This is a genomic window from Rathayibacter sp. AY1F8 (genome assembly GCF_002932165.1).
Taxonomy (GTDB): domain Bacteria; phylum Actinomycetota; class Actinomycetes; order Actinomycetales; family Microbacteriaceae; genus Rathayibacter.
Genome location: NZ_PSVB01000008.1, coordinates 1 through 57,671, shown reverse-complemented (window position 1 = coordinate 57,671; position 57,671 = coordinate 1). Strand labels below are relative to the sequence as shown.

Below are 57,671 nucleotides of genomic sequence, written 5' to 3'. Positions count from 1 at the left end.
TGAGGCGGCCGCGATCGCGGGATCGGCACGCCTGCAGCCCGTCTGGGACCTCTTCGCGGAGCACGGCGGCAGCTACCGCGTGGTCGCAGCGATGGCGGAGCAGCTCGGTCTCGCCGAGGCGCGCTGCCTCCCGCGTCCGGTCCGCGGGCTCGGTGCACGGGCGCGGGCCCGGGTCGCGGAGGTCCTGGCGGAGCTGGGGCCTGTGCTGGAGTGATGCTCGGGCGGGTCGACGGGAGGACGGCTCGGACGGCGTGGTCGTTCCGGACAGCTGGAGGGGCGGGCCGGGGATGTCCCCGACCCGCCCCTCCGGCGGAGCACGCGACCTCAGCAGGCCTTGGACGCGCGGTAGGTGTTGCGTCCCGCCGCCACGAACAGCGCGTCGAGGACTCGGGCCTTGCCCGGTGGGACGGAGTAGCAGCTGCCGTCGAAGTCGGCGATGATGTCGGCCTTGCGCTCGACCGTGCTCGACCCGCAGTTGCGGAAGACGAGAGCGCGCTGGCGCAGGACGCCCTCGGGTCCGAGGGTGGCGCCGGTGGCCACCTCCTGGGCTCCGCACGCGTAGTTCCCGGCGCTCACGTACTGTCCGTTCGCGACCTCGGCCGCGGAGGCGGGCGTCGCGACAGCGACGACGCCGACGGAGGCGATGGCGCCCGTGAGGGCGAGGGTGGCAAGAGTTCGTCGAAGAGTCATGGTCGTTTCTCCTTCTGCTTCTCGGTCCCTTCACGCTGGCACCGGTCCGCCGACGAGCGCGAGGAACCTGGGAGCCTTCACACCGGGGGGCCAGACCGGTGCGGGGAAGTGCTCCCGAACGGGGCGAAAGGGTCGGAACCGGCGGGGCGGACGATCAGGAACGGGCCTCTCCTTCGCCTCCTGAGCGCCTCGATCCGCCGCCGATGCGGTCGCCGAGCCGCCGACCGTTCCGTCCGTGCGGCGTCGTCCCTCCGCCGTCCCGCGACTGGCGCGCATCGACGGGTCGTCCGGCCGGTCCTCCGGCTAGCGTTGCAGGCACACCCCCCGCCGACCCGGACCGCTCCGCCGACCTCGTCGGTTCGCGGTCCCTGCACGAGGAGCCCCCGTGTCCCCCGACGATTCAGCAGTACCCCCCTCTCGAACTCCCGGCCTCCGGCGGCGCGCCGTCATCGGCGGCGCCCTCACGGGTGCTCTCGCTCTGGGCGCGGCGACGCTCCCGGCCGCCTCCGCCTCCGCCTCCCCCGTGCCCGGCCTGCCCGGGGAGAGGACCCGCACGATCAACGTGAGGACGAAGAACCGCGGCGTGCTCTACGACGTCCTCACGGTCTCGATCGCGGGCGACCTCGCGCGGATCTTCGTGCCGCAGACGGTGAAGCCGCGGCAGGCCGCGGCGGTACCGGTGATCTGGTTCATCCACTCCGCGCAGGCCGACCACACCTCGCTGTCCAGCGTCTTCGCGTACCCGGCCGAGCTCGCCGTCGAGCGGGGCGCCATCGCGATCTGCCAGACGCTCGGCGGAACGATCTGGACCAACGACACCGCGCAGAAGCACCAGCGGAACGGCTACGCCTACCTCTCCGGCCAGTTCCCGATCGCCGCCAGCTACCTCTGGGCGATGTCGGCCGGCGGCGCGCTCGCCTGCGAGGACTACGGCGCGCGGGTCTTCCCCGGCATCAACGGCGTCTACCTGGTCAACGGCGTCTACGACCTCCGCGACACCCACGACCGCACGACGCGGGGCCGCTTCTCGATCGGCGGTGCCTTCGGCGGCAGCACCGCTCAGATCGACTCCCACAACCCGAAGCGGCTGCCCGCCTCCGCCTGGGCCGGCGCGAACATCCGCGCGGTGGTGTCCGACACGGCCCACCCGGACCCGAGCGTGCCGCCGGCACTGCACGGGCTCGCCCTCGTGAAGAAGGCGACGGCCACGGCCAGGGAGGCGACCGTCCGGACGCACGCGCTCGGCCACAACGCACCGTCGTGGGTGAACCAGGACGGCATCGACGCGATCTTCCGCTGGCACGCCGGGCTGGCCGCCGCGCCGGCGCCGTCGGCGACGCCGACCCCGACGAAGACCCCCGTCGTCCGCCCGTCCACCGCGGGCCGCTGGGACTTCGACCAGGCGGACGCCCCGTACGCGGGAGAGCCGGGGTCCCCGTTCCGACCCCGCTGAGCGGTCCGGACGCGACGGCGTCCCTCGGGATGCGCTGACCGTCACGGGCCCGCGGCGGGAGCGCTCGGCCGCAGTGAGACCGGGCCTACGTCCCCTCCGCGGAGCTCCGCGGCGCCCTCTTCCGGACAGGGCCGCTAGAGGACATTGTCAGCGGCGGGACGGCCGTGCCACGGTTCGAGGACGGCCGATGAGGGCCGTCCCGATCGAAGGCAGCACATGCGCTCCAGCACCGTCCCTCGTCCGCCCGCCGTCCAGGACGGCACGTCGCAGCCGCGGGATCCAGGAGCGGCGCGGCGGCTCCGGCGGGGTCTGCTCGGGTTGACCGCGGCCGTCGCGCTCCTCGTCGGCACCGCCGTTCCTCTCGCGGCGGTCGCCGCTCCGTCCGCCCCTGTCCTCGGGGTGGCGGCCTGGGGAAGCGGCACCGACGGGAAGACCACGGTCCCGGCCGGGGTCGAGGGCGTCCTCTCCCTCGCCGCGGGCCGGACCCACAGCCTCGCCGCGAAAGGCGACGGCGGGGTCGTCGCCTGGGGCCGCGGGTCGTACGGGCAGACCAGCGTCCCCGACGGTCTCACGGGGGTCGTCGCGGTCTCCGCCGGCGACTACAGCAGCCATGCGCTGAAGAGCGACGGGACCGTCGTCTCCTGGGGCTACGACGGCGACGGGCAGGTGTCGAGGAGTGCCGCGCTGACCGGGATCGTCGCGATCTCGTCCTCCCGCGACAACAGCCTCGCGCTCGGCAACGACGGCACCGTCACGTCGTGGGGCAGCAACGGGCTGGGCGAGGGCCTGGTCCCGGCCGGCCTCGGAGGCGTCACGGCCATCGCCGCGGGCCGGCGCCACAGCCTCGCCGTGTCCGGCGGGAGGGTGGTCGCCTGGGGCTGGGACCTCTACGAGCAGACCGACGTCCCCGCGGGGCTCGAGGGCGTGGTGGCCGTCGCGGCGGGAGAGACCCACAGCCTCGCGCTGAAGGAGGACGGCACCGTCGTCGCCTGGGGCGCGAGCTCCGACTCGGTCGTCGTCGACTACGGCCAGACCACGGTGCCGGAAGGCCTGTCCGGGGTCGTGGCGATCGCCGCCGCGTCCGACTACAGCCTCGCGCTGAAGGGCGACGGCACGATCGTCGGCTGGGGCCGGAGCTCGGCCGGGCAGCTGCAGTCACCCGCCGGCCTCGCCGGCACGACGGCTCTCGCAGCCGGACCCGATCACGTGCTCGCCCGGGGCCCGCGTCCGGTCCTGACGGCGGATGCTCCTCCCGCGTCCGGGCCGCTCGGAGCGGCCGCCTCGTACACCTTCGCGGCCGACCGCCCCGCCTCGTTCGCGATCGCCTCCGGCTCACTCCCCGACGGCCTGACCCTCAGCGCGTCCGGGCTCCTCTCCGGCACGCCGACGACCGCGGGCACGTCCACCTTCGCCGTCTCCGCGCGGAACCCCTTCGGCGCTACCGTCGGGGCCCCGCACACGTTCGCCGTGGCGGAGACGACGGTCGCGCCGACCCTGGCCGGCGACCCGCCCGCCGCGACGGTGGGCACCCCGTACGACTTCGACTACAGCGTGACGGGCACACCGGCGCCGACGGTCTCGCTCGTCTCCGGAACGCTCCCCGCCGGCCTGAGCCTCGATGATCGTGGCGGCCTGACCGGGACGCCGACCGCCGACGGACGCTCCACCTTCACCCTGCGGGCCTCGAACGCTGCGGGGAGCGCGGAGACCACCAGCACCGTCGTCGTCTCCCCCGCCGCCGCTGCACCGGCGATCTCCGGCACCCCCGGGCCGGGCGTCGTCGGCACCCCCTACGACTTCGGCTACACCGTCTCCGGCTTCCCCGCGCCGTCGGTGGCCGTCTCCTCAGGTGCGCTCCCGTCCGGCCTCACCCTGACTCCGGCCGGGCGCCTGACCGGGACTCCGTCCGCGCCGGGCACCTTCACGTTCACGCTGGCGGCCCGCGCCGGCACCGCCTCCGCGGAGACCACCAGCACCGTCACCGTCTCGTCGCCGACGGTCGCGCCGACCCTCTCCGGGACGGTCGCGGCCGGCGTCGTCGGCTCGGCCTACGACTTCCGCTACGCGGTGAGCGGCACGCCCGCTCCGTCGGTCTCCCTGGTCTCCGGCGCACTGCCCGCCGGACTCACCCTCGACGCGGCCGGGCGCCTCTCCGGGACGCCGACCACGGCCGGGACCACCACCTTCAGCATCCAGGCCGCGAACTCGGCGGGCACGGCTCGGGCGACGAGCACGCTGACGGTCTCGCCGAAGCAGGTCGCGACGAAGGCCGATCTTCGCGTCGACCTCTCGGGGCCGGCCTCGGCGGTGAAGGGGAGGACGCTCACCTACACCCTCATCACGACGAACGCCGGTCCGGCCGCCTCGGCGTCGGTCGTCTCGCAGGTCGTCCTGCCCGCGAGCGTGCAGTTCGTCTCTGCGACCGGCTCGTACACCAGGGTCGGGAACGTCGTGGTGTTCCAGCGGGCCGGCCTGGCGGACGGGCGGACCGTGTCGGAGAAGATCACGGTGAGGGCGGCCGTCTCGGGCACGGCGACCGCGCTGGCGGCGGCGTTCTCGACGAAGACGCCCGACCCGTCCATCCGCAGCAACGCGGACACGGCGAGCACGACGATCCGCTGACCGCGGGAGCGTGACGGCGGGCGGTCCCTCGAGGGCCGCCCGCCGTTCTCGGTGCGGGAGCGTCGAGGTCCGCCGCGTCCGCGCCTCGTCTTCGACCGCTAGCCGGCCCGAGGACGGTAGAAGCGCACGACCGGGAGGGCAGCCGTCGGAGCCTCGCGCACGACGATCTCGAGGCGCTGGACCAGGGCCGGGACGGTCGGCGTGGTCTCGAGCAGGCACTCGAGCTCTCCGTCGCGGCCCGGCAGGAGGAAGGCCGCCTGCGCCGCGGAGGCGCTCCAGAGCAGCCGCTCCACCAGCGGCCTCGCGGTCGGGTCCTCGGCAAGCCCGCCGATCTCCGCGATCGCCGTGGCGAGGCGGCGGGCGCGCACGTCGGCCGGCACATCGCTCAGCAGGTTGGGGCTGAACAGGGCGCCGCTGCCCGGCTCCCCCGCCCGGGTGAGGTCTCCCGCGACGATCGCGGCCTCGACGGCGGCGGCCGCGGCGAGCGTCGACGGGAGGAGGGTGATGGTCCGCGCCGGCGGAGCGGTGTCCTCGAGGGCGGCGCGGAGGAGTCCCGTCGCGGCGGCGGCGAGCTTCGCCCCGTTCGCGGTCGCGAAGACCACGGCCCCCAGGCCCGACTCCAGATGCCAGCGCATGTTCGACGACCAGCCCGGCAGGCCGCCGGAGTGGTGGGCGATCCCGCCGAAGCGGACGTCGTGCTCGACGACGAGGCCGAACCCGTACGCGGAGCCGTCGAGCGTGCTCTCGACGGCGCGAGGGCTCAGCGCGGGGACCGGCGTCCAGCCGCGCTGCATCTCGCGGCGGGAGGCGCGGCTCAGCACCGGGTCGTCGTCCGCGCCGTCCTCGCCCTCGAACGCGGAGGAGAGCCAGCCGCTCCAGCGGGCGATGTCGCCGACCGTGCTGAACATGCTCGCGGCGCAGGCGCCCGCTCCGGTGCCGGTGACGGGGCGGGGCACCCAGCTCGCTCCGTCGTCGAAGGTGCTGAAGCCGGCCGCGAGGTCGGTGCCGTCGGGGTAGTCGCCGCTGTCGTAGCGGGTGTCGTGGAGGCCGAGCGGCTCGAGGATCGTCCGCGTCGCGAAGGACGGGAAGTCCTCCCCGGTCACGTTCTCGACGAGCACGCCGAGCAGCCAGAAGCCGATGTTGGAGTACTGGTAGACCTCACCCGGCCGCTCCATGAAGGTCAGCCCGCGGCTGACGACCTCGAGGAACTCCTCCCGCGTCAGAGCCATGACGTCGTCGGCCCAGCCGTTGTCCTCCGGGAGCCCCGAGCAGTTGCTGAGGAGCATCCTGACCGTCACGGGCAGCGGCCGGCCCGCGGAGTCGAGCGGGTCGGTGAACTCCGGCACGTGGTCGGCGACGCGGTCGTCGAGGCGGAGCAGCCCGCGGTCGCGCAGGATCAGCACCGCCGCCGCCTCGAAGCTCTTCGACATGGAGGCGATGCGGTGCACGGTCCCGGGCCCGGGAGCGGCGCCGTCGAGGCGGTGCTCGCCGCGGCCGTGGTGGACGAGCAGCCCGGTGCGGTCGAACAGGGCCCAGCTCACCGAGGGGGCCGGCGGCGCCTCCCCGTCGAACCACCGGGCCAGCCGGTCCTGGAGCGGCGGGGAGAGGAGCGTCGGCGGAGGGAGCGTCATGCCCTCATCCTCCCGCACGCGGCACAGGCCGCCGCGGTCCTGCGGGTCACCGCGGGAGGACGCCGTCGGGGCTCAGCCAGTCCGGGCGGCTCCCCTCGACCGCGTCCAGGACGTCCTCCTGCGGGCCGGTCGCCGATCTCCGCGGCGACGGCCGCTCCGGCGGGCTGACGGGTCCCGGCGAGAGCCCGAGCGACCGCCGGCACCTGCGAGCCGGACGAGGAACTTCTCAGGTCCTCTTGCGTGTCGCAGGCGCGGAACCTAGTTTTGTCGAACCGGTTCGAAGCACTGTTGCTCCGACCCCGGACCGACGCCCGCCGTCGTCCGGCCGGCTGTCCCCACAGAAAGTGACCAGCGTGACAACGATGTCCTCCCCGAGGCGCGGCACCCGCTCCCTCGCCCTCGCGCTGAGTGCCGCGACACTCGCCGCCCTCGCCGTCGCTCTCCCGAGCGCCGAGTCCGCCTCCGCGGCCGACACCTCCGTCCCCGCCGACGCGCTCGTCCTCCAGTACGACTTCGAGCAGGGGCAGGTGTCCGGATCCACGGTCGCCGACCTCTCGTCGAAGAAGCTCGACGGCACCGTCGTCAACAGCGCGAGAGCGACGTACGTCGCGGGTCGGAAGGCCGGTACGACCGCGATCGACCTTCCCGGGGGCGCGGCGGACTCGACCTCCGCGCCGTACCTGACCGTGCCGAACGGGCTCTTCCAGGGCGTGACGCAGACCACCGTCTCCGCCTGGACGAAGTGGTCCGGCACCGGAGGCTTCCAGTGGCTGTGGTGCCTGGGCATCAGCCCCGACGCCGCGTCGGCCTTCGCTCCGTCGTTCGACGGCGGCAGCGCCCGCGCGATCATCAAGCAGCTGAAGGACGGCGGTGAGACCGGGGTCTCCAGCTCCTCGCCGCTGCAGAAGGACCAGTGGGTCAACGTCACCGCGACGATGGACGGCACGACCGTGACCCTGTACCTCAACGGTCTGCAGGTCGCGACGGCTCCCGCCTCCGTCGATCTCGCGAAGCAGCTCTACTCCGCCTCCGCCTCCAAGAGCGGCAACATCGGCCGGGCGCTCTGGAACGTGCACCCCTACTTCGACGGAGCGATCGACGACTTCCGCGTCTACAACCGGGCTCTGACCGCCGCTCAGGTCCGGGGTCTGGCGGGCGACGCCGCGCCGGCCGTCACCGGCGTTCTCTCGACGAGCGTCGCGGTCACCACCGGCATCGGCGTCGCGCCGGCCCTGCCGGGGGTCCCCGCCACCTACTCCGACGGCGTGAACCGCGACGCCCCGGTCACCTGGGAGAGCGTCCCCGCCTCCGCGTACGCGAAGCGCGGCACCTTCACCGTGAAGGGCACCGTCACCGGCCTCGGCACCGCGGTCACGGCGACCGTCACGGTGCGCGCACTCGACGAGATGACCATCGACCTCGGCACGAGCACCGGGGAGTTCATGGGCGGCGCGTCCGGCACCCTCTACGGGGTCTACGGCGAGGGCCTCCCCTCCGACAACCTCCTCGAGGGGATCGACCTGCGCACGGTCTCGACCAAGGCGCAGGACGGGCCGCAGCATCCGGGCGCGGACGCGTTGAGCGTCGCGAAGGCCGTCGCCGACACCTCGGACGGCGACACCTACATCTACATGACGGACATCTACCGCGGCTTCCCCTACGAGTGGCCGGGCAGCACTCCCCAGGAGAAGCTGGCCGACTACCAGGCGAAGATCGCCACGCAGGTCGACCAGGTGCTCGCGCTCCCCGAGGAGTACCAGGACAACATCGTGTTCGTGCCGTTCAACGAGCCCGAGGGCAACATGTTCGGCAACGGGAAGTGGAGCTACGACGGGAAGAGCTGGCTGGAGGACCCGACCGCGTTCTTCGCGGCCTGGGACAGCACCTACGCGCTGATCCGCGACAGGATGCCCGACGCCCGCATCGCCGGACCGAACACCAGCGTCCTCTACGACCAGGTCCGCGGGTTCATGACCCACACGCTCGAGCAGGACACCGTCCCCGACGTGATGACCTGGCACGAGCTGAGCGCCCCGGGTGAGATCCGCACCAACGTCGACCGCTTCCGGGCCTGGGAGGACGAGCTGTACGCGGGCACGTCCTACGCCGGGAAGCACCTGCCGGTGAACCTCAACGAGTACGCCTTCAACTACCACACCTCCGTGCCCGGCCAGATGGTCCAGTGGATCAGCGCGCTCGAGGACAAGAAGGTCGACGGCGACATCGCCTACTGGAACATCGACGGCAACCTCTCCGACTCCGCGGTGCAGGCCAACCGCGCCAACGGCCAGTGGTGGCTCCTCAACGCCTACGCCTCGATGACCGGCGACACCGTCGCGGTCACGCCGCCCAAGCCCGGCCAGAGCTACACCCTCCAGGGCGTCGCGACCCTCGACACCGCGGCCAAGCAGGCGAGAGCCCTCTTCGGAGGCGTCGGCGGCTCGCAGAAGGTCGCGTTCGAGCGCATCCCGGCCGCCACCTTCGGCTCGAAGGTCCACGTGGAGGTCAGCGAGATCCGCTGGACCGGCCAGGTCGGCGACTCGGGAGCCCCGCAGACGGTCAAGGAGTTCGACGCGTCCGTCGTGGACGGCGCCCTCTCGCTGGACTTCGGCGGATCCCTCCCCGCGCTCGACGTCGACTCCGCCTACGAGGTCGTCCTGACCCCGGGCGCCAACGCGTCGTCGCCGTCCGCCTCGCCCGTCGACTTCCGCCAGAAGTACGAGGCCGAGGACGCCCGCTACACCGGATCGCGGAACCTCAACGGACCCGAGGGCTCGCCGACCAATGTCGGCGGCTTCTACACCTCGGGCGGACGCAACGTGGGCGGGATCCGCACCGGCGGCGACCTGAAGCTCGACTTCGCGGTCACCGTCCCGAAGGACGGCGAGTACGACCTCAGCGTCTTCGCCAACTCCCTCAACACCTACGCCGCCAACGCCCAGCAGGGTCCGATCAACGCGTTCCTGAGCGTCGACGGCGCTGCGGAGCAGGAGATCCTCCTTCCGCTGGCCTACAAGTTCGTGGTCTGGGACCACGCGGACACGAAGGTGAAGCTGACCGCCGGCACCCACACGATCTCGCTCGCCGCGAAGAACCTCGCCGGCACGAAGTCGACCGTGGGCGACGCGATCGTCGACAAGATCGAGCTCTCCCTCCCCAGCGCGGCCGCCGCGACCTCGATCCACGAGGCCGAGACCGGCACGCTCGACAACGGAGCGACGGCCGACTATTCCCGCGCCGGCGTCTCCGGCTCGGGCACGGCGAAGCTCACCAGCGGCGCCTCCACCACCGTCTGGGGCTACTCCGCGAAGGACGCGCCGTCCTCCGTGACCGTGGACACCCTGGGCGGCGGTACCGGCGACCTCTACGTGAACGATGTGAAGGTCGGGCCGGTGGGCGCGAGCTCGACCCGTCAGGTCTTCCTCTCGGGCGGCGTGAACAAGATCGAGGTCGTCGGCACGAGCGGCACGCTCCTCGTCGATCGGATCGTCATCGGAGCGAGCGCGAACCCGCCCGCGACGACGAGCTATGAGGCGGAGGCGGCCACGATCACCGGCCCCGCCACGGTCCGCGACCTGTCCTTCGCGTCGGGCGGCAAGGCCGTCGGGAACATCGGGGGCGGACGCGACGGCGACTCGACCCTGACCTTCGGCGATGTGAAGGCCGAGCAGGACGGGACGTACGCGCTCACGCTGCGCTACTCCAACGAGGAGCAGTCCCCCGCGACGCACTACAACCCCGACCCGCTCGCCCGCCACGCGGACATCACGGTCAACGGAGTGACGCAGCGCGTGCTCTTCCCGCACACGTTCCACCAGAACCAGCTGTGGGACCTGAGCGTGCCGGTCACGCTCAGGAAGGGCTCGAACACCATCGCGATCACCTCGAAGGAGCTCCCGGGCTTCGACGGGACGACCTACCTCTCCGACACCTTCCCCGGCGTCCTGCTCACCTCGCAGTACGCGCCCAACATCGACAGGATCTCGGTCACGCCCTTCGTCGGGCGGACCACGGGCCTGACGGTGAGCGGCACGGCGGCCTCGCGCTGCACCGCGGGGAAGGTCACGATCACGGGGACGGCGACCAACACCAGCGCGGTCGCCGCTGACGTCACGATCGGCTCGGCCTGGGGCACGAAGACCTTCACCGGGGTCGCTCCCGGCAAGACGGTCTCAGCCGCCTTCAGCACCCGCGCTGCGAGCGTCGGAGCCGGCGCTCTCGACGTGCGGATCGCGGGGACGGTCGACGGCGCTGCGGCGAGCGGATCCACGGCACCGGCCTACGGTGCGGCGCGCTGCGGCTGATCCGTCCAGAACGCCCTGACGCGGCCGGGCATCTCGTGCGCCCGGCCGCGTCGGCGTGTCGTCGGGACCGGAGGTTCCCCGACGGGGACGAGCGCGCCGTGGACGAGCAGAGCGCCGGAGCCGCAGCGTCCGGTCCTCGCTCCGGGGACGCGGCGCCCGAGTTGCGTGCGCCGCGCCGCACTGCCACTCTCGACACGGTTCGAGCGGGGGTGGAGATGGCCACGATCGGAGACGTCGCGAAAGCGGCAGGGGTCTCTCGCAGCACGGTGTCGTACGTCCTCTCCGGCAAGCGCAGCATCTCCCCCGAGACGCGCAAGCGCATCGAGGACGCGATCGCCGAGCTCGACTTCACGGTCAACGCCGGAGCACGGGCGCTCGCGACGCGCCGCACCATGGCGCTGGGCCTGCTCGTCCACTTCGACCCGGACGAGTTCGCGCCCGCGATGGTCGAGTACGTCCTCCCCATCACGGCCCGCGCCCGCGAGCTCGGCTACGACGTGCTGCTGGCCACCGAGGCCGACGGGGCGGCTGCCGTCCGCCGGCTCACGCGCTCCGGCCAGGTCGACGGACTGATCCTCCTGAGCGTCGCGGACGACGACGACCGGCTGCCCGTCCTGCGCGCCTCGCGGCGGCCCGGTGCCGCCCTCGGCGTGCCCGCGGACGCCTCCGGGGTGGACGTCTTCGACCTCGACTTCGGCGACGCGGCCCGCCTGCTGATCGAGCACCTGGGCGCCCTCGGGCATCGGAGCATCGGTCTCGTCACCCCTCCTGAGCGCGTCTTCGACCGCGGAGGGACCTACGGGCTCCGGTTCCGCGAGTCGGCTCTCGAGACCGCCGGTCGGCTCGGGATCGAGCTGGTGCTGCGCCCGGCCGCCACCGCCGCCGACGCCGTCGAGCCGATGGTCACGGCGTTCCTCGACGACGACCCCGGTCTCACGGCGCTGGTCGTCCACAGCGACCGGACCATCGCGATGCTTCCCGCGATCCTGGGTCGACGCGCTGTCGCCGTGCCCGGGCAGCTGTCCGTCGTGAGCCTGTACTCGGCCGAGTTCGCCCGCGACTTCTCGCTCCCCTACAGCTACGTCGAGACGGGTGCCGCCGAGCTCGGCGCGCACCTGGTCGACACGCTCGTCGAGCGGATCGAGCAGCCGTCCCGCGGCGAGGAGCCGTCGATCCGACTCCTGCCCGCGCGTCTCGTCGACCGCGGGAGCGCCCGCGCGGTCTGAGGACCGCTCCAGAGCCCCCGAGGCCCGGTCAGAAGCGCGAGGCGACCTCGTAGAGGACCTCGTCGTCGCCCGCGTAGACGCCGTCGCGCCGCGGCCAGTGCGCGATCACGTCCGTGAAGCCGAGCTCCTCCGCCCGGCCGGCCATGTCCTCGAACCGGGCGACGCTCTCGAGGGAGTAGTCGCCCCCGGAGTCGAGCGAGAGGTGGCGCTCGACGGTGCGCGGGTCGCGCCCGGCCGCGTCGAGCGCCGCGTCGAGCCGCCGGGAGAGGGACGCGACCGCCCGCCACCACTCCTCGCTCGACACTCCCTCCGGGCCGGTGGTGACCCAGCCCTGCCCGCGCTCGGCGACGAGCGCGAGGCCCTTCGGCCCGTTCGCGGCGAGGACGAACGGGACGCGGGGGCGCTGCACCGGCTCGCCCACCATCCGCGCCGAGCGGGCGGTGAACCACTCCCCCTCGAGGTCCACGCCGCTCGAGCCGGGCTCCTCGAAGCGCAGCAGCGCGTCGAGGGCCGTGACGAACTCGGTGAAGCGCTCGTGCCGCTGCCGGGGCGAGTAGTCGGGCTGCCCGAGCACGCGCGCGTCGAAGCCCGTGCCGCCCGAGCCGACCCCGAGGATCGTCCGACCGCCCGAGATCTCGTCCAGCGTCGCGATCTCCTTCGCGAACGGCACCGGGTGGCGGAAGTTCGGGGAGGCCACGAACGTGCCCAGGCGGAGCGTCTCGGTCACCATCGCAGCAGCGGTGAGGGTGGGGACGGTCGCGTGCCACGGCTGGTCGGCGAGGGAGCGCCAGGAGAGGTGGTCGTAGGTCCACGCGTGGTCGAAGCCCAGGCCCTCGGCCGACTGCCACTTCCGGCGGGCCTCGGCCCACGGGTCCTGCGGGAGGATGACGATGCCGTGTCGCATCGTCCGAGTGTACGAGCGCCGTCGGGTCAGAGCGCGGCGGGCGGCACCGGGGGCGGATCGGGCACCTCGTCCACGACCGAGCGCGGGACCATCAGGGTCGGCATCCGCACGCGCAGGCGCAGCGGTTCCCGCTCCGACGCGCCGAGCAGCTCGCGGGCGGCGCTCCGCACCTGCCGGGCGAGCGCCGGGTGCACGGCCCCCGGATCCTCGAACGCGGAGACCAGCTCGCGCAGCACTCGGGTGGTGCTCCGCGGGTCGCCGTCCTGCCTGGGCATCGGATCGGCCCCTCACTCTCGGCACGGCCGTCAGGGTCCCGGCGGTGCAGCGGATGTCTCGCGCCGACGGTAGGGCCGGGGACGGCGCCGTGGCACTGAGGTTGACAACGGGAGGACCCGGCGGATCGCGGTGCGCGGGGTGCGATCCGCGGCGAGGGCGGTCCTGGCGGGGAACGACGGCCACCGCCGGGAGAGCCCGCTTCCACGATCGCGCCCGTCCGGTCGCGGCTACTCTCGGGGCGTGATCACGACGACGGAGCGGGTGGACGACTGGATCGAGGGCTGGTGCCGGGCACGCGGCGTGCAGCGCGTCCGCGAGGACGGGGCATGGCTGGTCGATGTCGGAGCGGAGTCGCGCACGCGGGAGCGGATCCTGGTCGATCCGTCGCCCTCCGCGCTGCAGGCGGGCGCCGAGCAGACGGCCGGGCCCCGGGAGTGGATGACGGTCATCGGCCTGGGCGACGACGCCCGCCTCGCGCCCGCCGCCGGGCTGGAGCTCGTGTCGGGCGACGAGAGCCTGATGGCGGCGCTCCTCGACACGGGCCGCACCGCCGAGGGTGCCCTGCTCGAGGGAGCCGTGCTCGAGGCCGCCGACGGAGTGGCGAGCGTCCGGCTGCTGGTCGACGGAGTCGTCGCCGCTCAGGGCACCGCCGCCGTGCACGGGACGGTCGCGGTCCTGGACCGGATCGAGACCGATGCGCGGTTCCGCCGACGCGGGCTGGGACGGCGGGTCGTCGACGCCCTCACCGCCTGGGCCCGGTCCGAGGGTGCACGGAGCGGTCTCTCGTCGCCAGCACGGACGGCCGCGCCCTCTACCTCACCCTCGGCTGGGAGGTGGTCGCGCCGGTGCGCATCTGGCGCGGGGCCGCACTCCGAGATCCGGGACAGGGCTGCGCGGCCGCCGGGCGATGATCCCCCGCCGTACGGCCCTCCGGGAGCGCACGTCCGCCTGAGTACGGAATCCCGCGCAGCGGATACAGGCGGCGGAGAACGGCGGAGCAGCCGTGAAGCGGCCGCCCGCCGATCTGTATTCAGCCGATAACACCACCCTCGAAAGAGGGACGCGCGCTATCGCTCGAACAGCCTTGTCCGAGAAGCGGATCATCCGCTTCTCGGACTCGTGTCACCGCCCTCGGGTCGTCAGCCGAGAGCGCCCTTCTCGGCCGAGTAGAGCTGCTTCACCTGCTCCGCGGTCAGCGCCCGGTCCCACACCCGCAGTCGGGCGAGGGAGCCGGCGAAGCGGTTGATCATCGTGCCGTCCCGGCCGACCGCTCCGACCACGAAGTCGCCCGGAGCCGCGTTGAGGCCGTCGGGGTAGACGTAGGGGTTCTTGGCGTAGGTCGCGCCGAGCTTGTCGGTGTACACCGGGTAAGCGGTGGCGGCGCCGTCGAGGTACGAGACCGCGACTGCGCCGTCGTACGTCCCGACGTGCAGCTGCCACACGCCGCGCGTGATCCGGCGGGGCTCCACCGAGTAGTCGCGCGAGTACGGGTAGCCGGGCGTCGGCCCGCCGAGCTTCGAGACGTGCATGCACACTCGCTCCCAGCCGCCGTACTCGGGGAGGTTGTTGAACAGCGCATAGGAGCGCAGCGGCCCGACCGTCGACTCCTCCCAGACGCCCGCGATGCAGGCGCCGTCCGCGTCGGAGTTGAGCACCCACACCGCGATCGTCACCTGGCCGGTCGAGGCGCCCAGGTTGAGCGGGCCGACCTCGTCCTTGGGGACGACCAGGTGGTCCGTCGTCCCGTTGAGGGCGACTCCGGTGCCGAACGGCGTGGCGACGGCGCGGGCGGAGGAGCCCGCGCCCTGCCGGAGCGCCGGAGCGCCCGCGACGGCCGAGGCGAAGGGGGCGGCGCTCTCGGCGAAGGACCACTCCGCGATCGGCGTGGGCACGGTGACCGTGGGGACCGGAGCGGCGTCGCCGACCACGAACGCGTCGAGGATCAGGTTGGTGCCGCTCGAGGCCGGGTTGCGGCCGCTCCCGCGGCGGATGGTCACCGTGTGCGGCCCGGCCGCGAGCTGTCCGCTGCTCCAGACCGTCTGCTTCGACCGCGTCGCGGCGCTGTAGCGGTCGACGGACGCGACCTTGACTCCGTCGAGCTCGACCTCGTTGATGCCGGACGAGCCGGTGAGGCGGCTGATCCAGCTCACGCTGGTACCCGTGAAGGCGAGGGTGGCGGAGGCGCCCGCGGTGGTCGAGTAGGCGATGCTGCCGCCGCTGTCCGTGCTCGCCTTCAACGTCGACCAGGTGCCGGTCGTGACGATCGGGGCGGCGCCGTTCTCGTAGGTGCCCGCTCCGGGCAGCGTCGTCGCCGGCGGAGGCGTCGCGTCGCCGACCACGAAGGAGTCGAGCAGCAGGTTGGTCCCGGTCGAGGCCGGATTGCGGCCGCTCCCCCGGCGGATCGTCAGCGTGTGCGGCCCGGCGGCGAGCTGTCCGCTGCTCCACACCGTCTGCTTCGAGCGGGTGGACGCGCTGTAGCGGTCGACGGAGGCGACCTTCACACCGTCGAGCTCGACGTCGTTGATCCCGGAGGACGACGTGAGTCGGCTGATCCAGGCGATGCTCGTGCCGGTGAAGGCGAGCGTCGCGGAGGCGCCGGAGCTGGTCGAGTAGGCGATGCTCCCGCCGCTGTCCGCGGTGGCCTTCAGCGTCGTCCAGGTGCCGGTGGTGACGATCTGCGCGGCGCCGTTCTCGTAGGTGCCCGCGCCGGGCAGCGTGGACACGGGTGGCGTCTCGGGCTCGGGCTCCGTCTGCGGCACGGGGCCCTCGGTGATCCAGCGCTGGAAGGTGTCGAGCATCTCCTTGTTGGTGAAGCTCGGGACCTTGTGCCCGTCGGTGCCCTCCCCCGGGTGGGTGCGGACCGTCGCCTCCTTCGCCAGGGGCAGGGCCGCGGCGTGGAGGGCGGCGCCGTGCAGGGCGAACGGCACGACCTTGTCGTCGGGCGATCCGGTGATCCTCAGCCGCGCACCGCGCCACACCGACGCGGGCAGCCGCGCCGGGTTGGTGGCGGCGATGGCCGCGGCGTCGGCGTACTCGGGGCCGATCCGGTCCGGTTCGCTCGCCGCCCGCTCCTCCATGTCGTAGGAGCTGTTGCAGAGGTACGCGCCCCGGATGTTCGGCACCATCCGCTTCCCGTAGGCCCAGGTCAGAAGCGGCCCGCCCCCGGAGTCGGAGCGGAGGAGGCTCGCGTCGATCCGCCATACCGACGAGGCCCAGGCGGCGACAGCGGCCTGGATCTCGATCGCCCGCGGGCTCGACCAGATGCTGCCGCCGTAGGTCGGGCAGATGCTGACGATGCCGCGGTCCACGGCGAGGTCGGCCGAGTACGCGAAGGCGCTCGAGAGCGCCGTGTGGGTGCCGTTGCGGGCGTGGTAGTACCAGAGCATCGATGCGCCCCTGGTCTGCGACGGAGGCGTCGCGTGCGGCACGAACAGGCGCGCCCGGTCCCCCGCGACGACGACGTCGATGATCTCGTAGCGCTTCCCGCCCGTCTTCGACGTGGCGGTGGACAGGCGCGAGACCTCGCCGGGCAGTCGGGGCACCGCGGTGAGGTCGCCGGCCGCGAGGGCCGGCGTCGCGAAGGCGATCGCGCCCGCGCCGGCGACGGATCCGGCGAGGATCGTGCGGCGGGAGAGAGCGGAGAGGGCCTTGACGCCCGATCGGGAGCCGGTGCGGGAGGAGTCGGCGGAGTCGCCGACGGCAGTGTCCTGAGGAGTCACGGAAGAGAGAGCCTTTCCGATCGTCACCGTTCCGGGTACACCGATCGAAAGAGGAGGAGAAGGCGTTCAGTGAACGAGCGGCAGCGCTCGCGTTACTGATGCGGATCACCTTCTCCTCGAGAAGGAAAGGGAAGCCGGATCAGGCTAACAGAGGGGATGAGAAGGGGTTCAGTATTTCTACCCACCGTTTCATCGACCGGAGGAGAATGGGCGAGGAATCGCTTATCCGGCCGCTTATCGTCCCTTTTCCGGTGACACGACGCGTGCTGGACACCGCCGTCTGGCAGGATGCCCCCGTGTCGGAGACGGGTCGGCTGCAGCGGGGCGGCGCCCTCCCCGTGCTCCTCGTGTTCCTCCGCCTCGGGCTGACCTCGTTCGGCGGGCCGATCGCGCACCTCGGCTACTTCCGCGAGGAGTTCGTGGTGCGCCGCGGCTGGCTGACCGATCGCGCGTACGCCGACCTCGTCGCGCTGTGCCAGTTCCTCCCCGGACCCGCGTCCAGCCAGGTCGGGATGGCTGTCGGCCTGCAGCGCGCGGGACTCGCCGGACTGGTCGCCGCGTGGTGCGGATTCACGCTCCCCTCGGCGATCGCCCTGGTCCTCGTCGCCGGTCTCGTCGCCGGTGCGGGCGATGTCGCCTCCGCCGGCTGGCTCCTGGGCCTCCAGGCGGCGGCGGCCGCGGTCGTCGCGCAGGCCGTGCTCGGGATGGCGCGCTCGCTCGCACCGGACCGCCGCCGCGCGACGATCGCCGGCGCAGCGGCTGTCGCCGTCCTCCTCGCCCCGGAGCCCGCGCTGCAAGTGGGGGTGATCGCGGCGGCGGGCCTGGCCGGCGTCCTGTGGCTCCGCCGTGAGGAGGCGGCTCCGGACGACGGCCCGGGCTTCGCGGTCCGGATCCCGACGGCGCTCGCGGTCTCGGCGCTCGCCCTCTGGGGACTCCTCCTGGCCGGCCTCCCCCTGCTGGCCGCTCTCACGGGCGAGGGAGCGGCGGGTCTCGCCTCCGTCTTCTACCGCGCGGGCGCTCTGGTGTTCGGGGGCGGCCACGTCGTGCTGCCTCTGCTGGAGGCGCAGACGGTCGGCGCCGGCACGGTCGGGCAGAGCGAGTTCCTGGCCGGATACGGGGCGGCGCAGGCGGTGCCCGGCCCGCTCTTCACATTCTCCGCGTTCCTCGGCGCGGTGGGCGCGGGGACGCCGGACGGTGTCGCGGGGGCGGCGATCGCGCTGGTCGCGATCTTCCTGCCGGGCGCTCTGCTCGTGGTCGGCGTGCTCCCGTTCTGGCAGCGGCTGCGGCACCTGCCGGTCGCGCAGCGGGCGCTGGCCGGCGTGAACGCCGGCGTGGTGGGACTGCTCGGCGCCGCCCTCTACGACCCGGTGCTGACCGAGGGCATCGGCTCGACCGGCGCTCTGACGCTCGCGATCGGCGCCTTCGTGGCGCTGACGCGCTGGACCGTGCCCCCGTGGATCGTCGTCCTCGCCGCCGCGGGCCTCGGCGCCCTGCTCCTCTGACTCCCTCCGGGGACGACGATCCGGACCAGCCCTGGCAGTCTGGACGCATGAGGGCTCGGGGGACGACAGCGGCAGTGGCGACGACGGCAGCGGCGGGGCTCCTGCTGCTGGGCGGGTGCACCGCCGGCGGCGGGGCCGAGGCGGGCGCCACGGCGTCCGCGCCCGCCTCGCGGACGCCGAGACCCGCCATCACCGACCTGATCACTCCGAGCCCGACCCCCTCCGCTCCGGCGACCGCCGAGCCGGTCGGAACCGTCGTCGACGCCGGGCCGGTCGGCGAGGGAGTCCCCGCCACCGTCTCGGGCACCGGCCCGGCCGACGTGTCGTTCCAGCGGCAGGGCGAGTTCGCGGTCGTCCTGAGCCTGGACTGCTCGGCCTGCACCGGCACGGCGATCGTCACCGCCGCGGGCCGGATGACGCCCTTCGGCGAGGCCGCCGCCCCGATGACGGGGTCGTTCCTGACCGGGATCTTCCGCGACGACCCCGTCGAGCAGCAGGTGATCGTCCGAGCCGACGGGCCGTGGACGCTCGGCCTGCAGAGCTGGAACGACCTCGCGACGGTGAGCGGTGCGCAGTCCGGCACCGGCCCGGCCGTCCTGTTCTTCTCCGACGACGTCCCGCGCGTGACGGTCGACTACACGCCCGCGGGTCCGGACGACTCGTTCTCCGGCCGCGTGTTCACGACCTCCGATCAGCCGCAGCTGTTCGGCGACTCCGTCGCCTTCTCCGAGGTGTTCGAGGCCGACCTGCCCGGCGTCATGGCCGTCCAGACCGAGGGGACCTGGACCGTGACGCCGACGCCCTGACCCGGGGTCGCGACGCGCCGTCCGCGGAGTCGGGGAACGGGCGCCCCTCGGCCCAGACCCGCTGCACGCGGAGCGACGCGTCGAGCAGGACGACGTCGGCGCGGTACCCGGGGGCCAGCAGGCCGAGGTCGCCACGGCCGAGCACGCGGGCGGGAACGGCGGTGAGGGCGGCGACGGACGCCTGCAGCCCGAGCCGGCCGGGCCCGACGGCCCGCCGCAGGGCCTCCTCCTGCGTGAGCGTGGATCCGGCGAGCACAGCGGTGCCCGCGAGCCGGGCGACTCCGCCGAGCACCTCGACGTCGAGCGGGCCGAGGCGGTGCACTCCGTCACCCGCCCCGGCCGCCGCCATCGCGTCGGTGACGAGCGCGATCCGCCCGGGAGCCGCCGCGAACGCGAGCCGCACCACCTCGACGTCCACGTGCCGGCCGTCGAGGATCAGCTCGAGCGCGACCCGCTCGTCCCCCAGGGCCACCGGGATCGGGCCCGGGGAGCGGTGGCCGATCCCGGGCATGGCGTTGAACGCGTGCGTGACCAGCCGGGCTCCGCGGTCGAACGCTGCCCGCGCCTGGTCGGCGTCCGCCTCGGTGTGGCCCACCGCGACCACCGTGCCGGCGCCGGCGAGCCGCTCCACCGCGGCGAGGGCTCCCGGCAGTTCGGGCGCGAGCGTGATCTGCGCGAGGCGTCCGCGGGCGGCGTCCAGCAGCCGGCCGACCGCGCCGGAGGAGGGGTGCACGAGAGCCGCGGGGTCGTGCGCTCCCCTGCGCGAGGGCGCGAGGAACGGGCCCTCCAGGTGCGCGCCGAGCACGAGCGGGTCGGCGGCCGCGAGAGCCGAGACCGCGTCCAGAGAGGCCTCCAGCTGCTCCAGCGGTGCCGACACCAGGCTGACCAGCGAGCGCGTGGTGCCGCGGGAGCGGTGCAGCGCGAGGCCCGCGCGGATCGCCTCCGCTCCTCCGTCGAAGGCGTGACCGCCCCCTCCGTGCACGTGGAGGTCGAGGAAGCCCGGGACAGCGGTGAGGCCCCGCGCGTCGTGCAGCTCCGCCCCCTCCGCCTGCGCCTGCCAGCCGGTGCCGGTGCCGGTCGCCGTGATCGCGCCGTCCCGCGCGCGGAGCCAGTGGTCCTCCACCGTCCCGGCCGCGTCGACCTTCCGTGCGCTGTGGATGATCAGCGCGGCGTGCGCCATGCGGTCACCTCCTGGGTGTCGGTTCCGGATCGTCGGGGACTCCGCCCCTCCCGACGATGGCACAGCCCCTGCCGGTCGAGCCGGTCTGACACCGATCACTGCGCCACCCGAACGCATTCCGCGCCTCCGCGTCACGAACAGGGACCTCGCGCGTCTCCTGTGCATGCCTCCCCTGGACACCCGAACCCCCGCCCCCCGCCTCGCCGCCTCCCGCCGGCCGCTCGACGTCGTCGCCATCGCGGCGGCCGCCCTCGTCAACGAGCGCTACCTCGATCGGCGCTTCACCGTCCACCACCTCGCCGCCGAGCTGCGGATGCCCGCCCTGCTGCTGCGGCTGCGGTTCCGCCGCTGCTACGGGCTCGGCCTCGACGAGCACCTCGCCCTCCGCCGACTCGAGCTGGCCGCCGTCCTGATGGCGAGCACCCCCGTCGCTCTCGGCGGCCTCGACCGCATCGCCCGGGGCTCCGGCTACCGGGGCACCGCCGAGCTGGACCGCGACCACCGGAGGCACCGCCGGTCCTCCGCGCTGGCCGCCTGGTTCCGGGCCGCCCCGCGTCCCGAGCGCGAGCACCGGCCCGGCACCCGGCCCGAGGAGGAGCGGCTCGCCGCAGCGCCGGGCGCCGCGACGCCGGACCGCCCCAGCAGCGTCCGCTCGGCACCTGTCACCCCGCTGAGGCGCCGCGCCTGAGCCCGGCCGCGGAGCGGTACAGTGCCACGATGCGCACCTCCGGAACCCGCCGATGACGGCCGTCCGCTACGTCGCGATCGGCGATTCCTTCACCGAGGGCGTCGGCGACGAGCGGCCGGACGGCACCCCGCGCGGCTGGGCCGATCTGGCGGCCGCGGGATGGGCGGCGGCCACGGGTGAGCGGATCGAGTACGCCAACCTCGCGATCCGGGGCCGGCTCATCGCGCCGATCCTCGCCGAGCAGCTCGAGCCCGCGCTCGCCCTGGGTCCGACCCACCTCTCCTTCAACGGAGGCGGCAACGACATGCTGCGCCCGCGCGCCGACATCGAGCGGATCGCCGACGCCTACCTCCGTGTGCTCGAGCGCTGCGACGAGCAGGGCGTCGTGCTGATCGCCCTGGCCGGCGCCGACCCGTCGCCGCGGCTCCCGCTCGGCTCGCTCATCCGCCGCCGCGGGGACGCGCTGACCGACGCCGTCCTGCGTCGGACGAGCCATCGGACCGACGTGGTCGTCGCCGACAACTGGCACGACCCCGCTTTCGCCGATCCGGAGCTGTGGTCGGAGGACCGCCTGCACCTCGGCCCGCGGGGGCACCGGCGGGTGGCCGACCGGGTCCTGCGGGCGCTCGGGCTCACGCCGCCCGCCGCGCTGCCCGACGCTCCCGAGGCCGCACTCCGGCGCGGCGGAACCGTGCAGTACTACCGGCAGCACGTCGCGCCGTGGGTGCAGCGCAGGCTCACCGGCACGTCCTCCGGGGACGGCCGCGCCGCGAAGTACGCGGGCTTCGTGCCGATCGACCCGGTCTGACGCCTCCTCCGAGGAGCACGGCCCTCGTTCGACGGGCAGGGATCTCCCCTGCGGCGCTCAGCGGCGACCTCTCGTGGCCGCTCGACGACGTCGAGCGCTCAGTGCCAGCCGTACCGCGCCGAGAGCACCCGGGCGACGGCGTCGTACCGAGCACGCTCCAGAGCTGCTCCTTCGCGACGCATCCCGGCGGGGTGCACGCGGAACACGCGCTCCGGGTCGACCCAGCTGGGGCGCCCGTCCGGGTCCCAGCCGCCGGTCCCGACGGCCAGGTAGTCGGAGTGCTCCTTCGAGCTCAGCCGCACGGCGAGCACCGTCCCCGACTTCTCGACCGCGAGCACGAGCACCGGGCGGTCCTTGCCGCGGCCGTCGTCCTCCTCGTACGGCACCCAGGTCCAGACGACCTCGCCCGGGTCCGGGTCGCCGTCGGGCGTGGGCGCGTAGCCCAGGCGGACCCCGCGGAGCCGCGACGGGTCGACCTCGACGGTGCGGCCCACTCCGCTCGCGCCCGGGGTCGGCGCCGTCGTGCTCAGGTACGGGCGCTGCGGGCGGGGCCCGGCGTCCGGCCGCGGGGCGACCGCGCGGCCGAGGAGTCGGAGGAGCAGGGACACGACCGAGCGCGAGGAGGGCACTCCGGAACCCTAGCCCGGATCCGCGACCGCCCGCCCGCGGGGGCGCGCCCGGCGGTCGCCCGGCCCGGACGCGCCGACGGGGTGCCGGCTCCGGAGAGCCGGCACCCCGTCGGGTGCTGTGGATTAGAGGGTCAGTCCGCCAGGACGTAGCCCGCCTCTCCGTGGATGGCCGTGTCGATGCCGGCGATCTCGTCCTCGTTCTTCACGCGGAAGCCCATCGTCTTCTGGATGATCCAGCCGATGAGGAGCGTCATGACGAAGGAGTAGGCGAGGACGGTGAAGGCCGCGAGGGCCTGCTTGCCGAGCTGGCTCGCGTCGCCGGTGAGGAACAGGCCCACGCCGGTGCCGAAGAAGCCGATGTAGAGCGTTCCGATGAGGCCGCCGACCAGGTGCACGCCGACCACGTCGAGCGAGTCGTCGTAGCCGAGGCGGTACTTGAGGTCGATCGCCAGGGCGCAGACGGCGCCGGTGATGACGCCCAGGACGATCGCCCAGAACGGCGACAGGCTGGCGCACGCCGGGGTGATCGCGACGAGGCCCGCGACCGCGCCCGAGGCGGCGCCGATCGAGGTGGGCTTGCCGTCCTTGATCTTCTCGACGACGAGCCAGCCGAGGATCGCGGCGGCCGGAGCGGCGATGGTGTTGAGGAAGGCGACGGCCGCGATGCCGTCGGCGGCGAGCTCGGAGCCGGCGTTGAAGCCGAACCAGCCGAACCACAGCAGTCCGGCGCCCAGGAGCACGAACGGCGGGTTGTGCGGCTGGTGCGCGCCCTTGGTGAAGTTGACGCGCTTGCCGAGCACCAGGGCGAGGGCGAGGGCCGCCGCTCCGGCGTTGATGTGGACGGCGGTGCCGCCCGCGAAGTCGATCGCGCCGACGCCGTAGGCGATCCAGCCGCCGTCGACGACGGTGGCGTCGTCGCCGAGGGTGAAGTTGAAGACCCACGAGGCGACCGGGAAGTAGACGACGGTGGCCCAGACGCCGGCGAAGACCATCCAGGCGCCGAACTTCGCGCGGTCCGCGATGGCGCCGGAGATGAGCGCGACGGTGATGATCGCGAACGTCGCCTGGAACGCGGCGAAGGCCAGCGTCGGGAAGGCCGACGTCTGCTCGCCGAGCGCGTCGTTGTAGATGCCCTGCAGGCCGATCTGGGCGGTGTCGATGCCGAGGACGCCGTCGATGCCGACGAAGGTGTCGGTCCCTGCGGGGCCGGACGGGCCGTTGCCGAACGCGATCGCGTAGCCGTACAGGACCCAGAGGACCCCGATGAGGCCCATGGCTCCGAAGCTGAGCATCATCATGCTGATGACGCTCTTCGCACGCACCAGGCCGCCGTAGAAGAAGGCGAGCCCGGGGGTCATGAGCAGGACCAGCGCGGCTGCGATGAGCAGGAACGCGGTATTGCCTTGATCCATTGTTGAACCTCTCGTGAGTGTGCAGAGAAAAGCCCGGAGCGAGGACGCTGCGTCGGAGCACGGCCTGGAGACACGCGGGTGTCGGGTCACCTCGGGTAGCCGACAGTCTGGTGGCGCGAGGTTTCGTCCCGTGAGGCACCGCGTTTCGCGGAGGTTACGGCCGAGGCCCCTGTGTAAAAAGCGCGTTACGGCGCGCTGGCGGACGGCACGACGACGAGCCCGGGAACGCCGGGAGGAGAGCGGATCCGCCCCTAGGAGCGGGGCGCCATCGAGGTGAGCGCGATGAGCCGCGACATCGAGCGCAGGTACTTCTTGCGGTAGCCGCCGCTCAGCATGTCGCCGCCGAAGACCTCGTCGAGGGGCGTCCCGGAGGCGAGGACCGGGATCTGCGCGTCGTAGACCCGGTCGATGAAGGCCACGAGGCGCAGGGCGTCGGTCTGGTCGGTCAGAGCGGTGACGCCCCGGAGCACGATGGTGTCGACGCCGTCGATCACCTTGATGTAGCGGGAGGGGTGCACGGTGCCCAGGTGGTGCACGGCCTCCGCGAACGGGTCGTCGGTGACGACGGAGCCGGCGGGGGCGGCCGCGACGAGAGCGTCGATCTCCTCGTCGGTGCGCACCACGGCGTGGCCCTCGATGTCGCGGCGCCGGTAGTCGGTGCCGTCGATCCGCATCGTCTCGAAGTGGGCGGCCATCGACTGGATCTCGCGGAGGAAGTCCGCTGCGGCGAAGCGCCCCTCGCCCAGCGCGTTGGGCGGGGTGTTCGAGGTCGCGGCGATGCGGGTCCCGGAGGCGACCAGCTCGCCGAGGAGCCGCGTCATCAGCATCGTGTCGCCCGGGTCGTCCAGCTCGAACTCGTCGATGCACAGCAGCGCCGAGCCCTTGAGGAGAGAGACGGTCGCCGCGTAGCCGAGCGCGCCGACGAGCGCGGTGTACTCGATGAACGTCCCGAAGTAGGTGCGGCCCGGCACCGCGTGCCAGATCGCCGCGAGCAGGTGGGTCTTGCCGACGCCGAAGCCGCCGTCGAGGTACACGCCCGGCTTGACCGCGGGGGCCTTCTTCCGGCCGAAGCCCAGGAAGCCGCCTCCCTTGGATCCGCCGCCGGCGGCGAACGCGCGCAGAGCCTCCACCGCGTCGGCCTGCGAGGGGTACTCCGGGTCGGGACGGTAGCTCTCGAAGGTGGCGCCCTCGAACTGGCGCGGGGGCACCAGCGTCGACGCGATCTCGTGCCCGCTGATCTGGGGCGAGCGGGCGGTCAGGCTGCTCGTCGATCGGACGTCGTCGGGGCTCACTCGCGTCTCGCATCCTGCGCACGGCGGGGTCCGTGCGCTCAGTGGCGGCGGCCGCACCGGGCACGGAGCCGCCGCGGTTCTGTGTCGAACTCTTACGGCGCCCTTCGTGCGGCGTCGTCCGCGGACGCGTACTGTCGCTGAAGGGCGGGCTCCAGCGTAGCCCGCCGTGGAATCACGCCCGCGCTCCGCGCACCATCCTGGAGGTCCTCCTTGTCCGTCGAAACCGATCCGTCGCCGAAGTTCGCCTCCTACGCGCACCCCGAACGGCTCGTCAGCGCCGACTGGCTCGAGCAGCGCCTCGGCACTCCCGGTCTCGTCGTCGTCGAGTCCGACGAGGACGTCCTGCTCTACGAGACCGGCCACATCCCCGGCTCCGTCAAGATCGACTGGCACACCGACCTCAACGACCCGGTGCAGCGCGACTACATCGACGGCGCCGCGTTCGCCGCGCTCGTCGGCGGCAAGGGCATCGCCCGCGACACCACCGTCGTCGTCTACGGCGACAAGAACAACTGGTGGGCCGCCTACGCGCTCTGGGTCTTCACCCTCTTCGGTCACGAGGACGTCCGTCTGCTCGACGGCGGCCGCGACAAGTGGCTCGCGGAGGGCCGCCCGACGACCACCGACGCCTCCTCCCCGGAGCCCGCCGAGTACCCCGTCGTCGAACGCAGCGACGCCGAGATCCGCGCCTTCAAGGACGACGTCCTCGCGCACTTCGGCAACCCGCTGATCGACGTCCGCTCCCCGGAGGAGTTCACCGGGCAGCGCACCACGGCGCCGGCCTACCCGGAGGAGGGCGCCCTGCGCGCCGGTCACATCCCCAGCGCGCAGAACGTGCCCTGGGGCAGGGCCGCCGCCGAGGACGGCACCTTCCGCCCCCTCGACGAGCTGAACGGCATCTACCGCGAGGGCGCGGGGCTGAAGGACGGCGACTCCGTCATCGCTTACTGCCGGATCGGCGAGCGCTCCGCCCACACCTGGTTCGTGCTGACCCACCTCCTCGGCTTCGAGGGCGTCCGCAACTACGACGGCTCCTGGACCGAGTGGGGCAGCGCCGTCCGCGTCCCGATCGTGCAGGGCGCCGAGCCCGGCGAGGCCCCCGCGGCCCGCTGACGCGTCACGACGGAGGCCGGGAGCGCCGATCCGCCCGTCGACGGGCCGGATCCGGGCTCCCGGCCTCCGCTGCGACCGCCCGCCGCCCCTCCCCCGATGAGACACTGGACCGGATGACCGACACCACGCTCCCCGACGCTCTGCGCGACATCCGCGAGGAGTTCCTCGCCCTCGAGAAGCCGGAGCGCCTGCAGCTCCTGCTCGAGTTCTCGAACGAGCTCCCCGACCTGCCCGAGCGCTACCGCGACCACCCGGACCTCTTCGAGCGCGTGGAGGAGTGCCAGGCGCCCGTCTTCATCGTCGTCGACGTCGAGGGCGGGATCGTGCACCTGCACGCCACGGCTCCCCGCGAGGCGCCCACGACGCGCGGCTTCGCGTCGATCCTGGCGCAGGGCCTGGCCGGGCTCACCCCCGAGCAGGTGCTCGCCGTTCCCGACGACTTCCCGCAGACCATCGGCCTCTCGGAGGCGGTCTCGCCGCTGCGCCTGCGCGGCATGACCGCGCTGCTCGGCCGTACCAAGCGGCAGGTCCGCGCGCACCTGGCCGCATGATCCTCCGGCCGCTCCTCCCCGCCGGTCGGCCGATCGTGATCGGCGAGGAGGGCGCGCGAGCGGCGGTCGCGGCCGCCTGGCGTCCCGACGAGGCGGTGCGCGTGCGCCTGAACATGATCGCGAGCGTCACCGGCTCCAGCACCGGCTCCGACGGCACGAGCGAGACGCTCACCAACCGCGTCGACCGCACGATCCTCGGAGTCGTCCGCGAGCAGGCCGACGTCGTCCTCGTCGGAGCCGCGAGCGTCCGCGCCGAGGGCTACCGCGTCCCCCGGCGGGTCCCGCTCGCCGTCGTCTCCGCCTCGGGCGATCTCGCCGGGCACCGCCTGGAGCTGCAGGAGGGCTCCCGGGTCCTGCTGCTGGTGCCGGAGTCGCGCGGCGCGGTGGAGGGGCTCCCCGCCGGCGTCGAGGTCGTCCCGGTCCCGTCCTCCTCGGAGCGGATCGGTGTCGACGAGCTCCTGGAGGCTCTCGCCGGGCTCGGCCTGCACCGCGTCGTCTGCGAGGGCGGCGCCTCGCTCTCGGGCCAGTTCCTCGCCTCGGGCCGGGTCGACGAGCTGTGCCTCACCACCTCGCCGCGCGTCGTCCTGCCGGGCCTCCCGGTCGCGACGGGCACGGCCGTCGTCGACGACGCCTACGCCCTGACGCTCCTGGCCGCGGACGATTCCGGGGCCGTCTACGCCCGCTGGAGCCGCACGCGCTGAGAGCCGCCCACCCGGCGTGCCTCCGCGTCCCGGGCGCGTCGGAACCCTAGTCTGCGACCGTGCCCGAATTCCCAGCGTCGTCCCAGCTCCCCGAGGAGTTCAGGGTCGCGACGGAGTCGATCCGCGCCGCTGCCACGCGCGCCGAGCTCACCGTGTCCGAGATCGCCTCGCCGTCGGGTCTCGCGCCCTGGGCCCTCGCCCTGTCGGGCGACGTCGCGCCGCACGCGCACGGACGCGACTCCGAGCTGGGCACGGGGCGCTTCATCCTGCTCTACGACCCCGAGGAGCCCGAGCAGTGGGGCGGCCCCTTCCGTGTCGTCTGCTTCGCCCAGGCCCCGCTCGAGGTCGAGATCGGCACCGATCCGTTCCTCGCCGAGGTCGCCTGGTCCTGGCTCATCGACGCCCTCGGGGCGCAGGGCGCCTCCTATTCCGCCGCGTCCGGCACGGCCACCAAGGTGCTCTCCACCGGTTTCGGCGAGCTGGCCGCTCAGGGGGACGGTGCGCAGATCGAGATCCGCGCCTCCTGGAGCCCGGATGATGCGCAGCTCGCCGCTCACATGGAAGGGTGGGGGGAGCTGTTGTGCATGCTCGCGGGTCTCCCGCCCGTATCGAGCGACGGTGTGACCCCGCTCGCCTTCCGACGGAACAACCGTGACTGATTACCGTGTCCTCTCCACGCCCGACGAGTTCCTCGCCGCGGTCGACGCCCTCGCCGCCGGCGAGGGCCCCGTCGCCGTCGACGCCGAGCGCGCCTCCGGCTTCACCTACTCGCAGCGCGCGTACCTGATCCAGGTCTACCGGCGCGGCGCCGGCGCGTTCCTCTTCGATCCCCCCGCCATCGGCCGGATGGACGCCCTGCAGGCGGTCATCGGCCAGGAGGAGTGGGTCCTCCACGCCGCCAGCCAGGATCTCGCCTGCCTGCGCGAGGTGGGCCTGGACCCGGTGCGGATCTTCGACACCGAGCTCGCCGCCCGGCTCCTCGGACTGCCCAAGGTGGGCCTCGGCGCCGTCGTCGAGGACCTCCTCGGCATCCACCTGGCCAAGGAGCACTCGGCCGCCGACTGGTCGACCCGCCCCCTCCCCCAGAGCTGGCTCGTCTACGCCGCGAAGGACGTGGAGCTCCTCGTGGACCTCCGCGACCGCATGGAGGAGATGCTCATCGCCGCGCGGAAGACGCGCATCGCCCGCGAGGAGTTCGAGGCGACGCTCGCGCGCGCCCCGAAGGCGGTCCCGCCGGATCCGTGGCGCCGCCTCTCCGGCATGCACTCGCTCCGCGGCCCGCGCCCCCTCGCCGTGGCGCGCGAGCTCTGGCTGGCCCGGGACGCGTTCGCCCGCGAGCGCGACATCGCTCCCGGCCGCCTGATCCCCGACTCCTCGATCATCGCGGTCGCCCGCAACATCCCGACCAGCATCGGACAGCTCTCGGGCCGCCGCGACTTCACCGGCCGCGCCAGCCGCGGCGAGGTCGAGCGCTGGTGGGCCGCGATCGAGCGCGGGACGACGACCGAGGACCTGCCGAGCCCGACCCGCCCTGCCGCCGACACGCTCCCCCCTCCGCGCGCGTGGGGCGATCGCAACCCGGCCGCCGACGCCCGTCTGAAGGCGGGACGCGCCGTGGTCACCGAGATCGCCGAGCTGCTCTCGCTCCCGGTCGAGAACCTGCTCACGCCGGAGCTGCTGCGCCGGGTGGCCTGGAACCCGCCCGAGCCGTTGACCGCGGAGTCGGTCGCCGCGGAGCTCACCCGCGCCGGCGCCCGCGCCTGGCAGGTCGAAGCCACGTCGGGCTCGATCGCCACCGCGTTTGTCGAAGCGGCCCAAGCGCCGGCCGAGGGCACCGAAACCCCTTCGTAGGAAGCGGCAAAGGATTCCGGCTGCGCGGTACCGGTTCCTACGATCGACGGCGACCGTGAGTTCCTGGGAGGCATTGTGGCCGAGAGATCCGAAGTCGTGTTCGTCGACGGAGTCCGTACTCCGTTCGGGCGTGCCGGCGAGAAGGGCATGTACTGGCAGACCCGAGCCGACGACCTCGTCGTCAAGGCGATGATCGGTCTGCTGGAGCGCAACGGCGCGCTGCCGAAGGAGCGGGTGGACGAGGTGGCGATCGCCGCCACCACCCAGCAGGGCGACCAGGGCCTGACCCTCGGCCGCACGGCGGCGCTGCTCGCCGGGCTGCCGAAGTCGGTGCCCGGCTTCGCCATCGACCGCATGTGCGCCGGAGCGATGACCTCGGTCACCGCGACCGCGGGCGGCATCGCGTTCGGCGCCTACGACGTGGTCCTCGCCGGCGGCGTGGAGCACATGGGCCGGCATCCGATGGGCTTCGGCGCCGACCCCAACCCGCGCTTCCTCTCCGAGCGCCTCGTCGGCGAGGACGCGCTCAACATGGGCCGCACGGCGGAGCGGATCCACGACCGCTTCCCGCACCTGACGAAGGAGCGCGCCGACCACTACGCCCTGCGGAGCCAGCAGAAGCTCGCCGCCGCGTACGCCGCCGGCAGCATCCAGCCGGACCTCGTCCCCGTCGCCACGCGCAGTGCCGCGGGCTGGGGCCTGGCGACCGCCGATGAGGCACCGCGCCCCGAGACGACCCTCGAGGGCCTCGCGGGCCTGCGGACCCCGTTCCGCCCCCACGGCCGGGTGACCGCGGGCAACTCCTCCGGGCTCAACGACGGGGCGACGGTGTCGCTCCTGGCCAGCGCCGAGGCCGCGCAGGAGCTGGGCCTGTCCGCGAAGATGCGGATGGTGAGCTTCGCGTACGCCGGCGTCGAGCCCGAGATCATGGGCATCGGCCCGGTCCCCTCGACCGAGAAGGCGCTCCGCAAGGCGGGCCTGGGCATCGAGGACATCGGGCTCTTCGAGCTCAACGAGGCGTTCGCCGTGCAGGTGCTCTCCTTCCTCGACCACTTCGGCCTCGACGACGACGACCCGCGCGTCAACGAGTACGGCGGAGCGATCGCGATCGGCCACCCGCTCGCCTCCTCCGGGGTCCGGCTGATGATCCAGCTGGCCCGGCAGTTCGAGTCGCACCCCGAGGTGCGCTACGGCGTGACGGCCCTCTGCGTCGGCCTCGGCCAGGGCGGCACGGTGATCTGGGAGAACCCGCACTACGACGGCAAGCGCGGACGACGGAAGGGACGCTGACCCATGCTCGACGGATTCGAGAACCTCGTGGACCTCGCCGAGGGCGAGGTCGTCACCCACTCCTACGTCCGCGACGTGCCGCTGCCCAGCGGCCGCACGCTCGCCCTGATCACGCTCGACAACGACCGCGACCACACCCGCCCCAATACCTTCGGGCCGGCGTCGCTCTTCGAGCTGGCGGACGTCCTCCTGGCGCAGAAGGAGCGCGCCTCGCGCGGCGAGATCCAGGCGGTCGGCATCACCGGCAAGCCGTTCATCCTCGCCGCGGGAGCCGACCTCAGCAAGGTCGGGGCCATCCCGAGCCGTGAGCTCGGCCGCCAGCTGGCGCGCCTGGGCCACCGCACGCTGGGGATGCTGGCCGAGCTGGGCGTGCCGTCCTTCGCCTTCATCAACGGCCTCGCCCTGGGCGGCGGCACCGAGATCGGCCTGAACGCCGACTACCGCACGGTCGACTCCTCCATCCCCGCGCTCGGGCTCCCCGAGGTCTTCCTCGGCATCATCCCCGGCTGGGGCGGCGCGTGGCTCCTGCCGAACCTGATCGGCATCGAGAACGCCCTCAAGGTCGTGGTCGAGAACCCGCTCAAGAACAACCGCACGCTCAAGGGCCAGGAGGTGTTCGACCTCGGCATCGCCGACGCGATCTTCCCGCCCGCCGCCTTCCTCGAGGACTCGCTCCGCTGGGCCGACGGCGTGATCGGCGGCTCCGTGAAGGTGGAGCGGCCGAACGCACCCGGCAAGCTGGAGCGGCTGGTCAAGTGGGACGTCGCGATCTCGATCGCTCGCAAGCAGCTGGAGTCGCGGATCGGCACGGTCGCGGCGTCTCCGTACCGCGCGCTGGAGCTTCTCAAGGCCGCGAAGAACACCACCCGCGAGGAGGGCTTCGCCGCCGAGGACGAGGCGCTGGCCGACCTGATCTCGGGCGACCAGTTCCGCGCGAGCATCTACGCGTTCGATCTGGTGCAGAAGCGCGCCAAGCGTCCCGCGGGAGCGCCCGACAGGGCGCTGGCCAAGCCCGTCACCAAGGTCGGGGTCGTCGGCGCGGGCCTCATGGCCTCGCAGTTCGCGCTGCTCTTCCTCCGCCGCCTCCAGGTGCCGGTGGTCATCACCGACCTCGACCAGGAGCGGGTCGACAAGGGCGTCGCGGGCATCCGCGCCGAGATCGATGCGCTGCTGGCGAAGGGGCGCGTCTCTCCCGACGACGCGAACCGCCTCCGGGCGCTGATCACCGGCACGACCGATCGCTCCGACTTCGCCGACGCCGACTGGGTGATCGAGGCGGTCTTCGAGGAGCTGTCGGTGAAGCAGGAGGTCTTCGCCGACATCGAGCGCTACGTCTCGCCCACGGCGGTGCTCGCGACCAACACCTCGTCCCTCTCCGTCGAGCGCATCGGCGAGCGGCTGGAGCACCCGGAGCGCTTCGTCGGCTTCCACTTCTTCAACCCGGTCGCGGTCATGCCGCTGATCGAGGTGGTCCGGACGCCGCACACCGACGACGAGACCCTCTCGACGGCGATGGTCACCGCCGCGAAGCTCAAGAAGAACGCCGTCATCACGCGCGACACCCCGGGCTTCGTGGTGAACCGCGTGCTGGCGAAGGTCCTGGGCGAGGCGATGCACGCGGTCGACACGGGCACTCCCTTCGAGGTCGTCGAGCAGTCGCTGGCTCCGTTCGGCCTGCCGATGACCCCGTTCGAGCTGCTCGAGCTGGTGGGCCTCAAGGTCGGCGCGCACGTGCTCGACACCCACCACGCCGCGTTCCCCGACCGCTTCTTCGACAGCCCCAACCTGCACCGCCTCGCTGAGCTCGGCCACGTCTTCGAGCGCGACGCGAAGGGGCGGGCGAAGGGCGTCGACAAGCGCGCTGTCGCGATCGTCGCCGGCGGCACGGAGCCGATGACGGCCGAGCAGCTGCGGCTGCGCGTCGAGACGGGTCTCGCGGACGAGGTCAAGCGGATGCTGGACGACGACGTCGTGCACGCCGCCGAGGACATCGACCTCTGCCTGATCCTCGGCGCGGGCTACCCGTTCCAGATGGGCGGGCTCACGCCCTACCTCGACCGCGTCGGCGCGAGCGAGCGGGCGTTCGGGGACACGTTCCACCACCCCGCGATCCGCGGCGTCGACTGACGCGGAGTGCAGTGACGCGGAAGGGGCGCCGGATCTGATCCGGCGCCCCTTCCGCGCGTCGCCTGCGGGACGGGTCCCGACGGACGATCAGTCGCTGCGGGCGTCGTCCCGGGCCTCGACCTCGTCCGGGAGCGGGCGGGCGACCGGGATCTTGCTGCCCAGCACCTGCGCGACGACGTCGCGAGCGATGTGCTGGGGAGTGAGTCCGACGTCCTCGAGGATCTCCTCGCGCTTGGCGTGGTCGAGGAACTGGTCGGGCAGCCCGAGCTCGGTCACCGCGGTGTCCACGCCGGCCTCGCGCAGGTCCTGGCGGATGCGTGTGCCGATCCCGCCGACGCGCACCCCGTCCTCGATCGAGACGACGATTCGGTGCTCGCGGGCGAGCTCGATGATGCTGGTGGGCACGGGCACGACCCAGCGGGGGTCGACGACAGTGGCTCCGATGCCCTGGGCCGCGAGCCGCTGAGCGACCTCGAGACCCATCGCGGCCATCGGCCCGACCGTGACCAGCAGCACGTCCTTGCGCTCGGCGCGGGCGAGCACGTCGACCCCGTCGCCGAGACGCTCGACGGCGTCGATCTCGTCGCCGACGCTCCCCTTCGAGAAGCGCACCACGGTCGGCGCGTCGGTGACGCCGACGGCCTCGCGCAGCTCCTCGCGCAGGCGCACGGAGTCGCGCGGAGCGGCGAGACGGATGTTCGGGACGACCTGCAGGATCGCCAGATCCCACATGCCGTGGTGGCTCGGACCGTCGGGTCCGGTGACTCCGGCGCGGTCCAGCACGAAGGTGACGCCCGCTCGGTGCAGTGCGACGTCCATCAGCACCTGGTCGAAGGCGCGGTTCACGAAGGTGGCGTACAGCGCGACGACCGGATGCAGCCCGCCGAAGGCGAGACCGGCGGCCGAGGTCACGGCGTGCTGCTCCGCGATGCCGACGTCGAAGACGCGCTCCGGGTACTTCTCCGCGAGGCGGTCGAGACCGACGGGCCGGAGCATGGCGGCCGTGATGCCGACGATCGTCGGGTCCTCGTCGGCCAGCGTGACGATCTCCTCGGCGAACACCGAGGTCCACGAGCGGGCCCCGGCCGCGCTCAGCGGCTCGCCCGTCTCGGGGTCGATCTGCCCGACGGCGTGGAACTGGTCGGCGAGGTCGTGCACGGCCGGACCGAAGCCCTTGCCCTTCTGGGTGATCGCGTGCACGATGACCGGCTGGCCGTAGTCCTTCGCCTGCTGGAGAGCCTCCTCCATCGCCGTCAGGTCGTGTCCGTCGATCGGCCCCAGGTACTTGATGTCGAGGTTGGAGTAGAGCGCCTCGTTGTTGATGAAGCGGCTGAGGAAGCCGTGGAGCCCGCCGCGCACGCCGCGGTAGACGGCGGCGGCGGGGCCGCCCAGCCGCTCCGAGACGGCCCGGGAGCCGCGGTGCATCGTGCGGTAGGTCGGCCGCGTGCGGACGCCGTTGAGGAAGCGGGCCATGCCGCCGATGGTCGGGGCGTAGGAGCGCCCGTTGTCGTTGACCACGATGACCAGCCCGCGGGAGTTGTCGTCGCTGATGTTGTTCAGCGCCTCCCAGGTCATGCCGCCGGTGAGGGCGCCGTCGCCCACGACCGCGACGACGTGGCGGTCGGTCTGACCGGTCATCGTGAAGGCGCGGGAGATGCCGTCCGCCCAGGACAGCGAGCTGGAGGCGTGCGAGCTCTCGACGATGTCGTGCGGCGACTCCCTCCGCTGCGGGTAGCCGGCGAGGCCGCCGCGCTGCCGGAGCTTCGAGAAGTCCTGGCGACCGGTGAGCAGCTTGTGGACGTAGGACTGGTGTCCGGTGTCGAACACGATCGCGTCGTGCGGCGAGTCGAAGACCCGGTGGATCGCGATGGTCGTCTCGACGACGCCGAGATTCGGCCCCAGGTGGCCGCCGGTCTTCGAGACCTCGCGCACGAGGAAGTCGCGGATCTCCTGCGCCAGCGTCTCGAGCTCGGCCGCGGTCAGGCGATCGAGATCGCGAGGACCGCCGATGGTCTCGAGAACAGCCATGCGCGCCGCCTTCCAGGGTCGTGAGCGAGGTGGGGACGTCTCCCGAGTCTACGCACGGGGCCCCCGGGAACGCGTGTGCGCCTCCCCCGCAGGGAAGGCGCACACGCTCTGCGGCTGATCTAGACGAGCGAGCGCAGCACGTACTGCAGGATGCCGCCGTTGCGGTAGTAATCCGCCTCACCGGGGGTGTCGATGCGGACGACCGCGTCGAACTCGACGGTCTGCTTGCCCTCGGCCGAGTGCTCGGTCGGCTCGGCGACGACGTGGACCGTCTTGGGGGTGACGCCCTCGTTCAGCTCCTCGATGCCCGAGATGCTGATCGACTCGGTGCCGTCCAGGCCCAGCGACTCCCAGCTCTCGCCCGCGGGGAACTGCAGCGGGACGACGCCCATGCCGATGAGGTTCGAGCGGTGGATCCGCTCGAAGCTCTCGACGATGACCGCCTTGACGCCCAGCAGGCTCGTGCCCTTGGCCGCCCAGTCGCGCGACGAGCCGGAGCCGTACTCCTTGCCGCCCAGGATGACGAGCGGGGTGCCCTCGGCCTGGTAGTTCTGCGACGCGTCGTAGATGAACGACTGCGGGGCGTCCGGCTGAGTGAAGTCGCGGGTGTAGCCGCCCTCCACGCCGTCGAGCAGCTGGTTGCGCAGGCGGATGTTCGCGAACGTGCCGCGGATCATCACCTCGTGGTTGCCGCGGCGCGAGCCGTAGGAGTTGTAGTCCTTGCGGTCGATGCCGTGCTCGTCGAGGTAGCGGCCGGCGGGGCTGTCGGCCTTGATCGAGCCGGCCGGGCTGATGTGGTCGGTCGTGACGGAGTCGCCGAGCTTGGCGAGCACGCGGGCACCGGCGATGTCGGTGACCGGGGTCGTCTCCATCGTCATGCCGTCGAAGTACGGGGGCTTCCGCACGTAGGTCGACGACTCGTCCCACTCGAAGATCGAGCCCTCGGGGGTCTGCAGCGCGCGCCAGCGCTCGTCGCCGTCGAACACGCCCGCGTACTGCGTGTCGAACATCGACTTGTCGATCGACGAGTCGATCGTCGCCTGAACCTCGGCCGCGTCGGGCCAGATGTCCTTGAGGAACACGTCGTTGCCGTCGGAGTCGGTGCCGAGCGCGTCGACCTCGAAGTCGAAGTTCATCGAGCCGGCGAGCGCGTAGGCGATGACGAGCGGGGGGCTCGCCAGGTAGTTCATCTTCACGTCCGGGTTGATGCGGCCCTCGAAGTTGCGGTTGCCCGAGAGCACGGCGGTCACGGCGAGGTCGTTGTCCTGCACCGCGGCCGAGATCTCCTCGAGCAGCGGGCCGGAGTTGCCGATGCAGGTCGTGCAGCCGTAGCCGACCGTGTAGAAGCCGAGCGCTTCGAGCGACTCGGTCAGGCCGGCCTTCTCGTAGTAGTCGGTGACGACCTTCGATCCGGGCGCCAGCGTGGTCTTGACCCACGGCTTGGCCTTCAGGCCCTTCTGCGCCGCGTTGCGGGCCAGCAGGCCGGCCGCGAGCATGACGGACGGGTTCGACGTGTTGGTGCACGAGGTGATCGCCGCGATCGCGACGGCGCCGTGATCGATCGTGAAGGTCCCGCCCTCGCCGAGCTCGACCGTGGTCGGCTTGGAGGCGGTCGCCGGCGCGTGCGAGCGGTGGGTGTGCTCGTGGCTGCTGTGCTCGTCCTGCGGCTGCAGCTCTCCGGGGTCGGAGGCGGGGAACGACTCCGCGATGGTCAGGTCGACGATGTCGTGCGAGACGTCCGCGTAGTTGGTGAGGTCCGATTCGAACTGCGTCTTGGCGGACGAGAGCTCGATCCGGTCCTGCGGGCGCTTCGGGCCGGCGATCGAGGGGACGACGGTGCCGAGGTCGAGCTCGAGGTACTCGCTGAAGACCGGCTCGACCGCGGGGTCGTGCCAGAGCTTCTGCAGCTTGGAGTACTGCTCGACGAGGGCGATCTGCTCGTCGCTGCGGCCGGTGAGGCGCAGGTAGTCGAGGGTCACGTCGTCGATGGGGAACATCGCGGCGGTGGAGCCGAACTCGGGGCTCATGTTGCCGATGGTGGCGCGGTTGGCGAGCGGCACCGCGGCGACGCCGGCCCCGTAGAACTCGACGAACTTGCCGACCACGCCGTGCTTGCGCAGCATCTGCGTGATGGTGAGCACGACGTCCGTCGCGGTCACGCCGGTCGGGATCGAGCCGGTGAGCTTGAAGCCGACGACCTTCGGGATGAGCATCGAGACGGGCTGGCCGAGCATCGCGGCCTCGGCCTCGATGCCGCCGACGCCCCAGCCGAGCACGCCGAGGCCGTTGACCATCGTCGTGTGCGAGTCGGTGCCGACGCAGGTGTCGGGGTAGGCGCGCAGCACGCCGCCCACCTCGCGGGTCATGGTGACGCGGGCCAGGTACTCGATGTTGACCTGGTGCACGATGCCGGTTCCGGGCGGGACGACCTTGAAGTCGTCGAAGGCGGTCTGGCCCCAGCGGAGGAACTGGTACCGCTCGCCGTTGCGCTCGTACTCGAGCTCGACGTTGCGCTCGAGCGCGTCCTCGGTGCCGAAGAGGTCGGCGATGACGGAGTGGTCGATGACCATCTCGGCGGGCGCGAGCGGGTTGATCCGGTTCGCGTCGCCGCCCAGGGCAGCGACGGCCTCGCGCATGGTGGCGAGGTCGACGATGCAGGGCACGCCGGTGAAGTCCTGCATGACCACGCGGGCCGGCGTGAACTGGATCTCGGTGTCGGGCTCCGACTCCGGGACCCACTCGCCGAGGGCGCGGATGTGGTCGGCGGTGATGTTCGCGCCGTCCTCCGTGCGGAGGAGGTTCTCGAGCAGCACCTTGAGGCTGAACGGGAGCTTCTCGTGACCGGGGACCCGGTCGATGCGGAACACCTCGTAGTCGGTCGAGCCGACCTTCAGGGTGTCTTTCGATCCAAAGCTGTCTACCGCGGACACGTCGCCCTCTCCTTCGCTGACTGCAGCGTCCGCCGACGGGCGGAGCCGCTCTCCGTCCTCATCTTGACGACCGCGCACAGCGGCCTGCCACCAAGGAGGACCTAACTCCTCGACGCCGAGGCGCCCGGTCGACCTCGCCGCGACGGTGCGGGGAGGCGAGCGCTATTTATCTCGACGTCGAGACAATTCTATGCACGATCCGGAGCATCGCCCGCATCGGCGCGCTCGTCGGCTCCGCGGTACTCGGCCCGGACGGCGAGCACGGTGAGCACCAGCAGCGGCGCGTACAGGGGCAGGCCCAGCGCCAGCTTCCAGATGCCCAGCGCCGTGGTGTCCTCGGCGAGGAACAGCGGGTACTGCACGGCCAGGCGCAGGAGGAAGAGCCCCGCCCACGCGAGGGTCAGGGCGCCGAAGAGGCGGCGCTTGCGCCGATCGGACCGCCAGGAGGTGCCGTCCCCCATCAGGAAGCCGGCGGCGACGCCGATCAGGGGCCAGCGCACGAGGACGGAGAGGAGGAAGACGAGCCCGTAGACGAGGTTGGTGAGCAGCCCCAGGGCGAAGTTGTCGACGCCCCGCCCGGTGAACAGCGCCAGTGCGGCCGAGACCACCACGGCGAGCAGTCCGCCGACGGCCTGGATCACCGGCGTCCGGCCGAGCACCCGCGCCACCGTGAACGCCACGGCGAGCCCGACGGACGCGACCAGCGAGAGCACGAGCTCCGAGGTGACCGTGTAGAGCAGGACGAAGGCGATGCCGGGCACGACGGCCTCGAGGATCCCCCGGACGCCGCCCATGGTGCGCAGCAGCGCCTTCCCGTCGAACGGCTCGCCGTCGGCGACCGCGCCGAGCCCCGAGCGGCGGGCGGCCTGCGCGATCGCGTCGCCGACCTCGGGCCGGACCGGCTCCTCCGATCGGGCCGGGTCCTCGGGCCGCACCGGCTCCATGCCGGTCAGCTCGCGCTCTGCTGGGTCTGGCTGCCGGTCGGCACCTTCAGCGGGATCAGGTCGCGCGGAGGCATCGGGCCGCTGCCGCGGACCACGACGATGCTGCGGAAGAGCTCCTCGACCGAGGCGGCCGCCTGCTCGTCGACGGCTCCGGCTCCGGCGATCACGCCGCGGAGGAACCAGCGCGGACCGTCGACGCCGACGAACCGGGCGACGCGGGTCTGGCCGCCGGCGATCGGGAGCTCGGCGACGAGCTCCGGACCGAAGACGCCGTCGCGCTCCGTCGTCGATCCGCCCTGACGGCCGATCTGCTCGGCGATCTGGCCGCGGATCTCGTGCCAGAGGCCCGAGGAGCGCGGCGCGGAGAAGGGCTGCACCTGCAGCGTCGACCCGGCGTAGTCGAGGCCGACGGCGATGACGCGCTTGGTCCCCTCCTCGACCTCGAGGCGGATGTGCATGCCCTCGCGGGGAAGCACCTTCACCCCGCCGAGGTCGATGTAGGGGCGGACCGGGTTGGCCTCGCGCTCGTCCAGGGGCCCGGCCTCCGCGCGGTCCTCCGGCGCCGACTTCTCGAAGTCCTGCTGGACGGGCTCGGCGGCCTCGCCGGTCGTGGACTGGATGTCGCTCATGCGCTCTCCTCGTGGATTCTGGTCTCCTGGGCGCCGGCGGCGTACCCGGTGGATCCGAAGCCGCCCGTGCCGCGGACCGACTCGGGAAGCTCGTCGACGGCCGTGAACCTCGCCTGGACGACGGGGACGATCACGAGCTGCGCGATCCGGTCCCCCGCCGAGACGCGGTACGTCTCGCGGCTGTCGGTGTTCAGCAGCGCCACCCGGATCTCGCCGCGGTAGCCCGCGTCGATCGTTCCGGGGGCGTTGACGACGGTGATGCCGTGCCTGAAGGCCAGCCCGCTGCGGGGGACGACGAAGCCGGCGTGGCCCTCCGGGAGGGCGACGGCCACCCCTGTGCCGACGGAGGCGCGCTCACCGGGGGCGAGCACCACGTCCTCCGTCGAGTGGAGATCGGCTCCCGCGTCGCCCGGACGGGCGTAGGAGGGGAGCCGGTCCGCGGTGATCGGGACGTCGACGGTTGCAGGCACGTGACGAGGGTAGACCAAACGTCTGATCCAATAGGGTCATGCCGTCCTACCGAGAGAGGCTGTGGCCCGCGCCCTGGCTCTTCGTCGCCACCGCCCTCGTGATCCCCGCCAGCATCCTGGTGTTCGCGCCCATCGACCTCGCGGTGGGGGTGATCGTCGCGGTCGTTCTGTACGCGGGCTGCGTGCTGTCGCTGCTGGCGCTCTCCCCCGTGATCGAGGTGGCGGAGGGGGAGCTGCGCGCCGGCCGCGCGCACATCCCGCTGGACCTCGTGGGCGAGCCGTCCTCCTACTCGGGGGACCAGGCGTTCGCCGAGCGCGGGACGCGCCTGGACGCGCGGGCGTACCTGGTCATCCGCGGCTGGGTGAAGGAGGTGGTGCGGGTCCCGATCGAGGATCCGGCCGACCCGACGCCGTACTGGCTGGTCTCCACTCGCCGCCCGGACGACATCGTCGCCGCGATCCGGGGATCACGGCGACGGAGCGGTCGTCCTTCGGAGCCGGGAGGCGCTTAAGCGGCGCACTCCAGGCAGATCGGTCCGAGCTTCTCCTCGTGGTCGATCTGCGAGCGGTGCTTCACGAGGAAGCAGCTCACGCACGTGAACTCGTCCGCCTGGGGCGGAAGGACCACGACGTCCAGATCGAGGTCGGACAGATCGGCACCGGGCAGTTCGAATCCGCCCGGGTTGTCGGCGTCATCGACGTCGACGACTCCGGACATCTTGTCGGGGACTCGCTCCTTCAGGGCCTCGATCGACTCGGAGTCGTCATCGGTCTTGCGGGGGGCGTCGTAGTCCGTAGCCATTCCCATCCACTTCTTATTTCTGCTGTTCAACAAATCGGCGGGGTCAGTGTGCATCACGACGCATCGATTCGCAAACCACCTCGAACGGCTCTTGACACCCGCTCGCCCCGCCTCCTTCCGCACCAACTTTCGACCCGCCCGGGGTATTCCCGGCCGATCGCCCGGGCGCGTGGCATCCTTGCCCGGTCCGCGTCCAGAAGGAGGATCCCCACGATGATGGAACTGAAGGTGATCGGCGTCGAGGGCGGATCGCTCGTCCTCGTGTCCGAGGGCGGCGAGCGCTTCTCGGTTCGCATCGACGAGACGCTGCAGAGCCAGCTGCGGCCGCGGGTCCACACCCTCCCGCCGCGCGAGAAGCGCGTCTCCCCCCGCGAGATCCAGGCCCACATCCGCTCCGGGCTCTCCGCCGAGGAGGTCGCCGAGCTCACGGGCGCCGACCTGGGCTACGTCCAGCGCTTCGAGGGACCCGTCACGGCCGAGCGCGAGCACATCGTCGCGTCCGCTCTCGCCGTGCGCGTCTACACGACCACCGACCCCGATCCCCTCGAGGAGGGCACGCCCTTCGGCGACGTCATCCGCGACCGCCTCGCGTCGCTCGGCGCCGAGGGCGAGCAGTGGTCGAGCTGGAAGGAGGAGGAGGGCTGGGTCGTCAAGCTCCTCTTCCGCTCGGACGAGATCGACCACGACGCCCGCTGGCGCTTCGACCCGCGGAAGGCGCTGCTGTCGCCGCTGACCTCCGAGGCGATCACGCTCTCGCAGCAGGGCGAGATCCGGCCGACCCTCATCCCGCGCCTGCGCGCCGTCATCCCCGCCGCCGTCGACGAGCTCGCCACGCGCTTCGACCCGGAGTCCGCGGAGGCGCCGAGCCGCTCCGCCCGGGCCGACCACCCCACCGCCGGCCGCCCCGCCGCGATGCCGCACGCCCGACCGGCCGCCGTCCGCCCCTCCGACACGGAGCCGCAGCCGGCCCTCTCCGAGACCCCGCGCCCGATCTCGACGCTCCCCCGCCCCGTCACGAGCACGACGGAGCAGCGCGAGCGCAACCTCAACGACACCGCCGACCTGCTCGACGCCCTGCGGCGCCGCCGGGGCGAGCGCGATCACGCCTCGAGCCTCCGCGTCCGCGAGGAGCCGGAGCCCGAGGCCGAGGCCGCTCCTCCCGTCGAGAAGGCACCGGAGCCGCCGCGCACCGCTCCCCCGGTCCCCGAGCAGCCGTCGGGCGTGCGCGGGAGCCTCCGCAGGGGGCGGGCGTCCATGCCGAGCTGGGACGAGATCGTCTTCGGAGCGCGCAGCGACGACTGACCCTCCGCCGGCGCGGCTCCGCCGGGGTGGACGGTGCCCCCCGTCCCCTCGGCCCGGCTCAGGCCAGCGCGCCGAAGCGGAGGAGCGGCACCTGCGTCTCCTCCGGCGTGAGCGACCCGTGCTGCCCGATCATGGAGCGGCCGGAGGAGTCGTCCGCCGCGTAGTAGGCGATGGTCCTCCGCGCCGCGACGAACACGTCGCCCATCCGCTCGGCCGCCGCCGGAGAGACCTCGCCGAACCAGCCGCTCGCGGCGACCTCGTCGCGCGTCGCGATCCAGGCGCGTGCGCCCTCCGCCTCGGTCCAGCGCCGCGCCACCTCGTCGGGGTCCACACCCGGCTCGAGGTGCAGCTGCAGGCAGCGGGGCTCTCCGCCGAGGTGCCGGACGCCCTCGAGCAGCGGTCCCCGCTCGACGAGAACGTGCGAGGACGCCGGGACGTCCACGATGCCGTGGTCGGCGGTGACCAGCACGCTCTCGCGGGCGGAGAGCCCGCGGACCGCTCCGCCGACCTCCCCGTCCAGGAGCTCGAGCGCTGCCGTCCACTCCGGCGACTCCCAGCCGCGCGCGTGCGCCGCCTGGTCGAGCTCGGGGACGTAGAGGTACACGAGCTGCCGGCCGCCCTCGTCGAGCAGGGCGCGCGCCGCCGTGAAGCGCTCGGCGACGCCGCCGGCGGAGTGGTACTCGGCGCCGCGCAGGATCGCCCGCGTGAGACCGGAGCGGGCGTACCGCGCGGGGCCGATCACTCCGGCCCGGACACCGGCGGCCGAGGCCTGCTCGAAGACCGTGGGGTGGGGCTGCCACGTCTCGGGCACCATGCCCTCGTCCCAGCCGGAGAGCTGGTTGACCAGGCGGTCGGAGGCGCGGTCGAGCACGCGGTAGCCGACCATCCCGTGCCCGCCCGGGCGCAAGCCCGTCGTCAGGCTCGCCAGGGCCGCCGCGGTGGTCGTCGGGAAGCCCGAGACGAGCGTGGTGCCGCGGTTGAGGGCCGGAGCGAGCGTGCGCGAGTGGCCCCCGCGCTGGCGGAGGTTCGCGGCACCCAGGCCGTCGACGAGGACGACCACGATCCGCTCGACGCGGGGCGAGCCGAAGAGGCCGGGGCGGCCCAGGAGCGCGTCGAGGGCGCCCGGCAGGACATCGGCGAGGCTCCGCCGCCCGTCGGGGGCTGGCGGTAGCATGTGGGTCATCGCGCCCAGTTTCGCACAGCGCCGCCGTCCCCGCCGGGCCGGTGCAGCGGAGCGTCCGCGTGAACGGGAGGGCCGGTCCCGTCCGCGAGGCGCCGTCTCCGCTCCGCCCGTCCCGTCGAGCGCCGCAGGGCGGTGCAGTCCCCCGCCGCCGCCCCGCGCCCGCCACCGAATCGAGTCATGAACGCTGCAGCCCCCTCCTCCGGATCCTCGCTCACCGAGCGCATCGAGGACGTCGACGTCTCGGCCGAGATGGAGGGGTCCTTCCTCGAGTACGCGTACTCGGTCATCTACTCGCGGGCCCTGCCCGACGCCCGCGACGGCCTCAAGCCGGTGCAGCGCCGGATCCTCTACATGATGAGCGAGATGGGGCTGCGGCCCGATCACGGCCACGTGAAGTCGGCCCGCGTGGTCGGCGAGGTGATGGGCAAGCTGCACCCGCACGGCGACGCCTCGATCTACGACTCCCTCGTCCGCCTCGCCCAGCCGTTCACGATGAGGGTCGCCCTCGTCGACGGGCACGGCAACTTCGGCTCCCTCGACGACGGCCCGGCCGCAGCCCGCTACACCGAGGCCCGCCTCGCCCCGGCCGCCACGGCCATGACCGAGCACCTCGGCGAGGACGTCGTCGACTTCGTCCCGAACTACGACAACTCGCACGACCAGCCCGAGGTCCTCCCCTCCGCGTTCCCGAACCTGCTGGTCAACGGGGCCAGCGGCATCGCCGTCGGCATGGCGACGAACATGGCGCCCCACAACCTCGTGGAGGTGATCGGGGCGGCCCGGCACCTGATCGCCCATCCCGACGCGTCCCTGGACGACCTGATGTCGTTCGTCCCGGGACCGGACTTCCCGAGCGGTGGCACGATCGTCGGCCTCGCCGGCGTGCGCGACGCCTACGCGACCGGCCGGGGCGGCTTCAAGACCCGCGCCCGCGTCTCGGTCGAGAGCATCACCGCGCGCAAGTCCGGCCTGGTCGTCACCGAGCTGCCCTACCTCGTCGGCGCCGAGAAGGTCATCGACAAGATCAAGGACGGCGTCCAGAACAAGAAGCTCAGCGGCATCTCGGACGTCACCGACCTGACGGACCGGGACAACGGCCTCCGGCTCGTCATCGGGATCAAGACCGGCTTCAGCCCCGAGGCCGTCCTCGAGCAGCTCTACCGCTACACGCCCCTCGAGGACGCGTTCTCGATCAACAACGTCGCGCTGGTCGACGGCGGCCCGCGCACCCTCGGCCTGAAGGAGCTGCTGCAGGTCTACATCGGCCACCGGGTGCAGGTCGTCACCCGGCGGACCCGCTACCGACTGCGCAAGCGCCAGGAGCGGCTGCACCTGGTCGAGGGCCTGCTCATCGCGATCCTCGACATCGACGAGGTCATCCAGCTGATCCGCGGGAGCGACGACACCGCGGCGGCGCGGGCCCGGCTGATCGAGGTCTTCGACCTCAGCACCCTGCAGGCCGACTACATCCTCGAGCTCCAGCTCCGCCGCCTCACGAAGTTCTCGCGCATCGAGCTCGAGACCGAGCGCGACACCCTCCTCGCCGAGATCGCCGAGCTCGAGGCCCTCCTCGCCAGCCGCTCACGGATCGACGAGCTGGTCTCGGACGAGCTCGACGAGGTCGCCCAGCGCCTCGGGACCCCGCGGCGCACCCTGCTCACCGAGGCGCGTCCCTCCGTCGCCACCACCGGGCGGAAGGCCGCCGCGGTGCTCGAGATCGCGGACGTGCCCTGCCGGGTGCTGCTGAGCACCACCGGCCGCATGGTGCGGGTCGACCGCGACCCCGAGGCCGCTCCCCACCCCGAGCGCGCCACGCGCCGCTCGAAGCACGACGCCGTCCTCAGCGTGCTCGACACGACCAGCCGGACGGAGATCGGCGCGGTCACCAGCGCCGGTCGGCTCCTCCGCTTCTCGCCGGTCGACGTGCCCGCCGTCCCCTCCTCCTCGGTGCAGCTGGGCGCGGGCGTGCGCATGAGCGACTACCTCCCGCACCTGGCGAAGGACGAGCGGGTGCTCGCGCTCGTCGCCCTCGACGACGAGCGGCCGATCGCGCTCGGCACCCAGCAGGGCGTCGTCAAGCGCGTCGCGCCGGGCGAACTGCCCAACCGCCCGGACATCGAGCTCATCGCCCTGAAGCCGAAGGACGCCGTCGTGGGCGCGGCCGCGTCGGCGGAGGAGGACGAGCTGGTCTTCGTCACCGGCGAGGCCCAGCTGCTGCGCTTCCCCGCGTCCGCCGTCCGCCCTCAGGGCCGGACCGCCGCGGGGATGGCCGGGGTCAAGCTGGCCGAGACCGACGACGTCGTGCACTTCGCCGTCGTCGCCGCCGAGGACCGGGACGAGGCCGTCGTCGCGACGGTCGCCGTCGACAGCTGGGCCCTCTCGGGGACCGACACCGGCAGTGCGAAGGTCTCGCCGTTCTCGGAGTTCCCCGCCAAGGGCAGGGCCACCGGCGGAGTCCGTGCGCAGCGCTTCCTCAAGGGTGAGACCGCCCTCGGAGTGGCGTGGGTCGGCCCCGGTCCCGCGCACGCCCTCGAGGCCGACGGCTCGGTCGCCGCGCTGCCCGACTCCGGGATGAAGCGCGACGGCTCCGGCGTGGCGCTCGCGGCGCCGATCGCGACGATCGGAGCGGCGCCCGAGGTGTTCTGAGCCCCGCGGCTCAGACGTCGATGCGGTCCCGCGACAGCGACTCGGACCCGCGGACGATGAACTCCTTGCGGGGTGCCACGTCGTTGCCCATCAGCAGCTCGAACACCCGGCCGGCGTTCTCCGCGTCGGCGACCCGCACCCGGCGGAGGGTGCGGCGGGAGCGGTCCATGGTCGTCGTGGCCAGCTGGTCCGCGTCCATCTCGCCGAGCCCCTTGTAGCGCTGGATCGGGTCCTGGTAACGGCGGCCCGCCTTGCCGAGGGCCGCGAGCACGCTCTGCAGCTCCTTCTCGGAGTAGGTGTAGATCGTCTCGTTCGGCTTCTTCCCCGCGTTCATCACCACGAGCCGATGCAGCGGAGGCACGGCGGCGAAGACGCGCCCCGCCTCGACGAGCGGCCGCATGTAGCGGAAGAAGAGCGTGAGCAGCAGGGTTCGGATGTGGGCGCCGTCGACGTCGGCGTCGCTCATCAGGATGATCTTCCCGTAGCGGGCGGCCGAGAGGTCGAAGGAGCGGCCGGAGCCGGCTCCGATCACCTGGATCATCGAGGCGCACTCGGCGTTCGAGAGCATGTCGGCGATGCTCGCCTTCTGCGTGTTGAGGATCTTCCCTCGGATCGGCAGCAGGGCCTGGTACTCGCTGTTGCGGGCGAGCTTGGCGGTGCCGAGGGCGGAGTCGCCCTCGACGATGAAGAGCTCGCTGTTCTCGACGTCGCTGCTGCGGCAGTCGACCAGCTTCGCCGGAAGGGAGGAGGACTCCAACGCGTTCTTGCGGCGCTGCGTCTCCTTGTGCGCGCGGGCCGAGATCCGCGACTTCATCTCGGCGACGACCTTCTCGAGGAGCTGGGAGGTCTGCGCCTTGTCCTCGCGGCGCGTCGAGGAGAACACCACGCCCAGCGTCGAGGCGATGGTGGAGGCGACGATCGCGCGGACGGCGGGCGTGCCCAGCACCTCCTTCGTCTGGCCTTCGAACTGCGGCTCAGGGAGCCGCACGGTCAGCACGGCGCTGAGCCCGGCGAGGACGTCGTCCTTCTCGAGCTTGTCCGAGCCGACCTTGAGGCGGCGGGCGTTCGCCTCCACCTGAGAGCGGAGCAGCTTCAGCAGGCCCTGCTCGAAGCCGGTCTGGTGCGTCCCGCCCTTGGGCGTCGAGATGATGTTCACGAAGCTGCGCATCACCGTCTCGTAGCCGGTGCCCCAGCGCAGGGCGATGTCGACCTCGCAGGTGCGCTCCACCTCGGTGGGCACCATGGCGCCGCCGGGGGTCAGCACCGGCACGGTCTCGGTGAAGGTGCCGGAGCCGGTGAGGCGCAGCACCTCGGTCACGGGAGCGTCGGGGGCGAGGAACTCGACGAACTCCGAGATGCCGCCGTCATAGCGGAACATCTCGGCGCGGCGCTCGTCCGCCCTGTCGTCGACGATGTCGATCGTCAGGCCGGGGACGAGGAACGCGGTCTGCCGGGCACGCGTCACCAGGTCGTCCGTCTGGAACGAGGCGCCCTTCGTGAAGATCTGGCGGTCGGCCCAGTAGCGCACGCGCGTTCCGGTGACGCCCTTGGCGACCTTCCCGACGACCGTCAGCTCCGACCCGTTCTCGAACGGCGTGAACGGAGCGTCGGGGGTGGGCTCGCCCGCGTCGGCGAAGCGCCCGGGCTCCCCCCGGTGGAACGACATCCGGTAGGTGCGGCCGTTGCGGTCGACCTCGACGTCGAGGCGCTCCGAGAGCGCGTTGACCACGGAGGCGCCGACGCCGTGCAGACCGCCGGACGCCGCGTAGGACCCGGAGCCGAACTTGCCGCCCGCGTGCAGCTTCGTGAACACGACCTCGACTCCGGAGAGCCCCGTCTTCGGCTCGATGTCGACCGGGATCCCGCGCGCGCGGTCGCGCACCTCGACGCTGCCGTCGGCGTGCAGGAGCACGCTGATCTCGGTCCCGTGCCCGGCCAGCGCCTCGTCGACGGAGTTGTCGATGACCTCCCAGAGGCAGTGCATGAGGCCGCGCGAGTCGGTCGATCCGATGTACATGCCGGGCCGCTTCCGGACCGCCTCGAGACCCTCGAGGACGGAGAGGTGGCGGGCGTTGTAGTCGGTGGAGGCCATCCGCCCAGTCTACTTTCGGGAACCGCTCCGGCCGCGGTGGCGCGGCACCCGGCGACAGCACGATGGCCGCTCGGCGCGGCGCCCCTACGCGCAGAGCGAAATGCCGACCGATCGACTCCGTGCGGAAACAATCGCGTGCTTGGATGGGTTCTACTAAGCAGAGATCGAAGAACGAGTGCAGGAGGCCAAGTCATGTCGACCACAGCAACCCAGAACGGCGTGGACGAGCTCGCCGGTGCCCACCAGCTCTCCGCCGCCGACCGCTGCGACAGCTGCGGTGCCCAGGCGTACATCCGAGTGGTCGTGAACAACGGAGAACTGCTGTTCTGCGCGCACCACGGGAAGAAGTACCAGGAGAAGCTCTCCAGCATCGCCCAGAGCTGGCACGACGAGTCCGCCCGACTCTTCGAGGAGCAGCGTCCCTAGCGCGTCCCCGATCAGCCCGGACGGCGCGTCAGCGCCCTACCGACCGACACCGAGCCGCTTCGCGATCACTTCGCGAGCGGCTCGTGCCGTTTCATCGACCAGGCGGAGACGCTCGTCCGACGGGGAGTAGGCGTCGCCGAGGGCGCGCCGCAGGATCGCGTCCGCGAGCGACGGGTTCTTCGCGAGGACGGGGCCGTGCAGGTGCGTGCCCAGAAGGCCTCCCTCCGCGTAGCCCTCGTGGCCGGCGCCGTCGCCGGTGCCGTGCAGCACTCGGCCGAGCGCGTCCTCGGGCGCGATCCCGGTCATCCGGCGCTCGTGGTTCTCGAATCCGACGAGGACGCCGCCCGGCGTCTCGACGAGGAGGTCGTCGGTCGCGCGCTCGCCCGTGACCGAGTCTCCGGGGAACAGTCCGATCCCCCGGGCGCCGCCCGCGGCCGTGCTGATCGAACCGGCCAGCATCTCCCAGCCGGCTCCGACCGCGACCACCTGAGTGCCCTGGTCGACCCAGACCCGCAGCGTCGGCGCGATCTCGTGGAGGAGTGCCAGGACGCCCGGGAGGTCCTCGTCCGCTCCCGTCCCGGCGACCAGGACGTCCGGACGGACCTCGGCGTCGGAGGCGGTCGCCAGCGGCACCACCTCCGCCTCGACGCCCGACCAGCGCGCCCGAGCCGCGAGGACCCGGGCGTTCGCCGCGTCGCCGTTGCTGTCCAGGACGTCGGGAGCGAGCACGGCGATGCGGAGGGTGGTCACGCGGTCTCCTCGCGGTTGGTGATGAGCTGCAGGTGCGCACGGGTGCGGCGCATCGAATCGGCCGAGAAGACGATGGTCTTCCGGCCGGAGGCGGGGGTCGGCAGAGCGAGGAACGCGTCGAGCGCGCGACCCAGGTCCTCGTCGACGGAGTCGACGCGCACGCCGTCGTAGCGCAGGTGCAGCGCCGCCTCGTGCGCCTTCGACCCCGAGACGACCCGGACGTGCCCGAGCACGGAGGTGTCCACGGGCCAGAAGTAGGAGGGGTCTCGGACGTCGGAGCCGATCGCGAGCATGATCTGCTCGGTCCCCTCGGGGATCTCCGCGATGTTCAGGCGGTAGCTCGCCGGGTTCTGAACCAGGACGAACTCGACCTCGTGGCCGCGCACGGTGACGATCTCGCCCCGCCCGAAGACGGGGTCGATGCTCGAGAGCGCGGAGGCGGCGAGGACCGGGTCGAAGCGCTCGGCGAGCACGGCGCGGGCCGTGGAGACGGCCGCCGCGGCGTCGACCGCGTAGTGGACGCCCCGCGCGGGGAGCCGGACCTCGAGCGGGTCGCCGTCGCTGACGATGCGCGCGACCGCTCCCGTCGTGCTCTCGACGACGGTGGTGGCACGGTCGGTCCCGGCCTCCGCCTCCGCGGCGTAGCCGAGACCGCCGGACGCGGAGTCGCGGACGGAGGAGGAGACGCCGTACCAGCGGATCCGCTCGTCGGGGAGGGATGTCGCGACATCGGCGACGTGGCGGTCGTCGGCGTTCAGCACGACGGGACCGGTCGCGCGGGAGGCGATGGTGCCGAGCATCCGGGCGACCATGGCCGGATCGAAGAAGCGGTCGATCTGGTCGACCACCACGTTCGTCAGCAGGACGACGCGGGGGCGCATCCGGGGCGCGAGGCGCGCGCCGTGACCCTCGTCCATCTCGAGGACGGCGATGTCGGCGTCGATCCGTCCGCGGAGGTCGGCCCGCTCCAGGAGCGCGGAAGTCAGCCCCTGGGCGATGTTGGCCGTCGAGGGGTTGGTGAAGACCCGGAGCCCGTGCGCGCGGAGCACCGCGACCAGCATCTTGGTCGTGGTCGACTTGCCCGCCGATCCCGTGACGACCACGAGGCCGTCCTGGAATCCGTCGAGCACCGCGGGCAGGAATCCGGGCGCGACGCGGTTCACCACGAGTCCGGGCACGGCGGATCCCCCGCCGGGCTTCCGGACCCGCGCGGCGAACCGGGCGGCCCTCCCGAGGAGGACCGCCGGAGCGTAGCGGATCACCGGCCTACTCGAGGTAGTCGCGGAGCGACTGCGAGCGGGACGGGTGGCGGAGCTTGGCCATCGTCTTGGACTCGATCTGACGGATGCGCTCGCGCGTCACGCCGAAGGTGTCGCCGATCTGGTCGAGCGTCTTCGGCATGCCGTCGCCGAGGCCGAAGCGCATGCGGATCACGCCGGCCTCGCGCTCCGAGAGCGAGTCGAGCAGCGACTCCAGCTGCTTCTGCAGCATGGTGAAGCCCACGGCGTCGGCCGGGACGACCGCCTCGGTGTCCTCGATGAGGTCGCCGAACTCGCTGTCGCCGTCCTCGCCCAGGGGCGTGTGCAGCGAGATCGGCTCGCGCCCGTACTTCTGCACCTCGATGACCTTCTCGGGGGTCATGTCGAGCTCGCGCGAGAGCTCCTCGGGCGTGGGCTCGCGGCCCAGGTCCTGGAGCATCTGGCGCTGCACGCGGGCCAGCTTGTTGATGACCTCGACCATGTGCACCGGGATGCGGATGGTGCGGGCCTGGTCGGCCATCGCGCGGGTGATCGCCTGGCGGATCCACCACGTGGCGTAGGTCGAGAACTTGAAGCCCTTGGTGTAGTCGAACTTCTCGACCGCACGGATGAGGCCCAGGTTGCCCTCCTGGATGAGGTCGAGGAACTGCATCCCGCGACCGGTGTAGCGCTTCGCGAGGCTGACGACGAGCCGGAGGTTCGCTCCGAGCAGGTGGCTCTTCGCGCGCTGGCCGTCCTTCGCGACCCAGCGCAGCTCGCGGACGAGCTCCGGGCTGAGGTCGGTCGAGTTGGCGAGCTTGTCCTCGGCGAACAGGCCGGCCTCGATGCGCATCGCGAGCTCGACCTCCTCGGCCGCGTTCAGGAGCGCGACCTTGCCGATCTGCTTCAGGTAGTCCTTGACCGGGTCGGCGGTGGCGCCGGTGATCGCGGTCGAGTAGACCGGGACCTCGTCGTCCTCTCCGCCGAACGACAGGACGAGCGCACCGCTCGGGAGCGGCTCGGCCGGAGCGGCGACGGCAGCGGCGGCCGGGGCCTCCGGCGTCTCCGCGTCGTCCTTCGCGTCGGTCTCGGTGTCTTCGGCGACGACCTCGGTCTCCTCCTCCTCCGCCGCCTCGTCGGGCTCGACGGCGTCGGTCGGCTCCTCCTCGGTGTCGGCGGGAGCGGCGGCCTTGGTCGTGGCGCGCGAGCGGGTCGTCTTGGCCGCGGTGGTCTTGGCCGCCGTGGTCTTCGCCGCGGGCTTGCGCGTCGCGGGCTTCTTGGTGGTCGTCGTCACGTCGTCGTCGACGGCGTCGAGCGTTGCGGTCTTGGTAGCTCTGGTGGCCATGGCGGCACCTCTCCATCCGTTGCGTCCCGGGGGCGGGCGGCGCGGGAAGGCGTCGTCCGTCGGTGGGCATTACGAGGACCCATGTCAAGTCGAGGACGTCGCACGCCCGACGTGGGCCTGGTGCTCCTCGACCCGAACGGGTCCTATTGACAATTATTGCACGTCTGAGTAGTGCAGCCGTGCGGTGCGGTGCGAGTGGGGCTCGATCCGGCGGGATCCGGGCCGTTCCGCTGGGACATCGCGTCTGCAGAAGGGCGGATCGACGGACGACCGTCAGCGCCCCGCGCGGCCGCGGCGCATCCGGTCACTCAGTGCAACCCAGAGAGGGGCCACGGTTATTCCCTCGTCCTCGGCCAGGCGGCGGCGGGTCCGGCGGCGCGCGACGACGAGTCCGACGACTCCGGCGCCGACCACCACGTACTGCACGCACCACGCCAGGCGGAAGTGCTCGAGCGAGTAGGTCTGCTCGGAGGAGGCACCGGGACCGGCCAGTGCGTCGAGGATCAGGCCGATCGCGAACATCATCGTGAAGCTGGCCAGGAACCCGCCCACGTTGACGACTCCGTTCGCCGCGCCGAGGCTCCGCGAGGGGTTGAACGTGCGGGCGAAGTCGAACCCGATCATGGAGCCGGGGCCGCCCGCTCCGACGACGATCAGGAGCAGCACCACGAGCCAGTACGGCGGGACGCCGGGCCAGAGCAGCACGACGGTCCAGGCGACCGCCATCGCCGAGACGATCCCGAGCACGAGGTTGCTGCGGCGCATGGGGTGGCGAGCGGTCAGGACGCCGAGCACCGGCCCGACGACGATCCCCGCGATCACGACGATCGTGAGGGTCGGCGCGGCGACGGTCGGCGGCAGGCCGATCGCGTAGACGAGGAAGGGGTAGCCCCAGAGCAGCGTGAACACCGTGCCGGAGGACTGCGTGACGAAGTGCGACCAGAAGCCGAGCTGCGTCCCCGGCCGGCGCAGGCTCACTCCGAGCTGCGCGATCGTCGCCCGGAGCGTCGGAGGCACCACCGTGATCGGCTCGGTGCGCGGCGGGACGTCGGCGACCAGGAGGAGCACGCCGAGGAAGGACACGGCCCCGAGGCCGGCGGCGCTGAGGAACGCGGGCTCCCAGCCGAACGTGTGGAGGATCGCCGCGAACGGGAGTGCGGAGAGGATCTGGCCCACCTGGCCGATGTTGCCGATCCACTGCGAGAGCTGCGGCACGATCGGTCCGCTGAACCAGGTCACCGTGAGGCGGATCACGGAGGTGAAGATCGCGGCGTCCCCGGCTCCCAGCAGGATCCGCCCGACGATCGCGACGCCGATGCCCGGCGCGATCGCGACCACGACCTGGCCCGCCATCATCAGGGCCGTGCCCGAGAGGATCAGGGTCCGCGGGCCGAACCGGTCGATGAGGATCCCGACCGGGATCTGCATCCCGGCGTAGACGATCAGCTGGACGACGGCGAGCGACGAGAGGACGGCGGCGGCCACCCCGAACCGCTCCGCGGCGTCCACTCCTGCGACGCCCAGCGTCGTGCGGTCCAGGACCGCGACGAGGTAGGCGAACGCTCCGGCACCGAAGACGAACCAGGCTCGACGATCACGCACTCGTCCGATCCTACGGCCGCTCAGGAGGCGGTGGGCTCCTCGCCCGGGCGGCGGATCGCGAGGAACTTCTCGAGCTCGGCGGCGATCGCGTCGGCGCTGGGCACGAAGCCGTCCTCGTCGGTGAGCGGCGAGCGGAGGCTCGTCCCCTCCATGTAGGTGTCGTGCCGCGCCTCGAGGGCCGAGACCAGCTTCTGCAGCTCGTCGTTGCCGCCGACCTGCTCGTCGACCTTGCCGAGGAACTCCCGCCCGCTCTCGCGCAGGCGGTCCGTCGGGAAGATGAGGCCGGTCGACGCCGAGATGCTCTCGAGCGCCGCGACCGCCGCCTGCGGGTACTCGGTGTCCGACAGGTAGTGGGGGATGAGCAGCGCGAAGCCGACCACGGTCAGACCGCGCTCGTAGAGGCGCAGCTCGAGCAGGTGGAGGACGTTCGAGGGCACCTGCGTGTGCGGCTTCCAGACCGACATCGCCTCGATCAGGTCCTCGCGGTTGCCGCTCACGGTGACGCCGACGGGCCGGGTGTGCGGCACGGGCATCGGGATCGCCTGGACCCACGTGGTCGAGGCGACGTCGAGCCGCTCGAGGAGGGAGACCACCGCGCGGGTGAACCGCTCCCACTGGAAGTCGGGCTCGAAGCCGGTGAGCAGGAGGAACGGCTGGTGCAGCTCGTCGTGCGCGAGCGAGAGCCGGAGCATCGCAGGACGGTAGTCCGTCAGGTGGTCCTGGTCGAACGTGATGATGGGGCGGCGGGCCCGGTAGTCGAGCAGCTGATCCTGGTCGAAGACCGCGACCCCGCGGTGCTCGAGGGTCTCGAAGAGGTACTCCCCCAGCTGCCCCACCGCTCCCCCGGCGTCGGCCGAGCCGGTCAGGCCCGCGACGAGGTGCAGCCCGCGCGGGATCTCGGAGAGGTCGCCCTCGATCTCGAACAGGTCTTCTGGATCCAGCATGCGTCCAGTCTAAACGGGGGTCCCGGCGCCCCGGCCGGGTCCGCTGAGCCCTCAGCGAACAGCGCCTAGCATTGCCGCCATGCCCCTCTCCTCTCTCGAGTACTCGACCGTTCCCGCCTCCGACATCGACACCGACGCCCTCGTCCTCGGCGTCGCCCCGGGACCCGACGGTCCCCGGCTCGTCGGCGCGGAGGGCTTCGAGGAGCTGGCCCCCGCGCTGAGCGCGCTCGGCGCGACCGGCGCGGCCGAGACGCTCGTGCGCGTGCCGTCCTCGGTCCGTGCCGGAGTGATCGTGCTCGTCGGACTCGGCTCGGCGGAGCCCGACGACACCGCGCTGCGGAACGCCGCGGGCGCCGCCGTCCGCCTGCTCGCGGGGTCCGCCTCCGTGGCCCTCTCCCTCCCCGCCGGCTCCGACGGCACGCTCGCCGCGGTCGCCGAGGGTGCCGCGCTCGGCTCCTACTCCTTCACCGCCTTCCGCGGCAGCACCGCCGCCGCGGCGAAGGCGCCCGTCGAGCACGTCGTCCTGCTGGGCGGCGGCGAGTCGGCCGACCCCGCCGTCCTGGACCGGGCGCTCGTGCTCGGCCGCGCGGTCGGCACGGTGAAGGACCTCGTCAACACTCCCCCGTCGCACCTCTACCCGCAGACGCTGGCCGAGGCCGTGCAGACCGGCGCAGAGGGACTGCCCCTCGAGGTCACCGTCTGGGACGAGGAGGCCCTCGCGGAGGAGGGGTTCGGCGGCATCCTCGGAGTCGGCAGCGGCTCCTCCCGCCCGCCCCGCCTCGTGAAGGTCGCCTACGCGCCCGAGGGCGCGAGCACCCACCTCGCCCTGGTCGGCAAGGGCATCACCTTCGACAGCGGCGGACTCTCGCTCAAGCCGCCGGCCTCGATGATCGGGATGAAGACCGACATGGCGGGCGCGGCGACCGTGTACGCCGTCGTGCGCGCCATCGCGGAGCTCGGCCTCCCGCTCCGCGCGACCGCCTGGCTCTGCATCGCCGAGAACCTCCCCTCCGGGACCGCGATCCGCCCGGACGACGTGCTGACCGTGCGCGGCGGGACCACGGTGGAGGTGCTGAACACCGACGCCGAGGGCCGACTGGTGCTCGCCGACGGCCTCGTCGCCGCCAGCGAGGAGCAGCCCGATGCGATCATCGACGTCGCGACGCTGACCGGCGCCTCCGTGGTCGCCCTCGGCAACCGGACCGTCGGCGCTCTGGGCGACGACGAGCTGGTCTCCCGCGTCCTCGACGCCGCCCGCGCGGCGGGAGAGCCCTTCTGGCAGATGCCCCTCCCCGCGGAGCTGCGACCGCTGCTCAACTCGGACGTCGCCGACATCGCGAACGTCAAGCCGGGCAACACCGCCGGCGGCATGCTCCTCGCCGGCCACTTCCTCCGCGAGTTCGTCGGGAAGCGCGGCGAGGGCGAGGACGCGACCACGATCCCGTGGGCGCACCTCGACATCGCCGGCCCCTCGAGCAACGGAGGCGGCGGCTACGGCTTCACCGGAGCCGGCGCCACGGGGGTCTCGGTGCGCGCGCTGATCGCTCTGGCCGAGGGCTTCGCGAGCGCGTAGTAGGGTCGACGGGGCGGGAGATCCCGCCTCGTCCCCCCTCCCGATCCGCTCGGCGCTCAGCGCCGGAGCCGGTCGGCCGGGAAGCGGGACCGCACGTCGCGAGGGAGTCACTGGGTGTCGGAAGAGCGCTACGACCTGGTCGTGCTCGGAGGTGGCAGCGGCGGGTACGCGGCGGCCCTCCGGGCGACGCAGCTCGGGATGAGCGTCGCGCTCGTGGAGCGCGACAAGCTCGGCGGCACCTGCCTGCACCGCGGGTGCGTGCCCACCAAGGCCCTGCTGCACGCCGCCGAGCTGGCGGACGGCGCCCGCGAGGGAGAGAAGTACGGCGTGCTCTCGAGCTTCACCGGGATCGACATGGCGGGCGTCACGCGCTACCGCGAGGGCGTCGTCGCCGGCAAGTACAAGGGGCTCCAGAGCCTCGTGTCCTCGCGCGGCATCACGGTCGTCACGGGCGAGGGCCGTCTCACCGCGCCCGGCACGGTGACCGTCGGCGAGCACGTGCTCCACGGCGCGTCGATCGTCGTCGCCACCGGGTCCGCCTCCCGCACCCTCCCCGGCATCGAGATCGGCGGCCGGATCCTGACGAGCGACCAGGCTCTCGAGCTCGACCACGTGCCCGCGAGCGTCGTCGTCCTCGGCGGCGGAGTGATCGGCGTCGAGTTCGCGAGCGTCTGGCGCTCGTTCGGCGCCGAGGTCACGATCGTCGAGGCCCTCCCCCACCTCGTTCCCAACGAGGACGAGAGCGTCAGCAAGCAGCTGGAGCGCGCCTTCCGCAAGCGGGGCATCGCCTTCCAGCTGGGATCCCGCGTCGCGTCGGTCTCGCAGAGCGAGGGCGGCGTCTCCGTGTCGCTCGAGAGCGGCGCCACGGTGGAGGGCGAGATCCTGCTGGTCGCCGTCGGCCGCGGCCCGGTGACCGCGGGCATCGGCCTCGAGGAGGCCGGGGTCCGCCTCGACCGCGGCTACGTGCTGACCGACGAGCGCCTGCAGACCTCCGTCCCCGGCGTGTACGCCGTGGGCGACATCGTGCCGGGGCTCCAGCTCGCGCACCGGAGCTTCCAGCAGGGGATCTTCGTCGCGGAGGAGATCGCCGGTCTGGGCCCGCAGGTCGTCTCGGACGTCAACGTCCCGAAGGTGACCTACAGCGACCCCGAAGTGGCCTCCGTCGGCCTCGGCGAGGCCCGCGCGATCGCCGAGTACGGCGCCGAGCGCGTCGCCGTGTACGACTACGGCCTCGGCGGCAACGCCCGGAGCACGATCATCGGGACCACCGGCTCCGTGAAGGTCGTGCGCCTGGTCGACGGCCCCGTCGTCGGCGTGCACATGGTCGGAGCCCGCGTCGGCGAGCTGATCGGCGAGGCTCAGCTCATCGTGAACTGGGAGGCGCACCCCGAGGACGTCGCGCCCCTCGTGCACGCGCACCCCACTCAGAACGAGGCGCTCGGCGAGGCGCACCTCGCTCTGGCCGGGAAGCCGCTGCACGCCCTGTAGAACCACTGCGGTGCGGCGATCCGCCGCTTCCGCATCAGTAAGCTGGACATCGAAACACAAGCGTCTTAAGGAGACAGGCTCATGAGCGAATCCGTCAGCCTCCCGGCACTCGGAGAGAGTGTCACGGAAGGAACGGTCACCCGCTGGCTGAAGAACGTCGGGGACCGCGTCGAGGTGGACGAGCCCCTGCTCGAGGTCTCGACCGACAAGGTCGACACCGAGATCCCGTCGCCCGTCGCGGGAGTGATCGAGGAGATCCTCGTCCAGGAGGACGAGACCGTCGAGGTCGGCGCCGAGCTGGTGCGCATCGGCGACGGCTCCGGAGCCGCGTCGGCGTCCGAGCCCGAGGCTCCCGCCGAGGAGGCCCCCGAGGTCCAGGCCGCCGAGACCGAGGCCACCGACGAGGCGACCCCGTCGGTCGACGCCGAGAGCGACGCCGAGGCCCCCGCCCCGGCCAGAGCGAGGTGCGCCTCGCCGAGCGCCTCGTTCTGAGTGGGGTGCGCG

General features: G+C 72.7%; 45 protein-coding genes and 1 pseudogene (1 of these 46 running past the window's edge). 24 read left to right on the top strand and 22 right to left on the bottom strand.

Annotation, left to right across the window (positions count from 1 at the left end; all coding sequences use genetic code 11):
• On the top strand, positions 1-214 hold the end of the coding sequence (locus C5C35_RS08155; RefSeq protein ID WP_104222054.1) for a dihydrodipicolinate synthase family protein. 686 nt of this gene lie to the left of the window's left edge; 214 of the gene's 900 nt are visible here — the last part of the coding sequence; the start codon falls outside the window, past its left edge; its stop codon occupies positions 212-214.
• 110 nt (positions 215-324) lie between these two features.
• On the opposite strand, the gene C5C35_RS08150 is transcribed toward C5C35_RS08155, so the two are convergent.
• Positions 325-690, bottom strand: a complete 366-nt coding sequence (locus C5C35_RS08150) for a hypothetical protein (RefSeq protein WP_104262918.1) — start codon at positions 688-690, stop codon at positions 325-327.
• 385 nt (positions 691-1,075) lie between these two features.
• On the opposite strand from C5C35_RS08150, the gene C5C35_RS08145 reads away from it, so the two are divergent.
• Both C5C35_RS08145 and C5C35_RS08140 read left to right on the top strand, forming a co-directional pair.
• Complete coding sequence (locus C5C35_RS08145; protein ID WP_104246834.1) at positions 1,076-2,143, top strand: hypothetical protein; 1,068 nt, start codon at positions 1,076-1,078, stop codon at positions 2,141-2,143.
• A 216-nt stretch (positions 2,144-2,359) separates the two neighbouring features.
• The gene (locus tag C5C35_RS08140; RefSeq protein ID WP_104262917.1) at positions 2,360-4,765 is read left to right on the top strand and encodes a putative Ig domain-containing protein; all 2,406 of its coding nucleotides are present in this window, start codon (positions 2,360-2,362) and stop codon (positions 4,763-4,765) included.
• A 98-nt stretch (positions 4,766-4,863) separates the two neighbouring features.
• Here C5C35_RS08140 and C5C35_RS08135 read toward each other — a convergent pair whose 3' ends face one another.
• Positions 4,864-6,396: a serine hydrolase gene (locus C5C35_RS08135; RefSeq protein ID WP_104262916.1), complete on the bottom strand. Its 1,533-nt coding sequence runs from the start codon at positions 6,394-6,396 to the stop codon at positions 4,864-4,866.
• A 362-nt stretch (positions 6,397-6,758) separates the two neighbouring features.
• Here C5C35_RS08135 and C5C35_RS08130 point away from each other — a divergent pair, with 362 nt between their 5' ends.
• Both C5C35_RS08130 and C5C35_RS08125 read left to right on the top strand, forming a co-directional pair.
• Complete coding sequence (locus tag C5C35_RS08130; protein WP_104262915.1) at positions 6,759-10,700, top strand: LamG-like jellyroll fold domain-containing protein; 3,942 nt, start codon at positions 6,759-6,761, stop codon at positions 10,698-10,700.
• Between the two features lie 215 nt (positions 10,701-10,915).
• Positions 10,916-11,926: a LacI family DNA-binding transcriptional regulator gene (locus tag C5C35_RS08125; protein WP_104262944.1), complete on the top strand. Its 1,011-nt coding sequence runs from the start codon at positions 10,916-10,918 to the stop codon at positions 11,924-11,926.
• Between the two features lie 28 nt (positions 11,927-11,954).
• Here C5C35_RS08125 and C5C35_RS08120 read toward each other — a convergent pair whose 3' ends face one another.
• Complete coding sequence (locus C5C35_RS08120) at positions 11,955-12,830, bottom strand: LLM class flavin-dependent oxidoreductase (protein WP_104246838.1); 876 nt, start codon at positions 12,828-12,830, stop codon at positions 11,955-11,957.
• Between the two features lie 26 nt (positions 12,831-12,856).
• Entirely contained in the window at positions 12,857-13,105 is a 249-nt protein-coding gene (locus tag C5C35_RS08115) for a hypothetical protein (RefSeq protein ID WP_146076891.1), read from the bottom strand.
• A 241-nt stretch (positions 13,106-13,346) separates the two neighbouring features.
• Between C5C35_RS08115 and C5C35_RS17110 the strand changes: the two genes are divergently transcribed.
• Positions 13,347-14,147, top strand: a complete 801-nt coding sequence (locus tag C5C35_RS17110; protein ID WP_219814153.1) for a GNAT family N-acetyltransferase — start codon at positions 13,347-13,349, stop codon at positions 14,145-14,147.
• Between the two features lie 98 nt (positions 14,148-14,245).
• On the opposite strand, the gene C5C35_RS08105 is transcribed toward C5C35_RS17110, so the two are convergent.
• A complete protein-coding gene (locus tag C5C35_RS08105; protein WP_104260708.1) occupies positions 14,246-16,825 on the bottom strand; it encodes a LamG-like jellyroll fold domain-containing protein in 2,580 nt (859 codons plus the stop codon).
• Between the two features lie 296 nt (positions 16,826-17,121).
• Here C5C35_RS08105 and chrA point away from each other — a divergent pair, with 296 nt between their 5' ends.
• Together chrA and C5C35_RS08095 are read left to right on the top strand one after the other, a co-directional pair.
• Positions 17,122-18,327, top strand: a complete 1,206-nt coding sequence (chrA, locus tag C5C35_RS08100) for a chromate efflux transporter (RefSeq protein WP_258066368.1) — start codon at positions 17,122-17,124, stop codon at positions 18,325-18,327.
• Between the two features lie 74 nt (positions 18,328-18,401).
• On the top strand, positions 18,402-19,133 hold the full coding sequence (locus tag C5C35_RS08095; protein ID WP_104225243.1) for a hypothetical protein: 732 nt from the start codon (positions 18,402-18,404) through the stop codon (positions 19,131-19,133).
• Here the strand turns inward: C5C35_RS08095 and C5C35_RS08090 are convergent.
• A complete protein-coding gene (locus C5C35_RS08090) occupies positions 19,084-20,313 on the bottom strand; it encodes an N-acetylglucosamine-6-phosphate deacetylase (protein WP_104262913.1) in 1,230 nt (409 codons plus the stop codon). The genes C5C35_RS08095 and C5C35_RS08090 overlap by 50 nt on opposite strands.
• Positions 20,314-20,476: 163 nt before the next feature.
• On the opposite strand from C5C35_RS08090, the gene C5C35_RS08085 reads away from it, so the two are divergent.
• Positions 20,477-21,001 carry a hypothetical protein gene (locus C5C35_RS08085; RefSeq protein ID WP_104225241.1) on the top strand — a complete coding sequence of 175 codons (525 nt, stop codon included), beginning with the start codon at positions 20,477-20,479 and terminating at the stop codon, positions 20,999-21,001.
• A gap of 52 nt (positions 21,002-21,053) precedes the next feature.
• Positions 21,054-21,809 carry an SGNH/GDSL hydrolase family protein gene (locus C5C35_RS08080; RefSeq protein WP_104262912.1) on the top strand — a complete coding sequence of 252 codons (756 nt, stop codon included), beginning with the start codon at positions 21,054-21,056 and terminating at the stop codon, positions 21,807-21,809.
• A 98-nt stretch (positions 21,810-21,907) separates the two neighbouring features.
• On the opposite strand, the gene C5C35_RS08075 is transcribed toward C5C35_RS08080, so the two are convergent.
• From C5C35_RS08075 to zapE, 3 genes are all read right to left on the bottom strand, one after another.
• Entirely contained in the window at positions 21,908-22,438 is a 531-nt protein-coding gene (locus tag C5C35_RS08075; protein ID WP_167299028.1) for a type II toxin-antitoxin system PemK/MazF family toxin, read from the bottom strand.
• 131 nt (positions 22,439-22,569) lie between these two features.
• Positions 22,570-23,850 (bottom strand): ammonium transporter, encoded by a 1,281-nt coding sequence (locus tag C5C35_RS08070; RefSeq protein ID WP_104225239.1) that lies wholly within the window; start codon positions 23,848-23,850, stop codon positions 22,570-22,572.
• A gap of 251 nt (positions 23,851-24,101) precedes the next feature.
• The gene (gene zapE, locus C5C35_RS08065; RefSeq protein WP_104262911.1) at positions 24,102-25,142 is read right to left on the bottom strand and encodes a cell division protein ZapE; all 1,041 of its coding nucleotides are present in this window, start codon (positions 25,140-25,142) and stop codon (positions 24,102-24,104) included.
• Between the two features lie 210 nt (positions 25,143-25,352).
• On the opposite strand from zapE, the gene C5C35_RS08060 reads away from it, so the two are divergent.
• The 7 genes from C5C35_RS08060 (at position 25,353) to C5C35_RS08030 (ending at position 32,775) form a co-directional block, all read left to right on the top strand.
• Complete coding sequence (locus tag C5C35_RS08060; RefSeq protein ID WP_104232576.1) at positions 25,353-26,255, top strand: sulfurtransferase; 903 nt, start codon at positions 25,353-25,355, stop codon at positions 26,253-26,255.
• A gap of 113 nt (positions 26,256-26,368) precedes the next feature.
• Complete coding sequence (locus C5C35_RS08055; protein ID WP_104222086.1) at positions 26,369-26,806, top strand: SufE family protein; 438 nt, start codon at positions 26,369-26,371, stop codon at positions 26,804-26,806.
• Positions 26,803-27,507 (top strand): dihydrofolate reductase family protein, encoded by a 705-nt coding sequence (locus C5C35_RS08050; RefSeq protein ID WP_104262910.1) that lies wholly within the window; start codon positions 26,803-26,805, stop codon positions 27,505-27,507. Before C5C35_RS08055 ends, C5C35_RS08050 begins: the two co-directional genes overlap by 4 nt.
• A gap of 59 nt (positions 27,508-27,566) precedes the next feature.
• Complete coding sequence (locus C5C35_RS08045) at positions 27,567-28,166, top strand: DUF3000 domain-containing protein (RefSeq protein ID WP_104262909.1); 600 nt, start codon at positions 27,567-27,569, stop codon at positions 28,164-28,166.
• Entirely contained in the window at positions 28,159-29,358 is a 1,200-nt protein-coding gene (locus tag C5C35_RS08040) for a ribonuclease D (RefSeq protein WP_104222092.1), read from the top strand. The genes C5C35_RS08045 and C5C35_RS08040 overlap by 8 nt, the downstream gene beginning before the upstream one ends.
• Before the next feature lie 75 nt (positions 29,359-29,433).
• Positions 29,434-30,648 carry a thiolase family protein gene (locus tag C5C35_RS08035; protein WP_104232573.1) on the top strand — a complete coding sequence of 405 codons (1,215 nt, stop codon included), beginning with the start codon at positions 29,434-29,436 and terminating at the stop codon, positions 30,646-30,648.
• A gap of 3 nt (positions 30,649-30,651) precedes the next feature.
• On the top strand, positions 30,652-32,775 hold the full coding sequence (locus C5C35_RS08030; RefSeq protein ID WP_104262908.1) for a 3-hydroxyacyl-CoA dehydrogenase NAD-binding domain-containing protein: 2,124 nt from the start codon (positions 30,652-30,654) through the stop codon (positions 32,773-32,775).
• 87 nt (positions 32,776-32,862) lie between these two features.
• Here C5C35_RS08030 and dxs read toward each other — a convergent pair whose 3' ends face one another.
• The 5 genes from dxs to dut all read right to left on the bottom strand — a co-directional run bounded on the left by dxs (position 32,863) and on the right by dut (position 39,776).
• The gene (gene dxs, locus C5C35_RS08025) at positions 32,863-34,803 is read right to left on the bottom strand and encodes a 1-deoxy-D-xylulose-5-phosphate synthase (protein WP_104222098.1); all 1,941 of its coding nucleotides are present in this window, start codon (positions 34,801-34,803) and stop codon (positions 32,863-32,865) included.
• A 119-nt stretch (positions 34,804-34,922) separates the two neighbouring features.
• Complete coding sequence (gene acnA / locus C5C35_RS08020) at positions 34,923-37,733, bottom strand: aconitate hydratase AcnA (protein WP_104262907.1); 2,811 nt, start codon at positions 37,731-37,733, stop codon at positions 34,923-34,925.
• A 188-nt stretch (positions 37,734-37,921) separates the two neighbouring features.
• On the bottom strand, positions 37,922-38,677 hold the full coding sequence (locus C5C35_RS08015; RefSeq protein ID WP_104262906.1) for a DUF3159 domain-containing protein: 756 nt from the start codon (positions 38,675-38,677) through the stop codon (positions 37,922-37,924).
• Positions 38,678-38,682: 5 nt separating this feature from the next.
• Positions 38,683-39,306 carry a DUF3710 domain-containing protein gene (locus C5C35_RS08010; protein WP_104222103.1) on the bottom strand — a complete coding sequence of 208 codons (624 nt, stop codon included), beginning with the start codon at positions 39,304-39,306 and terminating at the stop codon, positions 38,683-38,685.
• Positions 39,303-39,776, bottom strand: a complete 474-nt coding sequence (dut, locus tag C5C35_RS08005) for a dUTP diphosphatase (RefSeq protein WP_104222105.1) — start codon at positions 39,774-39,776, stop codon at positions 39,303-39,305. Before dut ends, C5C35_RS08010 begins: the two co-directional genes overlap by 4 nt.
• A 38-nt stretch (positions 39,777-39,814) precedes the next feature.
• Between dut and C5C35_RS08000 the strand changes: the two genes are divergently transcribed.
• Positions 39,815-40,288, top strand: coding sequence for a DUF3093 domain-containing protein (locus C5C35_RS08000; protein ID WP_104232568.1), 474 nt, complete (start codon positions 39,815-39,817; stop codon positions 40,286-40,288).
• Here C5C35_RS08000 and C5C35_RS07995 read toward each other — a convergent pair.
• Complete coding sequence (locus tag C5C35_RS07995; RefSeq protein WP_055792269.1) at positions 40,285-40,578, bottom strand: DUF4193 domain-containing protein; 294 nt, start codon at positions 40,576-40,578, stop codon at positions 40,285-40,287. The two genes, C5C35_RS08000 and C5C35_RS07995, sit on opposite strands and share 4 nt — an antisense overlap.
• A gap of 213 nt (positions 40,579-40,791) precedes the next feature.
• On the opposite strand from C5C35_RS07995, the gene sepH reads away from it, so the two are divergent.
• Positions 40,792-41,880 (top strand): septation protein SepH, encoded by a 1,089-nt coding sequence (sepH, locus tag C5C35_RS07990; RefSeq protein WP_104238755.1) that lies wholly within the window; start codon positions 40,792-40,794, stop codon positions 41,878-41,880.
• Positions 41,881-41,938: 58 nt separating this feature from the next.
• Here sepH and C5C35_RS07985 read toward each other — a convergent pair whose 3' ends face one another.
• Positions 41,939-43,063 (bottom strand): alkaline phosphatase family protein, encoded by a 1,125-nt coding sequence (locus tag C5C35_RS07985; protein ID WP_258066427.1) that lies wholly within the window; start codon positions 43,061-43,063, stop codon positions 41,939-41,941.
• Positions 43,064-43,240: 177 nt separating this feature from the next.
• Here C5C35_RS07985 and C5C35_RS07980 point away from each other — a divergent pair, with 177 nt between their 5' ends.
• Positions 43,241-45,709, top strand: coding sequence for a DNA topoisomerase (ATP-hydrolyzing) subunit A (locus C5C35_RS07980; RefSeq protein ID WP_104222110.1), 2,469 nt, complete (start codon positions 43,241-43,243; stop codon positions 45,707-45,709).
• A 10-nt stretch (positions 45,710-45,719) separates the two neighbouring features.
• On the opposite strand, the gene C5C35_RS07975 is transcribed toward C5C35_RS07980, so the two are convergent.
• Positions 45,720-47,801 (bottom strand): type IIA DNA topoisomerase subunit B, encoded by a 2,082-nt coding sequence (locus tag C5C35_RS07975; RefSeq protein ID WP_104222112.1) that lies wholly within the window; start codon positions 47,799-47,801, stop codon positions 45,720-45,722.
• A 192-nt stretch (positions 47,802-47,993) separates the two neighbouring features.
• On the opposite strand from C5C35_RS07975, the gene C5C35_RS07970 reads away from it, so the two are divergent.
• The gene (locus tag C5C35_RS07970) at positions 47,994-48,227 is read left to right on the top strand and encodes a hypothetical protein (RefSeq protein WP_068212876.1); all 234 of its coding nucleotides are present in this window, start codon (positions 47,994-47,996) and stop codon (positions 48,225-48,227) included.
• Positions 48,228-48,263: 36 nt separating this feature from the next.
• Here the strand turns inward: C5C35_RS07970 and C5C35_RS07965 are convergent, their stop codons facing one another.
• The 5 genes from C5C35_RS07965 to C5C35_RS07945 all read right to left on the bottom strand — a co-directional run bounded on the left by C5C35_RS07965 (position 48,264) and on the right by C5C35_RS07945 (position 54,106).
• Complete coding sequence (locus C5C35_RS07965; RefSeq protein WP_146084578.1) at positions 48,264-48,977, bottom strand: type 1 glutamine amidotransferase; 714 nt, start codon at positions 48,975-48,977, stop codon at positions 48,264-48,266.
• The gene (locus C5C35_RS07960; RefSeq protein ID WP_104262904.1) at positions 48,974-50,239 is read right to left on the bottom strand and encodes a Mur ligase family protein; all 1,266 of its coding nucleotides are present in this window, start codon (positions 50,237-50,239) and stop codon (positions 48,974-48,976) included. Before C5C35_RS07960 ends, C5C35_RS07965 begins: the two co-directional genes overlap by 4 nt.
• A gap of 4 nt (positions 50,240-50,243) precedes the next feature.
• Entirely contained in the window at positions 50,244-51,560 is a 1,317-nt protein-coding gene (locus tag C5C35_RS07955; protein ID WP_104232561.1) for an RNA polymerase sigma factor, read from the bottom strand.
• A gap of 273 nt (positions 51,561-51,833) precedes the next feature.
• Positions 51,834-53,162 (bottom strand): nitrate/nitrite transporter, encoded by a 1,329-nt coding sequence (locus tag C5C35_RS07950; protein WP_104222120.1) that lies wholly within the window; start codon positions 53,160-53,162, stop codon positions 51,834-51,836.
• A gap of 20 nt (positions 53,163-53,182) precedes the next feature.
• A complete protein-coding gene (locus tag C5C35_RS07945; protein WP_104225227.1) occupies positions 53,183-54,106 on the bottom strand; it encodes a proteasome assembly chaperone family protein in 924 nt (307 codons plus the stop codon).
• Between the two features lie 79 nt (positions 54,107-54,185).
• On the opposite strand from C5C35_RS07945, the gene C5C35_RS07940 reads away from it, so the two are divergent.
• The 3 genes and pseudogenes from C5C35_RS07940 to C5C35_RS07930 form a co-directional block, all read left to right on the top strand.
• A complete protein-coding gene (locus tag C5C35_RS07940) occupies positions 54,186-55,679 on the top strand; it encodes a leucyl aminopeptidase (RefSeq protein ID WP_104248027.1) in 1,494 nt (497 codons plus the stop codon).
• Between the two features lie 114 nt (positions 55,680-55,793).
• Entirely contained in the window at positions 55,794-57,167 is a 1,374-nt protein-coding gene (gene lpdA / locus C5C35_RS07935; RefSeq protein ID WP_104222126.1) for a dihydrolipoyl dehydrogenase, read from the top strand.
• Between the two features lie 81 nt (positions 57,168-57,248).
• Positions 57,249-57,620: pseudogene (locus C5C35_RS07930) on the top strand (biotin/lipoyl-containing protein); the annotation flags it as partial.
• Positions 57,621-57,671 lie beyond the last annotated feature (51 nt).

What these genes read in the sequence shown, in the direction of transcription:
- C5C35_RS07955 (WP_104232561.1), bottom strand. Translation starts at nt 51,560, where the DNA reads ATGGCCACCAGAGCTACCAAGACCGCAACGCTCGACGCCGTCGACGAC.
- C5C35_RS08010 (WP_104222103.1), bottom strand. Translation starts at nt 39,306, where the DNA reads ATGAGCGACATCCAGTCCACGACCGGCGAGGCCGCCGAGCCCGTCCAG.
- dxs (WP_104222098.1), bottom strand. Translation starts at nt 34,803, where the DNA reads ATGGCTGTTCTCGAGACCATCGGCGGTCCTCGCGATCTCGATCGCCTG.
- C5C35_RS07970 (WP_068212876.1), top strand. Translation starts at nt 47,994, where the DNA reads ATGTCGACCACAGCAACCCAGAACGGCGTGGACGAGCTCGCCGGTGCC.
- C5C35_RS08070 (WP_104225239.1), bottom strand. Translation starts at nt 23,850, where the DNA reads ATGGATCAAGGCAATACCGCGTTCCTGCTCATCGCAGCCGCGCTGGTC.
- C5C35_RS07985 (WP_258066427.1), bottom strand. Translation starts at nt 43,063, where the DNA reads ATGACCCACATGCTACCGCCAGCCCCCGACGGGCGGCGGAGCCTCGCC.
- sepH (WP_104238755.1), top strand. Translation starts at nt 40,792, where the DNA reads ATGATGGAACTGAAGGTGATCGGCGTCGAGGGCGGATCGCTCGTCCTC.
- C5C35_RS08140 (WP_104262917.1), top strand. Translation starts at nt 2,360, where the DNA reads ATGCGCTCCAGCACCGTCCCTCGTCCGCCCGCCGTCCAGGACGGCACG.
- C5C35_RS08135 (WP_104262916.1), bottom strand. Translation starts at nt 6,396, where the DNA reads ATGACGCTCCCTCCGCCGACGCTCCTCTCCCCGCCGCTCCAGGACCGG.
- C5C35_RS08085 (WP_104225241.1), top strand. Translation starts at nt 20,477, where the DNA reads ATGCCTCCCCTGGACACCCGAACCCCCGCCCCCCGCCTCGCCGCCTCC.
- C5C35_RS08130 (WP_104262915.1), top strand. Translation starts at nt 6,759, where the DNA reads ATGTCCTCCCCGAGGCGCGGCACCCGCTCCCTCGCCCTCGCGCTGAGT.
- C5C35_RS08090 (WP_104262913.1), bottom strand. Translation starts at nt 20,313, where the DNA reads ATGGCGCACGCCGCGCTGATCATCCACAGCGCACGGAAGGTCGACGCG.
- C5C35_RS07995 (WP_055792269.1), bottom strand. Translation starts at nt 40,578, where the DNA reads ATGGCTACGGACTACGACGCCCCCCGCAAGACCGATGACGACTCCGAG.
- C5C35_RS08125 (WP_104262944.1), top strand. Translation starts at nt 10,916, where the DNA reads ATGGCCACGATCGGAGACGTCGCGAAAGCGGCAGGGGTCTCTCGCAGC.
- C5C35_RS07945 (WP_104225227.1), bottom strand. Translation starts at nt 54,106, where the DNA reads ATGCTGGATCCAGAAGACCTGTTCGAGATCGAGGGCGACCTCTCCGAG.
- C5C35_RS08055 (WP_104222086.1), top strand. Translation starts at nt 26,369, where the DNA reads ATGACCGACACCACGCTCCCCGACGCTCTGCGCGACATCCGCGAGGAG.
- C5C35_RS08030 (WP_104262908.1), top strand. Translation starts at nt 30,652, where the DNA reads ATGCTCGACGGATTCGAGAACCTCGTGGACCTCGCCGAGGGCGAGGTC.
- C5C35_RS08080 (WP_104262912.1), top strand. Translation starts at nt 21,054, where the DNA reads ATGACGGCCGTCCGCTACGTCGCGATCGGCGATTCCTTCACCGAGGGC.
- C5C35_RS07980 (WP_104222110.1), top strand. Translation starts at nt 43,241, where the DNA reads ATGAACGCTGCAGCCCCCTCCTCCGGATCCTCGCTCACCGAGCGCATC.
- C5C35_RS07940 (WP_104248027.1), top strand. Translation starts at nt 54,186, where the DNA reads ATGCCCCTCTCCTCTCTCGAGTACTCGACCGTTCCCGCCTCCGACATC.
- C5C35_RS08120 (WP_104246838.1), bottom strand. Translation starts at nt 12,830, where the DNA reads ATGCGACACGGCATCGTCATCCTCCCGCAGGACCCGTGGGCCGAGGCC.
- C5C35_RS08150 (WP_104262918.1), bottom strand. Translation starts at nt 690, where the DNA reads ATGACTCTTCGACGAACTCTTGCCACCCTCGCCCTCACGGGCGCCATC.
- C5C35_RS08000 (WP_104232568.1), top strand. Translation starts at nt 39,815, where the DNA reads ATGCCGTCCTACCGAGAGAGGCTGTGGCCCGCGCCCTGGCTCTTCGTC.
- C5C35_RS08050 (WP_104262910.1), top strand. Translation starts at nt 26,803, where the DNA reads ATGATCCTCCGGCCGCTCCTCCCCGCCGGTCGGCCGATCGTGATCGGC.
- C5C35_RS07975 (WP_104222112.1), bottom strand. Translation starts at nt 47,801, where the DNA reads ATGGCCTCCACCGACTACAACGCCCGCCACCTCTCCGTCCTCGAGGGT.
- C5C35_RS08115 (WP_146076891.1), bottom strand. Translation starts at nt 13,105, where the DNA reads ATGCCCAGGCAGGACGGCGACCCGCGGAGCACCACCCGAGTGCTGCGC.
- C5C35_RS08015 (WP_104262906.1), bottom strand. Translation starts at nt 38,677, where the DNA reads ATGGAGCCGGTGCGGCCCGAGGACCCGGCCCGATCGGAGGAGCCGGTC.